General features: G+C 72.2%; 49 protein-coding genes, 2 tRNA genes, 2 pseudogenes and 1 riboswitch. Of the genes and pseudogenes, 30 read left to right on the top strand and 23 right to left on the bottom strand.

Annotated features, from left to right (window positions below; genetic code table 11):
• Positions 1–135: pseudogene (locus ASD33_RS34115) on the top strand (glucosamine-6-phosphate deaminase); the annotation flags it as partial.
• Positions 136–235: 100 nt separating this feature from the next.
• On the opposite strand, the gene ASD33_RS12960 reads toward ASD33_RS34115, so the two are convergent.
• The 4 genes from ASD33_RS12960 to ASD33_RS12945 form a co-directional block, all read right to left on the bottom strand.
• Positions 236–1,759 carry a glycoside hydrolase family 3 protein gene (locus tag ASD33_RS12960; protein WP_056558083.1) on the bottom strand — a complete coding sequence of 508 codons (1,524 nt, stop codon included), beginning with the start codon at positions 1,757–1,759 and terminating at the stop codon, positions 236–238.
• Positions 1,760–1,768: 9 nt separating this feature from the next.
• Positions 1,769–2,605, bottom strand: coding sequence for a carbohydrate ABC transporter permease (locus ASD33_RS12955; protein ID WP_056558088.1), 837 nt, complete (start codon positions 2,603–2,605; stop codon positions 1,769–1,771).
• 26 nt (positions 2,606–2,631) lie between these two features.
• Positions 2,632–3,654 (bottom strand): sugar ABC transporter permease, encoded by a 1,023-nt coding sequence (locus tag ASD33_RS12950; protein ID WP_079044743.1) that lies wholly within the window; start codon positions 3,652–3,654, stop codon positions 2,632–2,634.
• A 137-nt stretch (positions 3,655–3,791) separates the two neighbouring features.
• Complete coding sequence (locus ASD33_RS12945) at positions 3,792–5,087, bottom strand: extracellular solute-binding protein (protein WP_056558082.1); 1,296 nt, start codon at positions 5,085–5,087, stop codon at positions 3,792–3,794.
• Positions 5,088–5,372: 285 nt separating this feature from the next.
• Here ASD33_RS12945 and ASD33_RS12940 point away from each other — a divergent pair, with 285 nt between their 5' ends.
• The 19 genes from ASD33_RS12940 to ASD33_RS12850 all read left to right on the top strand — a co-directional run bounded on the left by ASD33_RS12940 (position 5,373) and on the right by ASD33_RS12850 (position 26,094).
• Positions 5,373–6,137, top strand: a complete 765-nt coding sequence (locus ASD33_RS12940; protein ID WP_056558080.1) for a GntR family transcriptional regulator — start codon at positions 5,373–5,375, stop codon at positions 6,135–6,137.
• Between the two features lie 324 nt (positions 6,138–6,461).
• The gene (locus tag ASD33_RS12935) at positions 6,462–6,659 is read left to right on the top strand and encodes a hypothetical protein (RefSeq protein WP_056558077.1); all 198 of its coding nucleotides are present in this window, start codon (positions 6,462–6,464) and stop codon (positions 6,657–6,659) included.
• A 26-nt stretch (positions 6,660–6,685) separates the two neighbouring features.
• Entirely contained in the window at positions 6,686–6,964 is a 279-nt protein-coding gene (locus ASD33_RS12930) for a hypothetical protein (protein ID WP_056558075.1), read from the top strand.
• Between the two features lie 132 nt (positions 6,965–7,096).
• The gene (locus tag ASD33_RS12925; protein WP_056558073.1) at positions 7,097–8,122 is read left to right on the top strand and encodes a glycosyltransferase family A protein; all 1,026 of its coding nucleotides are present in this window, start codon (positions 7,097–7,099) and stop codon (positions 8,120–8,122) included.
• Between the two features lie 40 nt (positions 8,123–8,162).
• Complete coding sequence (locus ASD33_RS12920) at positions 8,163–9,125, top strand: UbiA prenyltransferase family protein (RefSeq protein WP_056558071.1); 963 nt, start codon at positions 8,163–8,165, stop codon at positions 9,123–9,125.
• Entirely contained in the window at positions 9,122–10,120 is a 999-nt protein-coding gene (locus ASD33_RS12915) for a lysylphosphatidylglycerol synthase domain-containing protein (protein ID WP_056558069.1), read from the top strand. Before ASD33_RS12920 ends, ASD33_RS12915 begins: the two co-directional genes overlap by 4 nt.
• Positions 10,117–11,547, top strand: coding sequence for an aspartate aminotransferase family protein (locus tag ASD33_RS12910; RefSeq protein WP_056558067.1), 1,431 nt, complete (start codon positions 10,117–10,119; stop codon positions 11,545–11,547). Before ASD33_RS12915 ends, ASD33_RS12910 begins: the two co-directional genes overlap by 4 nt.
• Positions 11,541–12,602 (top strand): NAD-dependent epimerase/dehydratase family protein, encoded by a 1,062-nt coding sequence (locus ASD33_RS12905; protein ID WP_079044742.1) that lies wholly within the window; start codon positions 11,541–11,543, stop codon positions 12,600–12,602. The genes ASD33_RS12910 and ASD33_RS12905 overlap by 7 nt, the downstream gene beginning before the upstream one ends.
• A gap of 11 nt (positions 12,603–12,613) precedes the next feature.
• Positions 12,614–13,672 (top strand): glycosyltransferase family A protein, encoded by a 1,059-nt coding sequence (locus ASD33_RS12900; protein ID WP_056558065.1) that lies wholly within the window; start codon positions 12,614–12,616, stop codon positions 13,670–13,672.
• A complete protein-coding gene (locus tag ASD33_RS12895) occupies positions 13,665–14,780 on the top strand; it encodes an endonuclease/exonuclease/phosphatase family protein (RefSeq protein WP_056558063.1) in 1,116 nt (371 codons plus the stop codon). Before ASD33_RS12900 ends, ASD33_RS12895 begins: the two co-directional genes overlap by 8 nt.
• Positions 14,777–15,748, top strand: a complete 972-nt coding sequence (locus tag ASD33_RS12890) for an endonuclease/exonuclease/phosphatase family protein (RefSeq protein ID WP_157870039.1) — start codon at positions 14,777–14,779, stop codon at positions 15,746–15,748. Before ASD33_RS12895 ends, ASD33_RS12890 begins: the two co-directional genes overlap by 4 nt.
• 26 nt (positions 15,749–15,774) lie before the next feature.
• The gene (locus ASD33_RS12885) at positions 15,775–16,740 is read left to right on the top strand and encodes an aldo/keto reductase (protein ID WP_056558061.1); all 966 of its coding nucleotides are present in this window, start codon (positions 15,775–15,777) and stop codon (positions 16,738–16,740) included.
• On the top strand, positions 16,730–18,724 hold the full coding sequence (locus ASD33_RS36790; protein WP_157870038.1) for a hypothetical protein: 1,995 nt from the start codon (positions 16,730–16,732) through the stop codon (positions 18,722–18,724). Before ASD33_RS12885 ends, ASD33_RS36790 begins: the two co-directional genes overlap by 11 nt.
• 90 nt (positions 18,725–18,814) lie before the next feature.
• A complete protein-coding gene (locus ASD33_RS12875) occupies positions 18,815–19,798 on the top strand; it encodes a LuxR C-terminal-related transcriptional regulator (protein ID WP_056558059.1) in 984 nt (327 codons plus the stop codon).
• Between the two features lie 176 nt (positions 19,799–19,974).
• Entirely contained in the window at positions 19,975–20,187 is a 213-nt protein-coding gene (locus tag ASD33_RS12870; RefSeq protein WP_056558058.1) for a DUF3311 domain-containing protein, read from the top strand.
• Positions 20,184–21,806, top strand: coding sequence for a sodium:solute symporter family protein (locus tag ASD33_RS12865; RefSeq protein ID WP_056558057.1), 1,623 nt, complete (start codon positions 20,184–20,186; stop codon positions 21,804–21,806). The genes ASD33_RS12870 and ASD33_RS12865 overlap by 4 nt, the downstream gene beginning before the upstream one ends.
• A gap of 76 nt (positions 21,807–21,882) precedes the next feature.
• Positions 21,883–22,383, top strand: coding sequence for a GNAT family N-acetyltransferase (locus ASD33_RS12860; protein WP_056558056.1), 501 nt, complete (start codon positions 21,883–21,885; stop codon positions 22,381–22,383).
• 42 nt (positions 22,384–22,425) lie between these two features.
• A riboswitch (cobalamin riboswitch) is annotated at positions 22,426–22,570 on the top strand.
• 132 nt (positions 22,571–22,702) lie between these two features.
• Positions 22,703–25,081 (top strand): ribonucleoside-diphosphate reductase subunit alpha, encoded by a 2,379-nt coding sequence (locus ASD33_RS12855; protein WP_056558053.1) that lies wholly within the window; start codon positions 22,703–22,705, stop codon positions 25,079–25,081.
• Entirely contained in the window at positions 25,081–26,094 is a 1,014-nt protein-coding gene (locus tag ASD33_RS12850) for a ribonucleotide-diphosphate reductase subunit beta (protein ID WP_056558051.1), read from the top strand. Before ASD33_RS12855 ends, ASD33_RS12850 begins: the two co-directional genes overlap by 1 nt.
• A gap of 59 nt (positions 26,095–26,153) precedes the next feature.
• Here ASD33_RS12850 and def read toward each other — a convergent pair whose 3' ends face one another.
• The 8 genes from def to ASD33_RS12810 all read right to left on the bottom strand — a co-directional run bounded on the left by def (position 26,154) and on the right by ASD33_RS12810 (position 33,435).
• Positions 26,154–26,789: a peptide deformylase gene (gene def, locus ASD33_RS12845; protein WP_056558049.1), complete on the bottom strand. Its 636-nt coding sequence runs from the start codon at positions 26,787–26,789 to the stop codon at positions 26,154–26,156.
• Positions 26,790–26,856: 67 nt separating this feature from the next.
• The gene (locus ASD33_RS12840) at positions 26,857–27,837 is read right to left on the bottom strand and encodes a hypothetical protein (RefSeq protein ID WP_056558047.1); all 981 of its coding nucleotides are present in this window, start codon (positions 27,835–27,837) and stop codon (positions 26,857–26,859) included.
• A gap of 79 nt (positions 27,838–27,916) precedes the next feature.
• Positions 27,917–29,188 carry an HD domain-containing protein gene (locus tag ASD33_RS12835; protein WP_056558045.1) on the bottom strand — a complete coding sequence of 424 codons (1,272 nt, stop codon included), beginning with the start codon at positions 29,186–29,188 and terminating at the stop codon, positions 27,917–27,919.
• Complete coding sequence (locus ASD33_RS12830; protein ID WP_347232291.1) at positions 29,185–30,567, bottom strand: HD-GYP domain-containing protein; 1,383 nt, start codon at positions 30,565–30,567, stop codon at positions 29,185–29,187. Before ASD33_RS12830 ends, ASD33_RS12835 begins: the two co-directional genes overlap by 4 nt.
• 146 nt (positions 30,568–30,713) lie before the next feature.
• The gene (gene rsrA / locus ASD33_RS12825; protein ID WP_056558042.1) at positions 30,714–31,031 is read right to left on the bottom strand and encodes a mycothiol system anti-sigma-R factor; all 318 of its coding nucleotides are present in this window, start codon (positions 31,029–31,031) and stop codon (positions 30,714–30,716) included.
• A complete protein-coding gene (locus ASD33_RS12820) occupies positions 31,028–31,684 on the bottom strand; it encodes a sigma-70 family RNA polymerase sigma factor (protein WP_056558039.1) in 657 nt (218 codons plus the stop codon). The genes rsrA and ASD33_RS12820 overlap by 4 nt, the downstream gene beginning before the upstream one ends.
• A gap of 244 nt (positions 31,685–31,928) precedes the next feature.
• Positions 31,929–32,573, bottom strand: coding sequence for an alpha/beta family hydrolase (locus ASD33_RS12815; protein WP_056558085.1), 645 nt, complete (start codon positions 32,571–32,573; stop codon positions 31,929–31,931).
• Positions 32,574–32,619: 46 nt separating this feature from the next.
• Positions 32,620–33,435 carry an SOS response-associated peptidase gene (locus ASD33_RS12810; protein WP_056558036.1) on the bottom strand — a complete coding sequence of 272 codons (816 nt, stop codon included), beginning with the start codon at positions 33,433–33,435 and terminating at the stop codon, positions 32,620–32,622.
• Between the two features lie 49 nt (positions 33,436–33,484).
• On the opposite strand from ASD33_RS12810, the gene ASD33_RS12805 reads away from it, so the two are divergent.
• From ASD33_RS12805 to ASD33_RS34110, 4 genes are all read left to right on the top strand, one after another.
• Entirely contained in the window at positions 33,485–34,180 is a 696-nt protein-coding gene (locus tag ASD33_RS12805; protein ID WP_056558033.1) for a M50 family metallopeptidase, read from the top strand.
• Positions 34,181–34,200: 20 nt separating this feature from the next.
• The gene (aroA, locus tag ASD33_RS12800) at positions 34,201–35,556 is read left to right on the top strand and encodes a 3-phosphoshikimate 1-carboxyvinyltransferase (protein ID WP_056558032.1); all 1,356 of its coding nucleotides are present in this window, start codon (positions 34,201–34,203) and stop codon (positions 35,554–35,556) included.
• Between the two features lie 3 nt (positions 35,557–35,559).
• Complete coding sequence (gene rsgA, locus ASD33_RS12795) at positions 35,560–36,573, top strand: ribosome small subunit-dependent GTPase A (protein WP_056558030.1); 1,014 nt, start codon at positions 35,560–35,562, stop codon at positions 36,571–36,573.
• A gap of 93 nt (positions 36,574–36,666) precedes the next feature.
• Positions 36,667–36,990 carry a multidrug efflux SMR transporter gene (locus tag ASD33_RS34110; protein ID WP_079044739.1) on the top strand — a complete coding sequence of 108 codons (324 nt, stop codon included), beginning with the start codon at positions 36,667–36,669 and terminating at the stop codon, positions 36,988–36,990.
• Here the strand turns inward: ASD33_RS34110 and ASD33_RS12790 are convergent.
• Entirely contained in the window at positions 36,882–37,517 is a 636-nt protein-coding gene (locus tag ASD33_RS12790; protein ID WP_056558028.1) for a TetR/AcrR family transcriptional regulator, read from the bottom strand. The two genes, ASD33_RS34110 and ASD33_RS12790, sit on opposite strands and share 109 nt — an antisense overlap.
• 130 nt (positions 37,518–37,647) lie before the next feature.
• Between ASD33_RS12790 and hisN the strand changes: the two genes are divergently transcribed.
• The gene (gene hisN, locus ASD33_RS12785) at positions 37,648–38,457 is read left to right on the top strand and encodes a histidinol-phosphatase (protein WP_056558026.1); all 810 of its coding nucleotides are present in this window, start codon (positions 37,648–37,650) and stop codon (positions 38,455–38,457) included.
• 194 nt (positions 38,458–38,651) lie between these two features.
• On the top strand, positions 38,652–39,041 hold the full coding sequence (locus ASD33_RS12780; protein WP_056558024.1) for a CBS domain-containing protein: 390 nt from the start codon (positions 38,652–38,654) through the stop codon (positions 39,039–39,041).
• Between the two features lie 68 nt (positions 39,042–39,109).
• Here the strand turns inward: ASD33_RS12780 and ASD33_RS12775 are convergent, their stop codons facing one another.
• Complete coding sequence (locus ASD33_RS12775) at positions 39,110–40,561, bottom strand: catalase (protein WP_056558022.1); 1,452 nt, start codon at positions 40,559–40,561, stop codon at positions 39,110–39,112.
• 127 nt (positions 40,562–40,688) lie between these two features.
• Between ASD33_RS12775 and ASD33_RS12770 the strand changes: the two genes are divergently transcribed.
• Positions 40,689–41,108, top strand: coding sequence for a Fur family transcriptional regulator (locus ASD33_RS12770; protein ID WP_056558019.1), 420 nt, complete (start codon positions 40,689–40,691; stop codon positions 41,106–41,108).
• Positions 41,109–41,201: 93 nt separating this feature from the next.
• Here ASD33_RS12770 and ASD33_RS12765 read toward each other — a convergent pair.
• The 4 genes from ASD33_RS12765 to ASD33_RS12750 all read right to left on the bottom strand — a co-directional run bounded on the left by ASD33_RS12765 (position 41,202) and on the right by ASD33_RS12750 (position 46,608).
• Positions 41,202–41,275: transfer RNA gene (locus ASD33_RS12765), tRNA-Met, on the bottom strand.
• 70 nt (positions 41,276–41,345) lie between these two features.
• Complete coding sequence (locus tag ASD33_RS12760; protein WP_056558017.1) at positions 41,346–43,316, bottom strand: tetratricopeptide repeat protein; 1,971 nt, start codon at positions 43,314–43,316, stop codon at positions 41,346–41,348.
• Positions 43,317–43,520: 204 nt separating this feature from the next.
• Positions 43,521–43,594: transfer RNA gene (locus ASD33_RS12755), tRNA-Met, on the bottom strand.
• 44 nt (positions 43,595–43,638) lie between these two features.
• The gene (locus ASD33_RS12750) at positions 43,639–46,608 is read right to left on the bottom strand and encodes a UPF0182 family protein (protein ID WP_056558015.1); all 2,970 of its coding nucleotides are present in this window, start codon (positions 46,606–46,608) and stop codon (positions 43,639–43,641) included.
• 135 nt (positions 46,609–46,743) lie between these two features.
• Here ASD33_RS12750 and ASD33_RS12745 point away from each other — a divergent pair, with 135 nt between their 5' ends.
• On the top strand, positions 46,744–47,295 hold the full coding sequence (locus ASD33_RS12745; RefSeq protein ID WP_056558014.1) for a PPA1309 family protein: 552 nt from the start codon (positions 46,744–46,746) through the stop codon (positions 47,293–47,295).
• A gap of 111 nt (positions 47,296–47,406) precedes the next feature.
• Here ASD33_RS12745 and ASD33_RS12740 read toward each other — a convergent pair whose 3' ends face one another.
• The 4 genes from ASD33_RS12740 to ASD33_RS12730 form a co-directional block, all read right to left on the bottom strand.
• Positions 47,407–48,495, bottom strand: coding sequence for a PDZ domain-containing protein (locus ASD33_RS12740; RefSeq protein ID WP_056558012.1), 1,089 nt, complete (start codon positions 48,493–48,495; stop codon positions 47,407–47,409).
• A gap of 72 nt (positions 48,496–48,567) precedes the next feature.
• Positions 48,568–48,792, bottom strand: a complete 225-nt coding sequence (locus tag ASD33_RS34105; RefSeq protein ID WP_079044738.1) for a hypothetical protein — start codon at positions 48,790–48,792, stop codon at positions 48,568–48,570.
• 129 nt (positions 48,793–48,921) lie between these two features.
• The gene (locus ASD33_RS12735; RefSeq protein ID WP_056558010.1) at positions 48,922–49,383 is read right to left on the bottom strand and encodes a molybdenum cofactor biosynthesis protein MoaE; all 462 of its coding nucleotides are present in this window, start codon (positions 49,381–49,383) and stop codon (positions 48,922–48,924) included.
• 101 nt (positions 49,384–49,484) lie between these two features.
• Positions 49,485–50,594 (bottom strand): SDR family oxidoreductase, encoded by a 1,110-nt coding sequence (locus ASD33_RS12730; protein WP_056558084.1) that lies wholly within the window; start codon positions 50,592–50,594, stop codon positions 49,485–49,487.
• A gap of 306 nt (positions 50,595–50,900) precedes the next feature.
• Between ASD33_RS12730 and ASD33_RS12725 the strand changes: the two genes are divergently transcribed.
• Positions 50,901–52,319, top strand: a complete 1,419-nt coding sequence (locus ASD33_RS12725) for a zinc-dependent metalloprotease (protein ID WP_056558008.1) — start codon at positions 50,901–50,903, stop codon at positions 52,317–52,319.
• Complete coding sequence (locus ASD33_RS12720) at positions 52,316–52,840, top strand: NUDIX hydrolase (protein ID WP_056558006.1); 525 nt, start codon at positions 52,316–52,318, stop codon at positions 52,838–52,840. The genes ASD33_RS12725 and ASD33_RS12720 overlap by 4 nt, the downstream gene beginning before the upstream one ends.
• An 8-nt stretch (positions 52,841–52,848) precedes the next feature.
• Here ASD33_RS12720 and ASD33_RS36275 read toward each other — a convergent pair.
• Positions 52,849–53,254 (bottom strand): annotated as a pseudogene (locus tag ASD33_RS36275) (transposase); the annotation flags it as partial.

The raw sequence follows: 53,254 nt of genomic DNA, 5'->3' as shown, positions 1-53,254 counted from the left end.
CTCGTGCCGGCCTCCGCGCTCCAGCTGCACCCGCACGCCACGGTCGTGGTGGACGAGGCCGCCGCCTCCAAGCTGAAGCTCGCGGACTACTTCCGCCACACCTTCGCCAACAAGCCCGCCTGGCAGGGCATCTGAACCGCCCGGAACCCCCGGTGACCGCGCCGCGGTCACGGCGAAGGGGCCCGGCACCTGTTCAGGTGCCGGGCCCCTTCGCGTACGCCCGCCGGAGCGGCGGTCAGGCGCAGGTGCCGACGACGGCCTCGGCGGCGGCACGGCCGCAGACCCGGGCCGCGCCGTGGGTGGCGATGTGCAGGGCCCCGCGGGGCTCCGACTCGTTGAGGCCCATCTCGACCACGACCGTGTCGGGGCGGGCCGCGACGAGGCCGTCCAGGGCCGCACCCATCCAGGGGTGGCGGTGGACGTCGCGGACGACCGCCACGATCCGCCGCTCCCCCGCGGCGGCGAGGACGGCGTCCACGGAGGAGTCGGCGTAGGAGCCGGTCTCCGTACCGGGCAGCAGCCGGTCCAGCTCGGCCGCGACGCCCCAGGGCGTCTCGTCGCCCACCGCGAAGTTGGCGACGGGGGTGAAGGAGGCCACGTAGGGAGCGTCGGCCACCGGCGTGTACGGCCGGTCCCCGCGGGTCACCTTGAGGGCCCGGCGGGCGGCGACGAGTCCGATGTCGGCGCCGGGCGCGGTCCCCTCCTGCACTGCCGCGCCCGGCACCGATTCAGCCCCCCTGGCCCGGTGCGCCTGGGTCCAGGACGCCAGGGCGCGCACGCGCGCCGCGGCGTCGGCCAGCCGCTCCTCGGGCAGTTCACCGGTCCGTACCGCGTTCACCAGCGCGTCGCGCAGCTGCAGCACGGTGTCCTCGTCGCACAGCCCGCCGCCGACGCAGATGGCGTCGGCGCCCGCGGCGATGGCGAGGACGGATCCGCGCTCGATGCCGTACGTCGCCGCGACGGCCTGCATCTCCATGCCGTCGGTGACGATCAGGCCCTCGAAGCCCAGCTCCTGGCGCAGCAGACCGGTGAGGATCTGCGGGCTCAGGGTGGCCGGACGGTTCGGGTCGAGCGCGGAGAGCAGGATATGCGCGCTCATGACCGCTTTGGTACCCGCGGCGATGGCGGCGCGGAAAGGTACCAGCTCACGGGCGTGCAGTGTGGCGAGGTCCACATCGATCCGGGGCAGCGCGTCGTGGGAATCCACGTTCGTGTCGCCGTGTCCGGGGAAGTGCTTGGTGCAGGCCGCGACACCGACGCCCTGGAGGCCGTCGACGTACGCCACGGTGTGCCGGGCGACCAGGTCCGGGTCCGGACCGAAGGACCGGACGCCGATGACCGGGTTCTCGGCGTTGGAGTTGACGTCGGCGGACGGCGCCCAGTTGAGGTCGACGCCGCACCGGGCGAGCCGGCGGCCGAGCTCGCGGGCCACGGCCCGGGTGAGCTCGACGTCGTCCACGCTGCCGAGGGCGTAGTTGCCGGGGAACGACGACCCCTGCTTGACCTCCAGGCGGGTGACGTCGCCGCCCTCCTCGTCGATGGCGACGAGGACGTCGTCCCGCTCGGCCCGCAGCTGCGCGGTGAGCGCGGCGAGCTGCTCGGGGGCGACGATGTTCCGGCCGAAGAGACCGACCGAGGACAGTCCCTCGCCGATGCGGCGGAGCAGCCAGTCGGGCGCGGTGGTGCCGACGAAGCCGGGCTGGAGCACCGTGAGCGCGTCACGGGTCAGGGTGTCCGCGCCGTGTACGAGTGTGGTCATGGGGAGCCGTTATCCCTTCACCGCGCCGGCGGTCATGCCGCCGACGGCCTTGCGCTGGAGGAAGAGGAAGACGATGAGGACGGGCAGCGCGAAGAGCGTGGAGGCGGCCATGGTGGCGCCCCAGTCGCTGCCGAACGCGGTCTGGAACTGGGTCAGCCAGAGCGTCAGGGTCTGCGACTCCTTGTCCTTGTTCAGCATGAGGATCATGGCGAACTCGTTCCAGGCGGTGATGAAGCCGAAGAGCGAGGTCGACATCAGGCCGGGGGCGAGGAGCGGGAAGATCACCTTGCGGAAGGCCTGGGCCCGGGTGCAGCCGTCGATCTGGGCGGCCTCCTCCAGCTCGACCGGGACGGCGGCGATGAAGCCGCGCAGGGTCCAGATGGTGAAGGGGAGGACCATCACGAAGTAGATGAGCGTGAGCATCGGGATGCTGTTCAGCATGTCGTTCTCACGGGAGATCATGTACATCGCGATGACCATGACCTCCCAGGGGGCCATCTGCGCCAGCATCACGATGAGGACGATGCCCTTGCGTCCCTTGAACCGCATGCGGGCGATGGCGAAGCTCGCGGCGAGGGCGACCAGGAGGGCCAGGAGTACGGCGCCGATGGTGACCGTGAGGCTGTTGGTGACGTACGTCCAGAACAGGTCGACGCCGGTGGCCGTCGTGTAGTTCTCCAGCGTCGGCGTGAAGACGAAGACGGGGTCCTTCGTCATGATCTCGTGCTGCGGCTTCAGCGAGGACGAGAACATCCAGTAGACGGGGAAGACGAACACCACCGCGAGCACGAGGGCGCTGACGTTCTTGGCGACCGTGCCGACCGTGAGCGGCTTCCTGGTGCGCAGCTTCTGCGGAGTCTGGGTGGTGGTGCTCACAGCTCCTCCTCCTGCTTCAGGATCAGGCGGAAGTAGAAGGACATGACCGCGATGAGCATCACGATCGTCAGGATGGAGATGGCGGCGGCGACACCGTAGTGGAACTGGCCGACGCCTTCGATGTAGGCGAAGACGGGGAGCGTCTCGGAGCCTCGGTCGGGGCCGCCCAGGTTCATCGCGTAGACCTGCGCGAACGCCTTGAAGATCCAGATGATCTCCAGGAACGTGGTGATCATGAAGAAGGACTTCAGGTTCGGGAAGACCACGGCCCAGAAGGTCCGCCAGCCGCTGGCGCCGTCCATCTTGGCCGCCTCGTACAGCTCGGTCCCGACGGTGGTCAGGGCGGCGTACATGTTGAGGGCGACGAACGGGACGGAGCCCCAGACGAGCAGGATGAGGATGATGACGAGGGTGGAGAAGCCGGTCTCGAACCAGTTGTGCTGCTCGTAGCCGGCGAAGCCGAGCGTGCGCATCAGCCAGTTCACGACGCCGAACTGCTCGTCGAAGAGCCAGCGGAAGACCGTGACGGAGGCGACGATCGGCATGGCCCAGGCGAACATCAGGGCCAGCGAGAGGAGCAGTCGCATCTTCTTGCCGAGGCGGTTGAGCAGCAGGCCGATGCCGGTGCCGATCGCCATGATGAGGACGACGTTGACGGCGGTGAAGACGATGCTCCGGACGACGACGGTCCAGAAGTCCGGGTCGGCGAGCAGGTCCTTGTAGTTGTCGAAGCCGATCCAGACCGACTCGCGGGTGATGAATTCCTTCCGGTTGATCTGCTGGAAGGAGAGGATCACATTGCGGATCAGCGGGTAGAGCAGCAGCACCGCCATGGACAACAGGGCCGGCGCGACGAGCAGGTACGGCAGCAGCCCGCCGGGCAGGGAGCGTCTGCCGCGCGGACGCTGAAGGACTTCCTTCGGGCCGGAAGGGGGTGGCGGAGTCTGAGACTTCCCTGCCGCCCTCCCGGGCGCGTCCTGGGGACCGGCGGTCGCCGTCCCCTGGGAGTCCACGGTCATGGTCTATTTCCTCGCGGTTCTGGGGCTCCCGCGCCCACCGGGGCACGGCCCGGGGGAGCGGGCCGCTGATCACTGCTTTTCAGCAAAGCGCCGGTGGTGCGGCCGGTGCGTCACCGGCCGCACCACCGGGCTACGGATTACTGCTGGTTGATGCGCTCGTTGATGACCTTGTCGGCCGCCTCGGCGGCCTTCTTGGCGTCCTCACCCTTCAGGACCTTGGTCATGTAGTCCTTGATCGGGTTCGGGGCGGTCTCGACGTTCGCCCAGCCCGGGGTGACCGGGGTGACCTTGCCGGAGGCGGAGGAGAGGGCCATGGCCTCGGCGAAGGAGCCGGCGGCGGGCTTGAACTGCGCGGCGTCCGTGTTCGGGAGCAGCGCACCCTCCGTGGCGGCGGCGTACTTCGTCATGAAGTCCTTGCCGGCGGCGAGGGCCAGCCACTCCTTCGCGAGGTCCTTGTTCTTGGAGCGCTCGGCGATGGCGAGGTTCGAGCCGCCGAGGAAGACGGAGCCCGGCTTGTCGGCGGTCTTGCCCGGGATCGGGAAGTAGCCGAAGTCGGCGGTCTTGCCGGCCTTCTTCATGGCGTCGATCGCGCCGCCGGCCTCCCAGCCGAGACCGATCCAGGAGGAGACGCCACCCTTCGGGACGACGTCGGTCGACTGCTGCGGGGTCGCCTCGTCCTTGTCCTTCGGAGCGGTGGAGTAGGACGCCAGCTCCTTGTAGAAGTTCATGGCGTTGACGGCCTCGGGGGAGGACAGGTTGCCCTTCCACTTGTCGCCGTCCTTGACCGCGAGGTCGCTGCCCTCGTCCCAGATGAGACCGGCGAGGACGTACCAGCTCTGACCCGGCAGGTAGATCGCCTGCGACTTCGGGTCGGACGCCTTGAGCTTCTTCAGACCGTCGATCCACTCGGCGCGGGTCTTCGGCGGGGTGACACCGGCCTTCTTGAAGGCGGCCTTGTCGTAGACGACGACGCGGTTGGCGGCGTACCACGGAGCGGAGTACAGCTTGCCGTCCAGCTCGTTGGAGGCGACCATGCCCTTGTTCCAGGCGTCGTAGCCCAGCGTGGCCTTGTCACCGCTCAGGTCGGCGAGGCCGCCCGTGACGGCGTAGCCGGCCGTCTGCGTGTTGCCGAGCTCCAGAACGTCCGGCGGGGTGTCCTCGGAGAGAGCGGTGGTGACCTTCTCCTGGATGCCGTTCCAGATCTGCTTCTCGACCTTGACCTTGACGCCCGGGTGCTTGGCCTCGAAGGCCTTGTTCACCTCGGCCATCCAGGTGTCCGGAGCGGAACCGTCCATGACCCAGACGGTCAGGGTCTTGTCGCCCCCGGCCGTCGCCTTGGCGCCGTCCTTGCCCGTGTCGCTGTCGGAACCACATGCAGCGATAGAGACCATCATGCCCGCGACGCCGATCGCCGCGATGAGCTTGCGCTTCACGCCACCCTCCTCAGGGATGCCTGCAACCCCTGCCCACCGCGCGAAGACATACGTCAGGTAGTGCTCGTGGGGCTGGGACCTGGTCTTTAATGGTTTAGACCAGTACCCGGAGCTTGGCCTAGACCTTTAGGGGTGTCAAGGGTGTATAAGAAGGGCAGTCGCGTCCGTTATCGGACCGACACCTGAGGGAGGGCGACGACCCGTGACCGGTCCGTGCCACCATGTGAGCCGCGACAGACGGAGGAGCCGGTGACGGCAGCAGCACAGGAGTCGGGAAGGCAGGCCATGGCCACGGACGCGGGCAGCACGGAGACGGAAGGTGGGGCACCCACCCGTACCGCGCGCGTGCCCAAGTACTACCGACTGAAGCGGCATTTGCTCGACATGACGGAGACCCTGCCGCCCGGCACGCCGGTCCCGCCCGAGCGCACGCTCGCCGCCGAGTTCGACACCTCGCGCACCACCGTGCGCCAGGCCCTGCAGGAGCTGGTCGTCGAGGGCCGCCTGGAGCGCATCCAGGGCAAGGGCACGTTCGTGGCCAAGCCCAAGGTCTCCCAGGCCCTGCAACTCACCTCCTACACGGAGGACATGCGTGCCCAGGGCCTCGAACCCACCTCGCAGCTTCTCGACATCGGGTACGTCACGGCCGACGACACCCTCGCCGGGCTGCTCGACATCACGGCCGGCGGCCGGGTGCTCCGCATCGAGCGCCTGCGCCTCGCGAGCGGTGAGCCGATGGCGATCGAGACCACCCACCTGTCGGCGAAGCGCTTCCCCGCGCTGCGCCGCTCGCTCGTGAAGTACACCTCGTTGTACACGGCGCTCGCCGAGGTGTACGACGTGCACCTCGCCGAGGCCGAGGAGACCATCGAGACCTCCCTGGCCACCCCGCGCGAGGCCGGGCTGCTCGGCACGGATGTCGGCCTGCCGATGCTGATGCTCTCCCGCCACTCCGTGGACGCCCAGGGCGAGCCGGTGGAGTGGGTGCGGTCGGTCTACCGGGGCGACCGGTACAAGTTCGTGGCGCGCCTGAAGCGCCCCAACGGCTGAGCCGTCCCCTCCCCCACGCCGWACGCACCCCGCGGGCCGGACCGGGTGATTCCGGGCCGTACGGGAGATGACGGGCGCCCGGCACCTTCCGCCTGGCAGGAACGTGACGCCCCCCGGGTACGCCCAGGTCAGCGGCGCGCGGCGGGCGGGCGTACCGACTGGCTCCAAACGGCCACGCGGTTGGCGCCAGCCGGAATCCGGTGACAGGGCCCCTCGGCCGGGCCAGTCTTGGACCTGTCGAAGCCGCCCGGCAGAGCCCGGGAGCGGCGCCGGGAGACCTCCCCCGACAGCCTCGATCCGCATCGCCAGGAAGGCAGTTCCGCCATGCTCAGCGCCGCCCGTTTCGCCCCGTTCGCCCGCATTCAGGTCCGTCCCGTCCTCGCCCTGCTCGTCCCCGCCACCGCCGCGCTCGCCGTCGTCCTCGCCGCCCAGCCGGCGCCCGCCGCCACGAGCGTCACCGCGCAGGACGTGACGGTGACGACGCCGGCCACCGACAGCGACAACGGGTTCTCCTGGGGCTGATCGTCATCTACCTCATCGGCGTCTCGATGAGGGCACCGGACGACGAACCCGCACCGGACACCGACCCCCCACCGGCCCCGTCCGCCGCCGAACTCGTCGAGACGCTGCACCGCCTCGCCCGTCCGCAGGACCGCTTCGAGTCCGCACGGGCACTGGTCCTCGACCGGTCGGTCCGCCTCGCCCTGTACGTCGGCGGCCCCGACGAGATCGAGGCCGTGGGCCACGCGCTGCTGCTCTGCCGGCTCCTCCTCGGCCAGTCCCCCGCACTCTCCCGCCACCGCATCGCGGACTTCCGGCGGCTGTGAAGCCCCACTGCCCCCGCCCCGCGCAGCCCCGCCGCCGCTCCACGAGGGCCCGATCCGGCACACAGGCCCAGGCCCCCACCGCCCCATGAGCCCCGCGGCGAGCCCCCACCTCACGGAACCCAAGGAACCCCCATGCCCAGGGCCCGGCCCAGCGTGTCCGTCATCATCCCCAACTACAACTACGAGAAGACCCTCCACGCCTGTCTGACCTCGGTCTTCGCCCAGACCCACGCCCCGCTCGACGTCATCGTCGTCGACGACGCCAGCACGGACCGGTCCCGGGACGTCGCCCGCGGGTTCGACGTCGTCCTGATCGCCAACCCCCACAACCGCGGGGTGTCCGCCGCCCGGAACATGGGGGCCGCCGCCGCCCGCGGCGAGGTCCTCTTCTTCCTCGACTCCGACACCGCCCTCCACCCCGAGGCCCTCGCCCACGCCGTCGACCTGCTCGGGGACGACCCCGGCCTCGGCTGCGTCCACGGGGTGCTCGACCCCGAGCCGCTCTTCGACGACGGGCCGGTGGAGCGCTACCACGCCCTGCACGCCCACTTCTGGCGCCGCCGCGCCGTCGGCGAGGTCCGCACCGCCTTCTTCGCCCTCGGCGCGATCCGCAAGGACGTCTTCGAGGCGACCGGCCCCTTCGACGAGAACCTCCGCGACTCGGAGGACGTCGAGTACAGCGGCCGGCTCGTCCGGACCCACCGCATCCGGATGACCGAGGCGATCCGCGGCCGGCACGACGACGTCGACCGGCTCGGGGCGATGCTCTCGGAGCAGTACCGGCGCTCCCAGCTGCTGATCGCCGCGCTCGGGCAGCTGCGGGAGGGCGGTCTCACCGCCAACCGACCGCTCGGCGTCCTCGCGGCCGCGCTCACCCTGCCCACGCTGGCGCTCGGCCTGCTCACCCCCTGGCTGCTGCTGGTCCCCGCGCTGTGCGCGCTGCTCTTCGCCTGCGCCGATCCGGGGCTCAGCCGGTTCGCGCTGCGGGCCCGGGGCCCCGGGTTCCTCCTGTACTTCACCGCCGTCCACTTCGTGCTCCACCAGGCGATCGTGCTCGGCGCGGCCCGGGGCGCCGTGCGCTGGCTGACGGAGCCGGACTTCGGGCCCAGCGTGCGCCGCCGCCCGGCGCCCGCCGCCACCCCCACGACCTCCGCATGACCTTCCGTACGACCACGACCCTCCCCACAGGAGTACGTCCATGGCCACGCCCACGCTCACCGGCCGAGAGGCACCGGCGGTCCGCCCGCCGGCCTCCCGTCCCCCCAGTCGTCTCGCCGACCTCACCGCCCTCGTCCGGCCCCACCAGTGGACGAAGAACCTGGTCGTCGTCCCCCTCGGACTGCTCGGCGCGCCCCGGCTCGACGGTGCCGCGTTCGGCGGCGCCCTGGCCGCGATCGGTGTCTTCACCCTCGCCTCCGCGCTGATCTACCTGGTCAACGACCTCGGTGACCGGGACCGCGACCGGCGGCACCCGGAGAAGCGGCACCGGCCGATCGCCGCCGGCCGGATCGGGGTGGCGACCGCCGTCTCCTTCGCCGCCGCGCTCGCCGCGCTCCTCGCGGCCACGGTCGGTCTGACGGTCCTCACCGGCACGGCCGCGCTCGTGGACTGGTGGCCGGTCGCCGCGTACGTCGCACTCAACGCCGCGTACAGCAAGGGCCTCAAGCACGTGCCCCTGCTCGATGTGTTCATCGTCGCCCTCGGCTTCGTCCTGCGGCTCGCGCAGGGCTGCCTGGCCTCGGGGAACCCGGTGCCGAGCTGGCTCGCCCTCTGCGTCTTCTCGCTCTGTCTGCTGCTGATCCTCGGCAAGCGGCGCCACGAGATGGCGGTCGGCGGAGTGCTGCACCGGCCCGCGCTGCGCGGCTACACCCTCGGCTTCCTCGACCAGCTGCTCGCCTTCACGGCGGTGCTCACGGCGGTCAGCTACGTCCTGCACGTGCAGGGCAGCCCGGCGTTCGGCCCGCACGGTCCGCTGGTCGCGGTGCTCACCGCGCCGTTCGCGCTGTTCGGACTCGCCCGCTACCTCCAGCTGCTGGTGGTCGACTCGGGTGGCGGCAACCCCTCGCGCGCCCTCTTCAGCGACCGGATGACCGTCTCCAACGCCGTCCTGTGGTCGGCGCTGCTCGCCGGCGCGTGGCCGCTCAGCCACCTCGGATCATGACGCTCACCACCGCCGCGGCCGCGGAGACGGCGCCCGCGGAGGAGGCGGCCTCAGCCGCCACCCCGCCGAAACCCGGTCTCCTCCGCCGCGCCCTGCCCGTCCTCTTCCCCGTCGCCGTCGTCACCGGCATCGCCGTCGCCCTGTACGGCCGGGCCGGCGAGCTCGCCGCGCTCGTCCTGCGGCCCGACTCCGTGCCGTACCTCCTCGTGGCTCTCGCCGCGAACGCCCTCGCCGTCCTCTTCTCGATGGCCACCTGGCGGACCCTCCTCGCCGACCTGGGTCCGGGGGTGCCGGGCCGGACGGCCACCCGGATCTACTTCACCTCCTACCTCGGCAAGTACGTGCCGGGCGCCGTCTGGGGCGTACTCGCCCAGCTGCGGATGGGCGGAGCGGCGGGAGTCCCCGCGCCGGTCGTGCTCGCCGTGTTCCTGCTCAACCTGATCGTGGCCGTCCTCACCGGTCTCGCCGTCGGCCCGCTCGCCGCGCCGTGGACGATCGGCGCCGAGGCCTGGTGGCTGCTGCTGCCGGGCGCGGTCACCCTCGCCTTCGCCGTACGGCCCGGGCTGCTCCACCGCCTGGCCTCCGCCGCCGCCCGGCTGGCCCGGCGGCCCGCCCCGGGGACCCGGGCGAGCGACCGGGGCATGCGGCGGGCCATGGCCTCCGCCACCGCCTCCTGGGCGGTGGGCGGACTGCACCTGTGGGCGCTGGCCGTGATGCTCGGCGCCCCGCCGCTGACCGCCCTGCCGGTCTGCGTGGGCGGCTTCGCCCTGGCCACCGCCGCCGCCAGCCTCGTGGTGGTGCTGCCGGACGGCTGGGGCGCCCGCGAGGCCCTGCTGCTGCTCGCCCTGACCGCCGTACTGCCCTGGCAGGAGGCGACCGCCGTCGCCGTCGCCAGCCGGGTGGTGTGCACGCTCAGCGAGGTCCTCGTCGGCGGCGCCGCCCTCCTCCTGACCCTTCCCCGCCGCTCCCCCACCGACCCGAAGGAACGGACATGACCGCCCTCTACAGCGTCGACGACTGCGAGTCGCTGACGACCAAGCAGGTCCACGGCCTCTACAAGGACCACGTCAACAAGAGCCAGGTCTCCCTGATGACCTCCTTCGGCTTCGGCCAGGAGCTCGTCGAGAGCGCCGAGGGCGTCTGGATCACCCAGCGCGACGGCCGCCGCGTGCTCGACTTCACCGGGGGCGTCGGGGTCCTCAACCACGGCCACAACCACCCCCGGATCCTCGCCGCCCGGCAGCGCTTCCAGGAGCGCAGGAGCATGGAGGTCCACAAGACCTACTTCTCGCCGTACGTCGCGGCCCTCGGCCACAACCTGGCGGAGCTGCTGCCCGGCGACCTGAACATGTCGTTCTTCCCCAACTCCGGTGCGGAGGCGGTCGAGGGCGCGGTCAAGCTGGCGTACAAGTTCCACGGCGGCCGGCGCTCCCGGGTGCTGCGGGCCGACATCTCCTTCCACGGCAAGCTGCTCGGCTCGGGCAGTCTGACCGGCCAGAACCAGTCCGGTTTCCAGTTCCCGGGCATCCCCGGCGTGGGGATCTTCCGGTACGGGGACCTCGACTCGGTCCGGAAGCTGGTCGCCGAACTCCGTACCGCCAAGGGCGAGTCGGACGTGTACGCGATCCTCATCGAGCCGCTGTCGGCGTCCACGATGAACGAGTGCTCGGAGGAGTTCCTGCGCGGACTGCGGGAGCTGTGCACCGCCGAGGACATCGTGCTGCTCTTCGACGAGATCTACACCGGCTGGGGCAAGACCGGCACCCTCTTCCACTTCATGCGGTACGAGGGCCTGGTCCCCGACATCCTCACCACCTCGAAGTCCTTCGGCGGCGGCAAGTCCTCCATCTCCGCCTTCGTCGCCCGCGAGCCGGTCTTCCGCAAGGCCTACGACAACCTCACGGACGCCCTGCTCCAGTCGACGTCGACCACCTACTACGGCTTCGGCGAGGAGGCGGTCACCGCGATCGAGGCGGTCAACGTGGCCGTGGAGGACGACTATCCGGCCCGCGCCCGGGACATCGAGCGGATCCTCGCCCCCGGTCTGGAGCGGATCGCGAAGGAGTACCCGGACGTGGTGGCGGAGGTGCGCGGCCACGGCGCCCTCCACGGGGTCTTCCTGCACAAGGGCCCCAAGATCCTTGAGCTGGTCACGAAGCTGGTGCCGGGCGCGATGACGAAGGACCCGCGCTTCCGCACCAAGCTCATCACCTCGTCGGTGGTCAACGCGCTGTACCGGGACCACGGCATCTACACGTACTACACGCTCAACGGCGACAACCCGCTGATGGTCGCCCCCTCGCTGGTCGCCGAACCCCACGAGGTCGAGTTCTTCCTGGACGCCCTCGACAAGACCCTCGCCCAGGGTCTGCCCCGTCTGCTCACCCGTTTCGTCAAGGAGAAGGTGTCGTCGCTGTGGTAGAGCGCATTGTGGTGACCGGCGGTGCCGGCATGCTCGGTTCGACGCTGATCGACCGGCTGCTCGACGAGGGCCGGCAGGTGCACTGCGTGGACCTGCGGGCCCCGCGCACCGAGCACGCGAACCTGACGCACACCGTCTCCGACGTCCGGGACGCGGTCGTGATGAAGCGGGCGACGGCCGACGCGGACGTGGTGGTGCACTGCGCCGCCGCCCTGCCGAGCTACCCGGCCGACATGATCCGCTCGGTGATCGTCGGCGGTACGGAGGCGGTCCTGACGGCCGCCGAGGCGAACGCCGTGCCCCGGGTCGTGCACATCTCCTCGACCGCCGTGTACGGGCTGCCGAAGGTGGTGCCGACGCCGGAGGAGTACCCGCGCGAGCCGGTCGACACGTACAGCGCCGCGAAGGCGGAGGCCGAGGAGGTCGCCGAGCACTTCCGCGGCCGCGGGATGTGCGTACCGGTCCTGCGGCCCAAGACCTTCCTCGGGCCGGGCCGGATGGGGCTGTTCGCGATGCTCTTCGAGTGGGCCGAGGAGGGCCGGAACTTCCCGGTCCTGGGCCGGGGCGACGTCCGCATCCAGATGTTCGACGTGGCCGACCTGGTCGACGCGGTCGTGACCGCGATGCACGCGCCGGCCGAGCGCGCCGACGACACCTTCAACCTCGGCGCGACCGAGTTCGGCACGATACGCGAGGACTTCCAGGCCGTCCTGGACGCGGCCGGCCACGGCAAGAAGGTCCGCTCGCTGCCCGCGAAGCCGGCCCTGGCCGCGCTCAGCCTGCTCCAGCGCTCCGGGCTCTCCCCGGTCTACGGGCGCCTGCTCCACAAGCTCCTCGACGACAGCTTCGTCTCCACCGACAAGGCGCGGGAGGTCCTCGGCTTCCGGCCGCGGTACTCCAACCGGGACGCGATCCTGCGCACCTACGCCTGGTGGCGGGAGCAGCGGCGCACCGCGCCCCCGGCGGGCGCCCGCCCCGCGAGGAAGAGCGAGGGCGTCACCAGTGTCGAACCGTGGCGGCAGGGGGCCCTCTCCCTCGCCAAGGTCCTTTTCTAGGAGAACCGATCATGACCCTTCCCCTGGTCTCCGTCATCGTCCCCAACTACAACTACGGCCGGTCGATCGGCCTGTGCGTCGAGGCCGCGCTGAACCAGACGTACCCGAACATCGAGGTCGTCGTCGTCGACGACTGCTCCACCGACGACTCCGCGGCCGTCGCCGCGGCGGCCGGCGCCCGGGTGGTCTCCACCGGCGTCAACAGCGGGGTCGCCGTCGCCCGCAACCTCGGCGCGGAACTGTCCTCGGGCGAGATCCTGGTCTTCCTCGACTCGGACGTGGCCATGCACCCCGACGCCGTCGCGAAGTCGGTCGAACTCCTCGGCTCCGGCCGGGGGTACGGGGCGATCTGCGGCACCTACGAACCGGAACCGCTGATCCGGGACAGCCTGATCGAGGAGTACCGCTCGCTCCAGCAGTACTACCTGCTGCTGAGGTCCGAGGGGGTCATCGACACCGTCCACACGGCGATCCTGGCGATCCCCCGGCACGTCTTCGACGAGGTGGGGCCGTTCAACCCGATCCTGCGGCACACCGAGGACCAGGACTACGGCCGGCGCATCTCCGAGCGGTACACGGTGCTCAGCTCCCTGGAGGTGCTCGGCCGGCACGACCACGACGACACCGTGCGGATCGTCCTCCGCAAGGTCTTCGCCCGGGCCCGGCTCGCCGTGCCGCTGATCCTGAGCCGGCGCGCGCTCCAGGGCGGCTTCGTCACCGGGCCGCGCGCCGGGGCCAGCCTGGCCGCGCCCCTGACGGTCGCCGCGCTCGCCGCGCCGCTGCTGTGGGGGGCCGCGTGGGCGCTGCTGCCGCTCGCCCTGTTCGTGCTGGGCGTCTGGGGCGACCTGGACATGTACCGGGTGGTGCGGCAGCACCGGGGGCGGCTGTTCCTCGGGTACTTCGTGGCCGTCAACTTCCTGGTGAACCTGACGGTGTTCGTGGCGATCGGGGCCGCCGGAGTGCAGTGGCTGTGCTCGAAGCGGTTCCGGCACCTGTACGACCCGCAGCCGCGCCCCGACCTCGCGCGGGCGGGCGCCGGAGCCGGCGCCCCGGTGGCCTCCCGTGGCTGACACGCTCGCGCCGGTGGCCGCCCCCGAAGCCCCGGCCCGGCCCCGCCGCCGCCGGAACCGGCTGGTCCTCGGGGCGGCCCTGGCCTGGCTGGTGCTGCTGCTCGTGGAGTGGGCGGCGGACGGCCGGATCTGGCTCGGGCATCTGACGGGCATCGTCCCGCCTGCCGTGTTCGCGCTGGTCCCGCTGCTGCTCGCGGCCCTCGCCCCGCTCGCCGGGGGCGCGGCCCGGTGGCGGACCCTGGCCGCCGCCGCGCTGGCCCTGCTGATGGGCTTCGGGCAGTCGGGGTTCGACCCGGCGGCGCTGTGGCGGGCGGAGCCGAGGCCCGGCCCGGAGGCGGTACGGGTCTTCGCCTGGAACACCAACTCGTGGAACCAGCTCCTCGGCACCCAGGACCACTTCTACGCCTTCCTGAAGGGGAAGGACGCGGACGTCTACCTGCTGCACGAGTACCAGCACGTGACCGCCGACCGTAAGAACAGGCTGCGGATCGACGACCAGGCGCGGCTGCGCCGGGAGTTCCCCGGCTACCAGGTCGCGGTCCGGGGCGAGCTGGTGACCCTCTCCCGCTTCCCGATCCTGCGGCAGCCGGCCGTGGGCCCGGCCGCCGGGCGGCGGTCGGGGACGGACTGGCAGGCGGAGTACCGGGACAACAAGGTGCTGCGGACGGACGTGCTGGTCCGGGGCCGGGTGGTGTCCTTCTACAACGTGCACATGCCGGTCTGGAACAGCATGCCGGACGGTCTTCTGTCGGCCGCCTTCTACCGGCACATGCGGGAGCGGTTCGCCCCGCGCAGGGCCCAGTACGCCGGTCTTGAGGCCGACCTCGCGGCCAACCGCAACCCGGTGGTGGTGGCGGGCGACTTCAACGCGACGGCCGCGATGTCGGATCTGGACCCGATCCGGGAGCGCCTCGACGACGCGGCGGGGGTGAGCACCGACCCGTACCCCACGAGCTGGGAGGAGGGCGGCTGGAAGCCCTTCTGGCGGACCGACTGGGCGTTCACCGGGAACGGGGCGAAGGCCGAGCGGTACGAGTTCGGCGAGCCGGAGAAGCTGTCCGACCACGCGGTGCAGGACCTGTGGGTGTCGCTGCCGGGGAGTGGATGAGCGCGATGGTCCTGTCCTGCGCCGCCGGCTGGGCGGTGTTCCTCGCCCTGCACCTCGCGCTGAACGGCCGCTGGTGGCCGTGGCTCGCGGTCTCCCTGCTGCCGCCGGTGGCCTTCGCCGTCGTCCCGCTGGCGCTGCTCGCCGCCGGACTCGCCACCGGCGGCCGGCTCGCGGCGGCGCTCGCGGCGGGCTGTCTGCTCCTGGCCTGGCCGCAGAACGGGATCAACCTGCGGGCCCTCGCGAGGCGGCCGGAGGTCCCGGGCGGCCTGCGGCTGGTGTCCTGGAACACCCAGCACTGGAACCAGGGCGGCGACCCCGACCGCTTCTACGCCTTCCTGCGCGGCCTCGACGCCGACGTGTACGTCCTCCAGGAGTACCTGAACGGCTACGAGGGCGGCGAGGTCTGGGACATCGACGACGAGGAGCGGCTGCGCGCCGCCTTCCCCGGCCACCACCTGGCCGTCGGCAACCAGTCCGTGACGCTGTCCCGGTTCCCGCCCGCCGGTCCGCCGGTGCCGGTCGGCGCCTGTTCGCTCCGGGTCGACCTGCGGGTCGGCGACGGCGTCCTGTCCACGTACAACGTGCACATCCCGGTCCAGCTGACCGTGACGAACCCGCTGCGTCCGGCCTTCCTCCGGGACATGCGGCGCCGGGCCGCCGCCCGCGACCGGGAGTACACGGCGCTCGTCGAGGACCTGCGGGACAACCCCCACCCGGTGCTGGTGACCGGGGACTTCAACACCAGCGCGGCCATCGGGGACATCCGCCGGATGCCCGGGTCGCTGCGCGACGCGATCGGCGCCTGCCGCTCGCTCTGCCCGGCCAGCTGGAACGCCCGCGCCCGGCTGCGGCTGTGGCGGATCGACTGGGCGTTCACGGGCGGCGGCGCCCGGGTCGGCCGGTACCGCTTCCGTGCGGCGGAGGGGCTTTCGGACCACCTGGTGCAGGAACTGACCGTCGCCGTATGAACCGTTCGAGAGAGAGGGAAGAGACCATGGAGTACACGCACCTGGGCGGCCCCGACGGCCCCCGTGTGTCCACGCTGTGCCTGGGCACGCTGCCGTTCGGCACCCGGATCGACGAGGCCGCCGCCTTCGCCGTCCTGGACCGCTTCCGCGAGGCCGGCGGCACCTTCATCGACACCGCGAACACGTACGCCTTCTGGGAGCCGGGCGCGACCGGCGCGGAGAGCGAGCTGCTGATCGGCCGCTGGCTGCGCAGCCGGGGCGTACGGGACGAGATGGTGCTCGCCACCAAGGTCGGGGCGCTGCCGGACCCGCCGGGCTCGGCCTGGCCGGAGTGCGCCGAGGGGCTGTCGGGCCCGGTGCTGCGCCGCCAGGTGGAGGAGAGCCTGCGGAACCTGGGCACGGACCGGATCGATCTCTACTACGCGCACATCGACGACCGGGCGACGCCGGTCGCGGAGACCATGGGCGCCTTCGGGGAGCTGGAGGACGCGGGGAAGATCGGCCGGGCCGGCTGCTCCAACTTCGCGGCCTGGCGGATCGAGGAGTCGCGGGGCGCGGCGGTCGCCGCCGGGGTGCCGGACTACGCGGCGGTGCAGCAGCGGTACACGTACCTGCGGCCGCGCCCCGGGGCGGAGTTCGGCGTGAACCCGCACGCGTCGGAGGAGCTGCTCGACTATCTGGGGACGCGGCCGGAGCTGACGTTCACGGCGTACACGACCCAGCTGACGGGGGCGTACACCGATCCGGTCAAGGAGGTGCCGGAGCAGTACCGGCACGAGGGTTCGCAGCGGCGGCTGAAGGTGCTCGCGGAGGTCGCGGCGGAGCTGGGGGTGACCGCGAACCAGGTGGTCCTGGCCTGGGCGCTGGGCGGGGAGCTGCCCGTCCTGCCGGTGATCGGGGCGAGTTCGACGGCGCAGCTGGACGAGACGCTCGGCGCGGTGGGGCTGCGGCTCGACGCGGAGCTGAGGAAGCGGCTCGACGATGTGGACTGAGCGGGTGCGGACCGCCGTGCTGCGGCACCGGGTGGCGGTCGGGACGGTGTGGCTGCTGGTCCTGGTCCTGGGCGGGGCGGCGGTGGTTCTCGGTCTCGGCCGGCTCGACCAGTCGTTCACCGCCTCGGGGGGTCCCGGCCACCGCGCGAACCAGGCGGTCCAGGAGCGGTACGGGAACGGGGCCGCGGTCGCCCCGCTGGTCGCCGTCGCCACCTGGCCGGAGGCGGCGGACCTACGGGCCTCCGGCGCGGCGGCGCGGTTCGCGGCGGCCGTCGAGCGGGCGGCGGGTCCGGGCGCGCGGACCGTCTCGTACGCGGACACGGGCGACGGTGGCTTTCTCGGTGCCGACGGCCGGACGGTGTACGCGCTGGTCTATCCGGCGGCCGGGAAGCCCGATCTGGCGGGGCTCACGGCCGTCGAGGACGCGGCGGTCGCGCTGCGCGCGGGGCTGCGGTCGGCGCTGCCGGAGGCCCGGGCCGAGGTGACGGGCGTGCTGCCGCTCCAGCACGACAGCGCGCCGGCGGGGCCGGGGGCGGTGGCCCTCGGGGCGAAGGCGGCCTGTGCGCTCGGGCTGCTCCTGCTGCTGTTCCTGGCGTTCCGCTCGCCGCTCGGGGTGCTCGCCCCGCTGCTGCTGGCGGGGGTGACGTCGGTGGGGGCGCTGCTCCTGGTGGAGGCGGTGGCGGGGTTCACCGAGATCAGCTTCACCGTGGTGTACCTGGTGCCGGTGACGGCGCTGGTGTGCGCGGTGCACCGCTGGGCCCAGCCGCCGGGGCCGGCCTCCCGGTCCGTGGTGGCGGCCGGTGCGGCGGGCGCGGCGGCCTGCGCGGTCCTGGCGCTCTTCCCGGCGGCGTTCCTGCGGTCGGCGGGGGTCGCGGGGCTCGCGGTGTGGGCGGTGGGCACGGCGGCGGCGCTGACCCTGGTACCGGTGCTCCGGTCGGTGGCGCCGGGCCGCCTCCGGGGCGGCGCTCCGGCCGGAGGTGCGGCGGCGCCCGGCGGTCTCCCGGCCGGCGTTCGCGCCGGAGGTGCGGCGCGGGGGCCGCTCGCGACGGCCGGTCTGGTGCTGCTCGTCCTGCTCGCCGGTGCGGCCACCCAGCTGCGGGTGGGCAATCCGGAGGCGCACGCCCTGGTGGCGAGCGGTCCGGCCCGTGACGGTCTGGACCGGCTCGTGGCGGCCGGGGTGCCGTCGGGGGTGCTGAACCCGCTGGAGGTCCTGGTGCCCGAGGGCGGGGACGCGGCGGCGGTCGCGGCGCGGGCGGCCCGGGTGCCAGGGGTGCTGCTCGCGGCGGCGCCGCCGTCCGACGCGTGGCACCGCGCCGGTTCGGCGCTGGTCGTGGTCGTCCCGGAGGCGGAGCCGATGACGGCGGCGGGCGCGGCGACGGTGACGGCCCTGAGGACGGCGCTCGGGGACTCGGGCGGGGGCACGGGCAGGGATGCGGGCGGGGATACGCGCGGGGAAGCCCCGCGGCCTCCCGTCCTCGTCGGGGGTTCCGGCGTCGTCGACCGTGATCTCGTCGACGGGGTGTACGGGCTCCTCCCCTACGCCGTCCCGGCGGCGGCCCTGGCCGCGTTCGGCGCGCTCCTGGCGTTCGTGGCGGCGGGCGCGGCCCTGCGTGCCGTGCTCGGCGCGCTGCTCGCCGCCGTGGCCCCGGCAGGCGCGCTCACCCTGCTGTGGCAGTGGGGGCCCGCGGACACGGGCGCGGTGACGGGCTGGGTCCCGCTGGTCGTGGGGGTCTTCGCCTTCTGTGTGTCGCTCGACCGCGCGGTGGCCTCGGCGGCGGGCGGCCCCGGCCGGGCCGGGCCGGTGGCGGCGGGTGCGGGCGCGCTCGCGGTGCTGGCCGTCGGCATCGGTCCGCAGGTCGAACTGGCGCTGCTGGTCTCGGGGTTCGCGGCGGCGGCGCTGCTGGACGCGTGGGCGGGCCGACGGAGCCCCGTACCGGCGCCCCGGCGAAGTCCCGTACACCGGAGTTCACTTCGATTGGTCTAGACCTAGACAGGTCCTCCCGCTTAGCATCGACGACCGCGATCACGAATGCGACCGGTCGTGCGACGGAACGTGACGAGGGGGAGATACCGGATGCTGGAGGCGCTCGGCATAAAGGAGTCGACGGAGACCGTCTACCGCCTGCTCCTGGAGCGGCCCGAGTACGACGTGACGGAGATGTCGGCCCATCTCGGCCGTCCCGAACCCGAGGTCCGCGAGGCGCTCGCCTGTCTCGCGGACCTCAAGCTCGTCCTCATGGACGACTCCTCCGGTGAGGTCGAACCCTTCAACCCGGACGTCGGCTTCTCCTTCCTGCTCTCCCGCGCCGAGGCCGAGCTGAGCAAGCGCAAACGCCAGGTCGAGCAGGCGGGCCGGGCCGTCGCCGGCATCCTCGCCTCGTACGCGGACTGCCCCGAACCGGGCGTCCGGCACGACCTCGTGGACCGCATCACCGGCCTCGACCAGGTCCGCGAACGCCTGGAGGACCTCGCCGCGAACGCCCGCACCGAGTGCCTCTCGCTGCTCCCCGGCGGCGCCCAGCTGCCCGACACCATGGACGCCAGCCAGCCGCTCGACCAACTCGCCCTGGAACGCGGCGTGAAGATCCGGTCGATCTACCAGGAGAGCTTCCGCAACGACCCCCCGACCGTCGAGTACGTGCGCTGGTACTGCGACCTCGGCGGCGCGGCCAGGACCGTGCCCGTGGTCCCGATGCTCATGGTGATCGTGGACCGCGAGGCCGCGCTCGTCCCGGTCGACCCCGAGGACGGCCGCGCGGGCGCCCTCGAAGTCCGCAGCCCCGGCCTGGTCCACGCGCTCGTGGTGCTCTTCGACCGGCTGTGGGACGCCGGCACCCCCTTCGGCGAGGCCCCGCGCCGCGACGAGCACGACCTCTCCCCGCAGGAACGGGAGTTGCTGATGCTCCTCGGTATCGGCTGCACCGACGACATCGCCGCCCGACGCCTCGGGGTCTCCCTGCGGACCGTGCGCCGGATGAGCTCGGAACTGATGAACCGGCTCGGCGCGCGCAGCCGTTTCGAGGCGGGTGTGCGGGCCGCCAAGGAAGGCTGGCTCTGAGGCCGGAGCCGATGATGAATCACTTCCGTTATGCGGACAGGGGTTCCGTGGAGCGGGAACCGTCCCCTAGATTTCCCCAGCATTACCGAGGTGATCAGCGAGGGGACGGAATCGCCATGCCGGACACACCAGACGCGCCAGAAGCGACACAAGGGAGACAACCCACCATCACCCCCATGAGGGTGGTGATCGCACTCTGCCTGATCGCACCGATCGTGGCGATGCTCTGGGTGGGCTCCTACGCCAAGACCGAGCCGCTCTTCATCGGCATCCCGTTCTTCTACTGGTACCAGATGCTCTGGGTGCTCATCTCGACCGCGCTCACCATGATCGCTTACAAGCTGTGGCAGCTGGACCAGCGTGCCCGCAAGGGAGGTGACGCGCGATGAAGGACGGCGTGAACGGCGTGGCGCTCGGCGTCTTCGTCTTCTTCTTCGTGGCCGTCACGGTCATGGGCTTCCTGGCCGCGCGCTGGCGCAGGGCCGACAACGAGCAGAGCCTCGACGAATGGGGCCTGGGCGGACGGTCGTTCGGCACCTGGGTCACCTGGTTCCTGCTGGGCGGCGACCTCTACACCGCGTACACCTTCGTCGCCGTCCCCGCGGCCATCTACGCGGCGGGCGCGGCCGGCTTCTTCGCCGTGCCGTACACGATCCTGGTCTACCCGCTGATCTTCACCTTCCTGCCGCGTCTGTGGTCGGTCTCGCACAAGCACGGGTACGTCACCACCTCGGACTTCGTCCGCGGCCGCTTCGGCTCCAAGGGCCTGTCGCTGGCGGTCGCCGTCACCGGCATCCTCGCCACCATGCCGTACATCGCGCTCCAGCTGGTCGGCATCCAGGCCGTCCTGGACGTGATGGGCGTCGGCGGCGGCGAGAACACCCACTGGTTCGTCAAGGACCTGCCGCTGCTGCTCGCGTTCGGCGTGCTCGCGGCGTACACGTACTCCTCGGGCCTGCGCGCCCCGGCGCTCATCGCCTTCGTCAAGGACACCCTGATCTACATCGTCATCGCGGTGGCGATCATCTACATCCCGATCAAGCTGGGCGGCTTCGACGAGATCTTCGCCAAGGCGGGCGAGGCGTACGCGCAGACCAACCCGGCGACCGGCAAGCCGCGCGGCTCGCTCGTCCCGGGCGAGGCCGGCCAGTGGACGTACGCGACGCTGGCGCTCGGCTCGGCGCTCGCGCTGTTCATGTACCCGCACTCGATCACGGCGACGCTGTCGTCGAAGAGCCGCGAGGTCATCCGCCGCAACACCACGATCCTGCCGCTGTACTCGCTGATGCTGGGTCTGCTCGCGCTGCTCGGCTTCATGGCCATCGCCGCCGGGATCAAGGTGAAGAACGGCCAGCTCGCGATCCCGCAGCTGTTCGAGACGATGTTCCCGGACTGGTTCGCGGGCGTCGCCTTCGCCGCGATCGGCATCGGCGCGCTCGTCCCGGCCGCGATCATGTCGATCGCCGCGGCCAACCTCTTCACCCGCAACATCTACAAGGACTTCATCAAACCGGACGCCACCCCGGCCCAGGAGACCAAGGTCTCCAAGCTGGTCTCCCTCCTGGTGAAGGTCGGCGCGCTGGTCTTCGTCCTCACCATGGACAAGACGGTCGCGATCAACTTCCAGCTGCTCGGCGGCATCTGGATCCTGCAGACCTTCCCGGCCCTGGTCGGCGGCCTGTTCACCCGCTGGTTCCACCGCTGGGCGCTGCTCGCCGGCTGGGCCGTCGGCATGGTCTACGGCACGGTCGCCGCGTACGGCGTCGCCAGCCCGACCCAGAAGCACTTCGGCGGCTCCTCCGCGGAGATCCCGGGCATCGGCGAGATCGGCTACATCGGCCTCACCGCCTTCGTCCTGAACGTGGTCGTCACGGTCGTCCTCACCTTCGTCCTCAAGGCCGTCAAGGCCCCCGAGGGCGTCGACGAGACCTCCCCCTCGGACTACACGGCGGACCGCGGCGACGCGGGCGTCAAGGACCTCCCGCCGGTCGGCGCCGGGGCGCACTGACCCACGCACGCACGTGAAGGGGCCCGGGAAGATCCCGGGCCCCTTTCCGTGTGCCCCCCGAGGCACACTGACCGTCATGGACTTCACGATCAGGGCGGTACGGCCCGAGGAGTACGAGGAGCTCGGTGACCTCACCGGGCTGACCTATCTGAACGACGGACTGCTGCTGCACGGGGAGGACGACTTCTACCTCGACGTGCTCCGCGACACCGCCAGGCGGGCGCGCGAGAGCGAGGTGCTCGTCGCCGCCGACACGGAGGACGGGATCATCGGCGGGGTGACCTTCGCCCTCGGGGGCACCACCTGGGCGGACATCGCGGTCCCCGGCGAGGCCGAGTTCCGGATGCTGGTGGTCGCTCCCGCGGCCCGCGGCAGGGGTGTCGGCGAGGCCCTCGTCCGCGCCTGTGTGGACCGGGCGCGGGCGCTGCCGGAGTGCGCGCGGATCGTGCTCTCCACGGACGCGAAGATGGTCTCGGCGCACCGGATCTACGAGCGGATGGGCTTCGTCCGCACCCCCGAGCGGGACTGGGAGCCGATCCCCGACCACCGTCTGCGGACCTACGCCCTGGAGTTCTGAGCCCGGGACCGACACAACATGTGGGGGGTGCCACGAGCGGCGCCCCCCACATGTATGCTCGTCCTCGCTGTCGACGCAGGGGAATCCGGCGCGAATCCGGAACTGTCCCGCAACGGTGTGCTTCATGCGGATTCGACTGATCCGTACGACGTGAGTCCGAGGACCTGACGACAGCGCGCCCGGTCCGTCCGTTCCGGGTGCCACAGACGTCCGGGCCTCGCGGAGTGGGCCGGTGGACGCGGCGCACCCGCGCGTACGGGTGCCCGCCTGCCCGCCTTCCCCCGCCGCGGCCCCGAGCCGAGCGAGGGAGAGCCCCCACGTGACCATCGCGCCCGCCGATCCGGCGACCGCCGAGGCTTCCGCGGTCGAGAGCGACGGCCCCGGGACCGTGCTGCTGCGGACCCTGACCGACCTCACCGCCGATCTCCCCGACACCGACCCCGGCAAGGTCGCCGCCGCCGCGCTCCGCGGCCGCAGCGCCGTCGCGGACGAGGCGGAGCTGCGCGAACTGGCCACCGAGGCGGCCGCGGGCCTGATCGCCGAGGACCCGGCGTACTCCCGGCTCGCCGCCCGGCTCCTGACGATCACGATCGCCGACGAGGCGGCCGGCCAGGGCGCCGTCGCCTTCTCCGCCTCCGTGGCCGTCGGTCACCGCGAGGGCCTGATCGCCGACCGCACCGCCGACTTCGTCGCGCTGCACGCGGACCGGCTCGACGCGACGATCGACCCGGCCGGCGACGACCGCTTCGGCTACTTCGGTCTGCGCACCCTCTACTCGCGCTACCTGCTGCGTCACCCGATCACCCGCAAGGTGATCGAGACCCCGCAGCACTTCATGCTCCGCGTCGCCTGCGGTCTCGCCGAGGACGACTCGGTCCGCGCGCTGGACGAGGTCGGCGCGCTGTACGGCCTGATGAGCCGCCTGGACTACCTGCCGTCCTCCCCCACGCTCTTCAACTCCGGCACCCGCCACCCGCAGATGTCCTCCTGCTACCTGCTGGACTCCCCGCAGGACGAGCTGGACTCCATCTACGACCGCTACCACCAGGTCGCGCGGCTCTCGAAGCACGCGGGCGGCATCGGCCTCTCGTACTCCCGCATCCGGGCCCGCGGTTCGCTGATCCGCGGCACCAACGGGCACTCCAACGGCATCGTGCCGTTCCTGAAGACCCTCGACGCCTCCGTCGCCGCCGTGAACCAGGGCGGCCGCCGCAAGGGCGCCGCCGCGGTCTACCTGGAGACCTGGCACGCGGACATCGAGGAGTTCCTGGAGCTCCGCGACAACACCGGCGAGGACCAGCGCCGTACGCACAACCTGAACCTGGCGCACTGGATCCCGGACGAGTTCATGCGCCGGGTCAACTCCGACGGCGAGTGGTCGCTGTTCTCCCCGGCGGACGTGCCCGAGCTGGTCGACCTGTACGGCGCGGAGTTCGACGCCGCCTACCACAAGGCCGAGGCGGCGGGCCTGGCCCGCAAGACGATGCCGGCCCGCGACCTGTACGGCCGGATGATGCGGACCCTGGCCCAGACCGGCAACGGCTGGATGACCTTCAAGGACGCCTCGAACCGGACGGCCAACCAGACCGCCGAGCCCGGCACCGTCGTCCACTCCTCGAACCTCTGCACCGAGATCATCGAGGTCACGAACGACGGCGAGACGGCCGTCTGCAACCTCGGCTCGGTCAACCTGGGCTCGTTCGTGGCCGGTTCGGACATCGACTGGGAGCGCCTGGACGAGACCGTCCGGACCGCCGTCACCTTCCTCGACCGCGTCGTCGACATCAACTTCTACCCGACCGAGCAGGCGGGCCGCTCCAACGCCCGCTGGCGCCCGGTCGGCCTGGGCGCCATGGGCCTCCAGGACGTCTTCTTCCAGCTGAAGCTGCCGTTCGACTCCGCCGAGGCGCGCGCGCTGTCGACGAAGATCTCCGAGCGGATCATGCTGGCGGCGTACGAGGCCTCCGCCGACCTCGCCGAGCGCAGCGGCCCGCTCCCCGCCTGGGACAAGACCCGCACCGCCCGCGGCGTCCTGCACCCCGACCACTACGACGTGGAGCTCAACTGGCCGGAGCGCTGGGCCGCGCTGCGCGAGCGGATCGCGGCGGTCGGCATGCGCAACAGCCTCCTCCTGGCCATCGCGCCGACGGCGACCATCGCCTCGATCGCGGGCGTCTACGAGTGCATCGAGCCGCAGGTCTCCAACCTGTTCAAGCGCGAGACGCTGTCCGGCGAGTTCCTCCAGGTCAACTCGTACCTGGTCGACGAGCTGAAGAAGCTCGGCGTGTGGGACGCGCAGACCCGTGAGGCGCTGCGCGAGTCCAACGGCTCGGTGGCCGGCTTCACCTGGGTCCCGGCCGAGGTCCGCGAGCTGTACCGGACGGCCTGGGAGATCCCGCAGCGCGGTCTGATCGACATGGCTGCCGCCCGTACGCCGTTCCTGGACCAGTCGCAGTCGCTGAACCTGTTCCTGGAGACGCCGACGATCGGCAAGCTGTCGTCGATGTACGCGTACGCCTGGAAGCAGGGCCTGAAGACGACGTACTACCTGCGCTCCCGCCCGGCGACCCGGATCGCCCGCGCCGCGCAGGCGTCGGCGCCGGCCGCCGTCCCGATCCCCGTCCAGCAGGCGGCCTCCGACGCGGACGCCCTCGCCTGCTCCCTGGAAAACCCCGAGTCCTGCGAGGCCTGCCAGTAATGAGCTCCCACGACAAGAACCTGCTGGACCCGGGCTTCGAGTTGACCCTCCGTCCGATGCGCTACCCGGACTTCTACGAGCGCTACCGCGACGCCATCAAGAACACCTGGACCGTGGAGGAGGTCGACCTCCACTCGGACGTCGCCGACCTCGCCAAGCTGACGCCGGCCGAGCAGCACATGATCGGCCGTCTGGTCGCGTTCTTCGCGACGGGCGACTCGATCGTCTCCAACAACCTGGTGCTGACGCTCTACAAGCACATCAACTCCCCGGAGGCGCGGCTGTACCTGAGCCGTCAGCTCTTCGAGGAGGCGGTGCACGTCCAGTTCTATCTGACGCTGCTGGACACCTACCTGCCCGACCCGCACGACCGCGCGGCCGCGTTCGACGCGGTCGAGGAGATCCCCTCCATCCGCGAGAAGGCGCAGTTCTGCTTCCGCTGGATGGACTCGGTCGAGAAGATCGACCGCCTGGAGACGGCCGCCGACCGCCGCCGCTTCCTGCTGAACCTGATCTGCTTCGCCGCGTGCATCGAGGGCCTGTTCTTCTACGGCGCCTTCGCGTACGTCTACTGGTTCCGGTCCCGCGGGCTGCTGCACGGCCTGGCCACCGGCACCAACTGGGTGTTCCGTGACGAGACGATGCACATGAACTTCGCCTTCGAGGTCGTGGACACCGTCCGCAAGGAGGAGCCGGAGCTCTTCGACGACGCCCTCCAGCAGCAGGTCACCGACATGCTGAAGGAGGCCGTCGAGGCGGAGCTGCAGTTCGGCCGCGACCTGTGCGGCGACGGCCTGCCCGGCATGAACACCGAGTCGATGCGCGAGTACCTCCAGTGCGTCGCCGACCAGCGGCTCGTTCGCCTCGGCTTCCCGCCGGTCTTCGGCTCCGAGAACCCGTTCGCGTTCATGGAGCTCCAGGGCGTCCAGGAACTGACCAACTTCTTCGAGCGCCGCCCGTCCGCCTACCAGGTGGCGGTCGAGGGCTCGGTGGACCTCGACGAGGACTTCTAGCCGGTACGCGAAAGGGCCCCGCTCCTCACCGGGAGCGGGGCCCTTTCGCGTGCGCCGGATCAGGCGTTCGGCACCGTCTCGTAGCGCGGGGTGCCCTCTTCCATCTGGCGCAGGGCGTCCTTGCGGTCGCGCTTCGACAGCTTGTCGATGTACAGGAAGCCGTACAGGTGGTCCGTCTCGTGCTGGAGGCAGCGGGCGAAGTAGCCGGTGCCGCGGACCTTGACCGGGTTGCCCTGGGCGTCCTGGCCGTGGACCTCGGCGTAGTCGGGGCGGGCCAGCTCGGCGTAGGCGGTCGGCACCGACAGGCAGCCCTCGTTGGACTCGTCGAGGACGCGCAGCTCGGCCGGGAGCTCCTGGAGGACCGGGTTGATCACGACACCGGTGTGGCGGACGCCCTCGTCGTCGGGGCAGTCGTAGACGAAGACCTTGAGGTCCACGCCGATCTGGTTCGCGGCCAGGCCCACGCCCTCGGCGGCCTTCTGGCTGGCGAACATGTCGTCGATCAGCTGCGCCAGCTCGTCGTCGAACGCGGTGACGTCCTTGCACTCCCGGTGAAGCACGGGGTTGCCGACGACCGTGATCGGGCGGGCCGTGCCGCGCTCGCGGTGGGCGAGCTCGCGCGCCTCGCAGTCCTCCGTGTCCACGACGAAGCCGTCGTTGATCTGCGTCTGCTCGTCCGTCTCCTGCTGCGCCATGTCCGGCCGCGCCCTTCTGAAAACCCGATTCCGTCGAGGGACAGCCTACGGGCCCGGAAGGGAACGCTCAGCAGACCTCTTCGAGATCGCGCCACTCGCGGCTGTCGGGACTGTCCGCCACCCAGCCGTCGAGGAGGCCGCGCACCAGGCCCGCCGGGGCCGCGATGCCGCACTCCCGCTCCGGCACCCACAGCTCGCCCGGCGAGCGGTGGCCGAGCGGTCCGGGGTGCCCGGGCTCGCTGTGGTCGTGCGGGTCGGAGTGCTCGCCCTCGCCCTCGGCGCTCGGCATGGTCGACTCCGAGCAGGCGCGGCAGAGCAGCCGCACGGAGGACGACCAGTCCTCGGCGGCGAAACCGGCCTCGGCGGCCAGCTGCTCCAGGGCGTCCCGGTCGGCCTCGGTGGCCGCCTCCAGGAGGACGACCCAGGTGGGGACGGGTGAGGGCGCCCACAGCTCGATCTCGTCGAAGACCGGGTAGGAGGGGCCCGCGGTGGTGGTCCGCTCGCCGTTGGGCACGCCGTCGTGGAGGACGACCTCGCCCCAGCGGCGGCCGGAGGACGGCAGCGGGATGGAGAGGAGCTCCATCCGGGCCGGGTCGAGCCGGCGGCCCCACACGACCTCGGCCTCGCCCTCGGGCGAGAGCCGGACGGCGGCGCTGCCCAGCTCCATACCGGCGGGCTCGCCGGTGCCGGCGGCGGCGCCGGGCACCTTCAGTCCGTAGGCCTGCCAGGCCCGGCGGGCCAGCGGCCAGTCCTGGAGGGCGGTGGCGGCGATGCCCACGTTCCACCAGTCGGGGGCGCCGGTCTCCTTGTCGAGCAGGGCGACCGCGCGGAGCCCGGCGGCCCGCGCCTGCTCCCAGTCGTGCCGGAACTTGTGCAGCAGCGCGAGGTTGAACCAGGACTCGGAGAGCCAGGGCTCCAGATCCGCCGCGCGCGTCAGCAGCGCCCCCGCGTCCTCGTACCGGCCGTCGCCGATCAGCGTGAACGCGCGGTCGGTGGCCTGCCGCCACGAGGCGGAGGGCCGATGCCGTACCTTCCCGAAGATCTTCACGATTCCCGCCTGCCGGTCGCTTCACCCTCTTGTTCGCATCCAACCATGCCCGGTCGGACGCGCGCTCATTACCCATGGGTTACCCAGGGACGACCGAGGTCACCCCAGGCGCCCCGCCCCGGGCCAGGACCCTGGCCAGGCACTCCACGACGTCCGGATGGTAGTCGCGGGCGGTGCCCAGCCGGAGCCGTTCCAGGGCATCGAGGGCGGCGCCCGCGTGCTCGCCGTCCGCGAGGCCGCCCGCGAGGTCGTCGTAGGCGTTCACGGCCCGGACGATCCGGGCGGGCAGCGGCTGCTCCCGGTACGGGTCGGCCTGCCGCTCCACGACGAGGGCGACGGCCGCGGGGACACCGGTCCTGCGGACGACCTCGCCGCCCAGGAGCGCGATCCGGCGCTGCTCCTCGGTGGGCAGCAGGGCGGTGGCGCCGCCCGCGACCGGGTCGACGAGGGAGAGCTGTCCGATGTCGTGCATGAGCGCCGCGTGCTCCAGGACGGTCAGCTCGGTCCCGGAGAGCCCCAGCTCGCGCCCCACGGCGGTGCTGAGGGCGGCCACCCGGTGCGCGTGGCCGGGCGGGGTGCAGCCGGCGATCTCGGTCGCCCGGGCCAGTGAGGCGATGGTCTGCCGGTTGACGGTGCGGACGGCCGCGTACCGCTGGAAGGAGACCTGGGTGAGCAGCAGCGGTACGGCGAGCACGGGCAGCGCCCAGAGGCCCGCGGCGGCCACGCCGAGCGCCATGACGGCCCCGGTGGCGCAGACGGCGGAGCCGATGCCGAGGAGGGCGCGGAGTTCGTCGCGGAGGAGGGACCCGTACGGGAACCCCGTACGGGCGCGGAGCACGAGCGCGGCGAGCACGGCGTCGCAGAGGGCCGTCAGGACGAGCAGCAGCAGGAGGAAGAGGGCGTACGGCGGGCCCTGGCCGAGGTGCCGGACGACGGCCCCCGAGTTGTAGAGGGGCTGGAAGCAGAGGGCGGCGAAGCCGACGGTGAGGACCCGGCGGGCGAGGTGGTCGGGGCGGGGGCCGCGGCCCAGGGCGATGTGGGGGACGATCCCGGCGAGGCAGGCGGCGACGACGACGGCGACGATCTGGAGGACGCCGTGGGTGGTGGCGGTCCCGGCGCTCGCCCCGAGGAGGGCGTACGCCAGGGAGCCGGCGGCCGCGAGCGGCGCGGGCTCGCGCTCTCCGGGGGCGGCGCCCCAGCGGCCGAGCTCCCCGACGGCGATCAGGGCGCCGAAGGCGAGGGCGTTGCCGGGTTCGTCGAGGCCGTACCAGAGGGTGGAGCCGAAGCCGGCGAGGCCCAGCAGCAGGGCCGCCGTGTACACGGCGCCGACGGTGACGGCGCCGGGTCTCATGCGCGCTCCTTGGGCCGTGCGGGGGCGGGGGCGCCGGGCTCGCGGGGCGGAGGCACGTTTCCGCCGGGTCCCGCGGCCTCGTCGGCGGTGACGGCGGGCTGCCAGCCGTGCCGTTCCAGGGCGCGGACGAGGGCGGCGACCATCCGGGGGTCGAACTGGCTGCCGGCGCACCGCTCCAGTTCGGCGACGGCGGTCGGCACGGGGCGGGCCCGGCTGTAGGAGCGGGTGGAGGTCATGGCGTCGAAGGAGTCGGCGACGGCGACCACCCGGGCGAACTCGGGGATCTCCTCGCCGCGCAGCCCGTAGGGGTAGCCGCTGCCGTCCATCCGCTCGTGGTGGTGGAGGATCGCGGCCCGCGCCTCGCCGAGGAAGCCGATGCCCCGGACCATCTCGTGGCCGTACTCGGGGTGCAGTTCGATGATGCGGCGTTCCTCCGGGGTGAGCGGTCCGTCCTTGCGGAGCACCCGGGTGGGGACGCCGAGCTTGCCGACGTCGTGGAGGATGCCGGCGAAGCGCACGACGTCGAGCCGGTCCTCGGCCATGCCGAGTTCACGGGCGATCAGGACGGAGGCGTGGCCGACGCGTTCGCTGTGGCCGCGGGTGTAGCGGTCCTTGATGTCGACGGCCTGGACGAGGGCGCGGATGGTGGCCTGGTGGGCGGCGCGCTCGCGGTGGTACTGGGCGAAGACCCAGCAGGAGATGTACATGGGCAGGACGACGAAGAGCGCCGCGACCGGCCCGTACGAGCTGCGCCAGAGCACGGCCGTCATCAGTCCGGCGAGGCCGTGCAGGGCGTGCGGGGCGAGGGCCCGGCCGAGGAGGCCGCGCCAGGCGGTCCTGAGGGGCAGCCCGTCGGCGGCGGCCCGGATGCCGCCGTCGAGGGCGGTCAGGACCAGGCAGAAGGCGAGCGCGGCGGCGAGCGCGGGCAGCAGCGCGTAGGGGAAGTCGGGGGCGTCGGGCCCGTGCCCCAGGGCGTTTCCGCAGCTCAGGGCCCTGGCGGTCTGGGCGGCCGCCCAGACGGCGAGGGCGGTGGCGGCGGCCCGCCAGGCGCGCCGGGGTCCGGCCGGCTGCTCCTCGACGGGGGCGAGGAGGGTGCCGGGCAGGGCGGTGAGCGCGGCGGCGGCGGGCGGCAGGAGGAGGGCGGCGGCGAGGAGGACGGGGAAGAAGGAGCCGGTGCCCATGGGGACGGAGCCGCCGGGGCCGCGGCCCAGGAGGCGGCAGCGGGCGGGTAACTCGCAGAGCGCGTACAGGGCGGCGAGGAGTGCGACCGTGCCCCAGGGGGTGGCCGCGCCGGGGCGCAGCGCGGGCAGGGCGCAGGCCCCGGCGCCGAGCAGGGCGCAGCCGATGTACACGCGGGCCGCTCGCGGAATGACCTTCACGCCCATCACGCGTGTCACGCTAGCGAGTTGGGCGGGCGGAGGCGGCCCGGTGGCGATGATTCGCACCATCGGGTGATACAAGCTGATATACGAAGGGGGCCGCCGCGTCCCTGACGCGACGGCCCCCTCCTCCCGCTACGGGGACGTCACTCCTGCGGAGCCGGCGTCGTGGGGACGATCGCCGTGATCTCCTGCTCGGGCACCAGGTGCCCGGAGCGGATCAGGTCGATCCGGCCCATCACCTTGGCCCGCAGGTCGGTGGGGACGTCGTCGCTGCCGCAGCAGCGCTTGACGAGCTTCTTCACCGCCTGCTCCAGGCCGTACTTCTCCAGGCACGGGGAGCACTCCTCGAAGTGCACCTCGAACTTGGTGCAGTCACTGTCGGGCATCTCGTGGTCGAGGAACTCGTAGAGATGATCCAGGACTTCCGAGCAATCCGTCTCGTGCGGCTCTCCGCAGCTCATGAGCCCGAGCCTTTCAGATCGTTCGACGACTCTCCGGCGCCCGCGGGAACGAGCCCGCGGTCGCGGGCGTAGTCCTCGAGCATGCCGCGCAGCTGGCGGCGGCCCCGGTGCAGTCGGGACATCACCGTACCGATGGGTGTCCCCATGATGTCCGCGATCTCCTTGTACGCAAAGCCCTCGACATCCGCGAGATAGACGGCGATGCGGAACTCCTCGGGAATCGCCTGGAGCGCTTCCTTCACGTCGGAGTCCGGGAGGTGGTCGAGCGCCTGGGACTCGGCCGAGCGCAGACCGGTCGACATGTGCGACTCGGCGCGGGCCAGCTGCCAGTCCTCGATCTCCTCGGCGGCGCTGCGCTGGGGCTCGCGCTGCTTCTTGCGGTACGAGTTGATGAAGGTGTTCGTGAGGATGCGGTACAGCCACGCCTTGAGGTTCGTGCCCTCACGGAACTGGTGGAAGGATCCGTACGCCTTGGCGTAGGTCTCCTGCACCAGGTCCTCCGCGTCCGCGGGGTTGCGCGTCATGCGCAGCGCGGCCGAGTACATCTGGTCGAGGTAGCCGAGGGCATCCCGCTCGAAGCGCGCGTTGCGCTCCTCGGTCGTCTCCTCGGGGCCTTCGTCGGTCCCTGTGTCGGTCCCAGTGACCGGACCCACCTCCTCCAGCGCCGCGGCGAGCCCGAGGGCGGACCCACTCGTTTCGGAGGATAGACGAGGAACCGCTCCGCCCGCCGCCCGAATAGGGCCCCCCTTGGGCGCGGGCAGCACGGTCCAGTCGAGGTCAGCGGCCTTCGCACGCTCCGGGCAGATGATCGAACCCATGCGACGGTCTCCCTCTTCCTTCTGCTCTCACACCGACGAACCGAACAACAGTGGTCCCCCGCTCAACATTCCCGGTGCGTCAACGGAGTGAAGTGATCCACTCGACGACCCCTTCGACGAGCACGGCCATGGCCTCCTCCTGGCCGAGCGGCGCGCGCTTGGGCAGCGCGAAGCCGTGGTCCCCGTAGGGGATCTCCAGGAGCCCGTACGGGCCTTCCGGGAACTCCGGGGGCCGTCCGAAGGTGTCGTTGCCGCCCTGGACGACGAGCGTCGGCAGCCCGGTGCCGAGCAGTTCCTCGGCGCGGGACCTCTCCGGTTTCCCCGGCGGGTGCAGCGGGAAGCTCAGCGCGAGGACGGCGAGTGCGCCCAGCTCGGCGCCGGTGCGGCAGGCGACGCGGGCGCCGGCGCTGCGGCCGCCGGCGATCACCGGGAGGCCGGGCCGGACGAGGGCGGGCCAGAGGCCGCGCCAGCCGGTGTCCAGGGTCTTCGGCGCGGGGGCGACCTTCTTGCCGGCGACCCGCCAGGGCTGCTCGACGAGGGCGACGGTCACGCCGTGCGCGGGCAGCGTCCCGGCCAGGGCCCGCAGGTCGCGGGCCTCGATGCCGCCGCCGGCCCCGTGGCCGAGGGCGAGGACGGCCCAGGGATCCGTCCCCTCGTGCCAGGTGACGCGCGCCTCACCGGCGTCGGTGGGGACGGGCTCGGAGGAGGGTTCGTACTGTGTCACGTCGCTCACGCCCCCATCCTGCCCCCACGAGCGGCCCGGGAGCGGTTCAGAACAGCGTGCCGACCTCCGGGCCCTCCAGCTCGGTCAGCAGTTCCGGCCCGTTGTTGCGGACGTTGCTGACGGCGGTCGCCACCGGGTAGGCCCGCATCAGGCCCTCCGGCGGCGCGGCGAGCAGCCCGCGCAGCTCCTCCGGGTCCGTGCGCGCCGGGTCGAGCCAGGCGTCCCAGCGGTCCTCCGTCAGCATCAGCGGCATCCGGGGGTGGATGTCCGCGAGCGAGTGCGGGCCCTCGGCGGGGGCCACGCCCAGCGGGCCGGTCTCCGCCTCCGTGGTGATCACCGAGCAGGTCACCCACCACGCGGAGGGGTGGGCGTCGGGGAGGGTCCGGTCGCGCCAGAACTCGTAGAGACCGGCCATCGCGAAGACCGAGCCGTCCGCCGGGGTCACGAAGTAGGGCTGCTTGCGGGGCCGCTTCTTCTTCCCCTCGACCTCCAGGTCCCGCTCCCCCGCGCCGGTGACCCACTCGTAGTAGCCGTCGGCGGGCAGGATGCACCGGCGGGCCGCGAACGCCTTCTTGAAGGAGGGCTTCTCGGCCAGGGTCTCCGCCCGCGCGTTGATCATCCGGGCCGCGCCCTCCGGCGACTTCGCCCAGGACGGCACGAGGCCCCACTTCAGGGCGCGGAGCTGGCGAACCGGACGCCGGGTTTCGGCGTCTTTCACAGGACGCTCCAGAACGGCCCAGACCTGTTTGGTGGGAGCCACGTTCCAGTCGGGTTCCAGAGTCTCCTCCGGCTCCCACTTCTCGATCCCGAAGACGTCGACGAGATCCTCGGGCCGCCGACTGGCCGCATACCTTCCGCACATACGTGCCACACTGCCACGATCCCCGACCTCCCGAGGAGCGGCCCGAAAGATGGACCTCGCGATCGACCTCCTCAGCCCGCAGGCCGCCCCGGCCGAGTGGCTGGTGATCGCCACCGGCGTCGCCGCCCTCGCCGTCACCGTGCCCCGCCGCCTCTGGCTGCTCGCCCGCAACGCGATCACCATCGCCCACGAGGGCGGTCACGGGCTCGTCGCCCTCGCCACCGGCCGCCGCCTCGAAGCGATCCGGCTGCACTCGGACACCAGCGGACTGACCGTCAGCCGGGGCCGCCCGACCGGGCTCGGCGTCGTCCTCACCCTGGCCGCCGGCTACCCGGCCGCCCCGCTGCTCGGCCTCGGCGGCGCGGCCCTCATCGGCACCCACCGGGTCACCCTGCTGCTGTGGATCGCGACCGCCCTGCTGCTCGCCATGCTGGTGATGGTCCGCAACGCGTACGGCGTCCTCACCGTCGTCCTCACCGGCGCCGCGTTCCTCCTCGTCTCCTGGCTCACCGGCCCCGAGGTCCAGTCGGGGTTCGCCTGCGCGGTGGTGTGGTTCCTGCTGCTCGGCGGCGTCCGGCCGGCCTTCGAGCTCCAGGCGAAACGACGCCACGGCGGCGCCCCCGACTCGGACGCGGACCAGCTGGCGCGGCTCACGCAGGTGCCCGCCGGAGTGTGGCTGTTCTTCTTCCACGCGGTCGCGATCAGTGCCCTGATCGGCGGCGGTCGCTGGCTCCTGGGCATCTGACTCCCCCGTACAGTGAGTCCATGACCGCAGTGACCCCCGTGCACACCGACCCGCCCACCGACCTCTGGCCCGCCCCGTACGCGCGCGGCGCCGTCGACGCGACCGTCACCGTGCCCGGCTCGAAGTCGGTCACCAACCGCGCCCTGGTCCTCGCCGCGCTGGCCTCCGAGCCGGGCTGGCTGCGCCGCCCGCTGCGCTCCCGCGACACCCTCCTGATGGCCGAGGCGCTCCGTACCCTCGGCGTGAGGATCGAGGAGACGGTGTCGTCCAGCTCCTCCGGCGCGGGCGCCCCCGGCAGCTCCGGCGAGGCCTGGCGGATCATCCCCTCGCCGCTGCGCGGCCCCGCGGCCGTCGACGTCGGCAACGCCGGCACGGTCATGCGCTTCCTGCCCCCGGTCGCGGCCCTCGCCGACGGCCCGGTCCGCTTCGACGGCGACCCCCGCTCCCACGAGCGCCCCCTGCACGGCGTGATCGACGCGCTCCGCGCGCTCGGCGCCCGCGTCGACGACGAGGGCCGCGGCGCGCTGCCGATGACCGTGCACGGCGCCGGTGGCCTGGACGGCGGCACGGTCGAGATCGACGCCTCCTCGTCCTCCCAGTTCGTCAGCGCCCTGCTGCTCTCCGCGCCCCGCTTCAACCAGGGCGTCGAGGTGCGGCACGTGGGCGGCCGGCTGCCCTCGCTCCCCCACATCCGGATGACCGTCGACATGCTGCGCGCGGTCGGCGCCCAGGTCGACGAGCCGGAGCACGGCGGCGAGCCGAACGTGTGGCGGGTCGCGTCCTCCGCGCTGCGCGGCCGGGACCTGGTCGTCGAGCCCGACCTGTCGAACGCCCAGCCGTTCCTGGCGGCGGCCCTGGTGACCGGCGGCCGGGTCACCGTCCCCGACTGGCCCGAGCGGACCACCCAGCCGGGCGACGAGCTGCGCCGGATCTTCACCGAGATGGGTGGCTCCTGCGAACTGACCGCGGCGGGTCTGACCTTCACCGGTACGGGCCGGATCCACGGCATCGACGTGGACCTCGGCGAGGTCGGCGAGCTGACCCCGGGCATCGCGGCGGTCGCGGCCCTCGCGGACTCCCCGTCGACCCTGCGCGGCGTCGCCCATCTGCGGCTGCACGAGACGGACCGGCTGGCGGCGCTCACCAAGGAGATCAACGAGCTGGGCGGCGACGTGACCGAGACCGAGGACGGTCTCCACATCCGCCCGCGCCCGCTGCACGGCGGCGTCTTCCACACGTACCACGACCACCGCATGGCGACGGCGGGCGCGATCATCGGCCTCGCGGTCGAGGGCGTGGAGATCGAGGACGTGGCGACGACGGCCAAGACCTTGCCGGACTTCCCGGGGATGTGGACCGAAATGCTCGGGGCCTGAACCATGCGGCGTTACGGCAAGCACACCGACGAGGACGACATCCGCCAGCGGCCCAACCGCAAGGGCACCCGTCCCCGTACGACCATCCGCCCGAAGCACGAGGACGCCGTCGAGGGCATGGTCCTCACCGTCGACCGCGGCCGGCTGACCGTCCTGGTCGACGACATCGCCGTCACGGCGATGAAGGCCCGCGAACTGGGCCGCAAGGCCGCCGTGGTCGGCGACCGGGTCTCGCTCGTCGGCGACCTCTCCGGCGAGAAGGACACCCTCGCCCGGATCGTCCGGATCGGTGAGCGCAGCTCGGTGCTGCGCCGCACGGCCGACGACGACGACCCGTACGAGCGGGTGGTCGTCGCCAACGCCGACCAGCTGGCGATCGTCACCGCGCTCGCCGACCCCGAGCCGCGCCCCCGGCTGATCGACCGCTGTCTGGTCGCCGCGTACGACGGCGGCCTCACCCCGCTGCTCGTCCTCACCAAGTCGGACCTCGCGCCGCCGGACGCGCTCCTGGACATGTACGGGGCGCTGGGCGTGCCGTATGTGGTGACCACCCGCGACGAGTTCGTCGACGGGGTCGCGGCCGAGCGGGTCCACGAGCACCTCAAGGGCCGGACGACCGCCTTCGTCGGGCACTCCGGCGTCGGCAAGACGACCCTGGTCAACGCCCTGGTCCCGCCGGAACGACGGCGGACCACGGGTCTCGTCAACGCGGTCACGGGCCGCGGCCGGCACACCACCACCTCCGCGCTGGCGCTGCCGCTCAACGACAAGGAGGGCGGCTGGGTCATCGACACCCCGGGCGTCCGCTCCTTCGGCCTGCACCACGTGGACCCGTCCCGGGTGATCCTCGCCTTCCCCGACCTGGTACCGGGTACGGAGAACTGCCCGCGCGCGTGCAGCCACGACGAGCCGGACTGCGCGCTCGACGCCTGGGTGGCGGAGGGGCACGCCGATCCGGCGCGGCTCGTCTCGCTGCGCCGGCTCCTGGCGACCAGGGAACGACGCGAGGGCGACTGAGCCGTCCACGTTTACGGGCTCCCACGACCGGTAAGTGCATAATCGCACCAAGTGCGACGAAGCAGTCACCGACGGGCGTGGGAGGCACTGACGATGGCGTGGCTGCTGGTGGTGGTCGCGGGGATCCTGGAGACGGGATTCGCGGTCTGCCTGAAGCTCTCGCACGGATTCACCCGGCTGTGGCCGACGGTCGCCTTCGCGGCCTTCGCCCTGGGCAGCTTCGGCCTCCTGACGCTCGCGCTGCGGAAGCTGGACGTGGGTCCGGCGTACGCGGTGTGGACCGGGATCGGGGCGGCCGGGACGGCGATCTACGGGATGGTCTTCCTCGGCGACGTGGTGTCCACGCTCAAGATCGTGTCCATCAGCCTGGTGATCGCGGGGGTCATCGGGCTCCAGCTCTCCGGTTCGGCACACTGAGGGCCCACCGGCAGGGCCGGTGCGACGACATGGCTGAGGGCGATCCGTACGGCGAGTTCGCAGCCGGCCGCCCACTCCTCCCCCGCGCAGGCCGCGGTCTCCGCCACGAGTTCGCCCGGCGCGGGCGGGCCCTCGTCGGCGCGCCGCTGGGCGGGGACGGGGGCGAGCCGGCCGCCGGGCCGGACCGGCCGGGGCTGGGGCAGCCGCTCGTTCCAGGCGCCGGTGAGCAGGGCCCGCAGTATCGGGCGGACGGCGGCGCGGGCGACGATCCACTCGGCGAGGGCGACGAGGTTCCGCTCGGGCGGGGCGGGGGCGGCGAGCAGCCGCCGGACGCCCTGGAGATAGGTGTCGGCCTCCCTGCGCACCAGGGCGCGGGCGAGGCCCTCCTTGCTGCCGAACTCGTTGTAGAGGGTCTGCCGGGAGACCCGGGCGGCGGCGGCCAGGTCGGCCATCCGCACGGCGGACCAGGACCGGTGCGCGAGCGCGGCGACCGCGGCGTCGAGCAGGGCCTCACGGGCAGTCGGCATCGTCGCCTCCCGGAGCGGACGTTTCCGTACGCGGCTCAGGGGCCCAGCGTCGGGAGCCGCCCACGCCCTGTCAAGGGGTCGCGGTGGACGGTTCTCCGTGCGGGGATCGCGCGGGGATAGAGTGCCGACCATGGCCGATTACCACGATGATCTGCGTCTCGCCCATGTCCTCGCCGATGCCGCCGACGCGGCCACCATGGACCGGTTCCAGGCGCTCGACCTCAAGGTCGAGACCAAGCCGGACATGACCCCGGTGAGCGAGGCCGACAAGGCGGCCGAGGAGCTGATCCGGGGTCAGCTGCACCGCGCGCGGCCGCGTGACGCGATCCTCGGCGAGGAGTACGGCGTGGAGGGCTCGGGCCCGCGCCGCTGGGTGATCGACCCGATCGACGGCACGAAGAACTACGTGCGCGGGGTGCCGGTCTGGGCGACCCTGATCTCGCTGATGGAGGCCGGGGAGACCGGCTTCCAGCCGGTGGTCGGCGTGGTGTCGGCGCCGGCGCTCGGCCGCCGCTGGTGGGCGGCGAAGGGCCTCGGCGCGTACACCGGCCGCAGCCTGGCCTCGGCGACCCGGCTGGGCGTCTCGAAGGTCGCCACCCTGGAGGACGCCTCCTTCGCGTACTCCTCGCTGAGCGGCTGGGAGGAGCGGGGGCGCCTCGAGGGCTTCCTCGACCTCACGCGCGCGTGCTGGCGGACCCGTGCGTACGGCGACTTCTGGCCGTACATGATGGTCGCGGAGGGTTCCGTGGACATCTGCGCGGAGCCGGAGCTGTCGCTGTGGGACATGGCGGCGGTGTCGATCGTGGTCCAGGAGGCCGGCGGCACGTACACCGGCCTCGACGGCCGGCACGGCCCGCACAGCGGCAACGCGGCGGCCTCGAACGGTCTGCTCCACGGCGAGCTGCTGAGCTACCTCAACCAGGAGGACGCGGGCGCCTGAGCGCGCCTCCTCCCCGCCCCCGGGAGCGCGGCGACGCGCGGGACCGAGCGCGCCGACGCGCTCCCGGGGGCGCTTCGCGCGCCCCCTTGTCGGGTCCCTCCCCCGGTGCCACTCTGAGAGTCCCCCCGCTTGTGAACTTGTGAATCCGTTCTCGTTGAAGGCGGGAACGTTTCACCAAGGAGGTGGCTCCGCCCATGCTCGTCCGTGACGCCATGAGCACCGTGGTCCTCACCATCGGCCCCGCCCACACCCTCCGACAGGCCGCCCGGCTGATGGCGGCGCGCCGCGTCGGCGCGGCCGTCGTCCTCGACACCGACGCCGGCGGGCTCGGCATCCTCACCGAGCGCGACATCCTCAACTCGCTCGCCCGCGAGCAGGATCCCGACCGGGAGACCGCGGGCTCCCACACCACCCGTGACGTCGTCTTCGCCGCGCCCTCCTGGACCCTGGCGGAGGCGGCCGAGGCGATGACCCGCGGCGGCTTCCGCCATCTCGTCGTCCTCGACGACCACGGGCCGGTCGGCATCGTCTCCGTGCGCGACATCATCCGCTGCTGGATCCCGGTGCACAGCGTGGCGGGCTGAGCGGACACGCGAAGGCGGGCCGGACCCCGTACGGAAGTCCGGCCCGCCCTCTCCTACGACAAGCGCCCTCAGCCGCGCAGGGCCTGGACCGCGGCCTCCAGCCGCTTGCCGAAGTCTCCGTCCGCCTTGCGGAAGTTGCCGATCGCGCGCTCGACGATGTCCTCGCGCGAGACCTTGGCGATGAAGCCCGAGAGGTTCGCGACCAGACGGCCCTTCTCGTCCTCCGACATCAGGCGGTAGAGGGTGCCCGCCTGAACGAAGTCGTCGTCCTCCGCGTGCGCCGGGGCGGCGTGGTCGCCGGTGACGCCGGTGACCGGGGCGGGCTGCCACAGCGGGCGGTCCGTCTGGAACGGGCCGCCGAAGCTGTTCGGCTCGTAGTTCTTCGCGCCCTTGTGGCGGCCGTCGTAGAGGTGGCCGTCACGGGAGTGGGTGCGCGCCTCGGTGGCGTGCGGGCGGTTCACCGGCAGGTGGTCGGCGTTGATGCCGACGCGGTAGCGGTGGGCGTCGCCGTAGGCGAAGAGCCGGCCCTGGAGCATCTTGTCCGGGGAGGGGCCGATGCCCGGCACGAAGTGCGCGGGGCTGAAGATCGACTGCTCGACCTCGGCGAAGATGTTCTCCGGGTTGCGGTTGAGCTCCAGCCTGCCGATCTCGATCGGCGGGTAGTCCTCGTGCGGCCACACCTTGGTGAGGTCGAAGGGGTTGAAGCGGTAGGTCGCCGCGTCGGCCGCGGGCATGATCTGGACCTGCACGGTCCAGCTCGGGAAGTCGCCGCGCTCGATGGCCTCGCGCAGGTCGCGCTGGTGCGAGTCCGGGTCCTCGCCGGCGAGCCGGTTGGCCTCGTCCTGGGTGAGGTTCTTGATGCCCTGGTCGGTCTTGAAGTGGTACTTGACCCAGAAGACCTCGCCGGCCTCGTTGTTCCACTGGAAGGTGTGCGAGCCGTAGCCGTTCATGTGGCGGTACGAGGCGGGGATGCCGCGGTCGCCGAAGAGCCAGGTCACCTGGTGGGTCGACTCCGGGGAGAGGCCCCAGAAGTCCCAGACGTTGTCCGCCTCCTGCGAGCCCGAGTACGGGTCGCGCTTCTGGGTGTGGATGAAGTCGGGGAACTTGATGGCGTCCTTGATGAAGAACACCGGGGTGTTGTTGCCGACGAGGTCGTAATTGCCCTCCTCGGTGTAGAACTTCAGCGCCCAGCCGCGCGGGTCGCGCACGGCGTCGGCCGCGCCGAGGTTGCCCGCGACGGTGGAGAAGCGCAGGAAGGTCTCGGTCTCCTTGCCGACCTCGGAGAGGAACGCGGCGCGCGTCCACCGCGAGACGTCACGGGTGAGGGTGAAGGTGCCGTAGGCGCCCGCACCGCGCGCGTGGACCACGCGCTCCGGGATGCGCTCCCGGTTGAAGTGGGCGAGCTTCTCCAGGAGGAGCTGGTCCTGGACGAGCACCGGGCCGCCGACGCCCGCCGTCTCGCTGTTCTGGTTGTCCGCGACCGGCGCGCCGGCCTCCGTGGTGAGCGGTCCCTGCGTCACGTGCGCCTCCTGCGTCCTGTCCCTGCTGTGCCGCACTCGACCCTACAATGGACTTTGTCCAAGTCAAGTGAACATCCAAAGTCACACCTGTTCGGGATACGGGCCCGCGACTGCTACCCTGACCCTCATGAGCGACCTGTTGGAACGACTGCGCGGACGCGGCTGGCGGATGACCGCGCAGCGACGCGTCGTGGCCGAGGTCCTCGACGGGGATCACGTGCACCTGACCGCCGACGAGGTCCACGCGCGCGCAGTGACGCGCCTTCCCGAGATCTCGCGCGCGACCGTCTACAACACGCTGGGCGAGATGGTCACCCTCGGCGAGGTCCTCGAGGTCGCGACCGACGGCCGCGCCAAACGGTACGACCCGAACGCCCACCGGCCCCACCAGCACCTGGTCTGCGGCCGCTGCGGCGCGATCCGCGACGTCCACCCGGGCGGCGACCCGCTGGCGGACCTCCCGGACACCGAGCGCTTCGGCTTCACGATCTCGAACGTCGAGGTCACGTACCGGGGCATCTGCCCGAGCTGCGCCACGACGGCCTGACGAGACACCGAGATGGCCCCCGCTCCGGCGGGGGCCATTTTCATGCCCCGTGCATCAGCGCGGGTACGACGAAGGGCCTTCGTTGCTACTGAGTAGCGGGGACAGGATTTGAACCTGCGACCTCTGGGTTATGAGCCCAGCGAGCTACCGAGCTGCTCCACCCCGCGTCGGTGAACCTGACTCTACGGGACCTCCCCCGACCAGCGCAAATCCGTTGCCGCGCGGCCCCCACAGGCCCTAGGCGGTCAGTTCCTGGTGCAGCGCCTCGCTCAGCCGGGCCGCCCGCTCCGCGACCTCCGCCGGGCCCAGCTCCACCGCGCGGGCGCACCAGTGGCGCCCTTCGGTCAGCTCCCCGCGCCGGGCCGCGAGCAGCGCGAGCCGCAGCGCGGCACGGCCGTGCCCGGCCCGGGCCGCCCTGGCCCACCAGAGGGCGGCCTCGCGCTCGCTGCCCTCACGGGCGAGCAGCAGCCCGAGGTTGAAGGCGCCGTTGCGGCTGCCCGCCTCCGCCGCCTCGCGGTACCAGCGGTCGGCCTCGGCCAGGTCGCCGCGCCCGGCGGCGAGCATCCCGACCCGCACCTGGGCGCGCCGGTGGCCCTGCTGGGCGGCCCGCTCGTACCACTCCTCGCACTCGGACTTCTCCTCGCGGGGCGCGCCGAGCACGGCGGGGCCGGGCTCGGGGCGGCGCGCGTCGAGCACCGAGGCCAGCCGGAAGGCGGCCTCGGCGCTGCCGCCGCCGGCCGCGCAGCGCAGGTGCCGCTCGGCGGTCCGCTCGTCGCCGTCCCTGAGGGCCGCGATGCCCACCTGGAGGGCCGCCTCGGTGTGCCCGGCGGCCGCGGCCCGCTCGTACCAGACGAGGGCCGTGCGGTCGTCGTCGCGGCCCGCGTGGAGGATGCCGAGGTTGAAGGCGGCGTCCACGCTGCCGGCCTCGGCGGCCTTGGAGAACCAGGGCTCGGCGCCGTTGGCGTCGCCGGCCTGGAGGAGCAGCACGGCGAGCGCGTTGGCGGCCTCGCGGTGGCCCGCGTAGGCCGCGCGGCGGTACCACTGCTCGGCCTGCGGGATGCGGTCCTGGGCGGCGCAGAGCAGCCCGAGGTTGTAGGCGCCGTTGACGTCGCCCGCGTCCATGGCGGCGCGGTACCAGCGCTCGGCGGTCTGCTGCTCGCCCCGGGCGGCGTGCAGCGCGCCCAGCGCGTTGGCGGCGTTCCCGTCGCCGTCCTGGGCGGCGCGCAGCCACCACACGGCGGCGCTCTCCTCGTCGCCGGCGTCGCGGAGCAGGAAGCCGAGCGCGCAGGCGGCCTTGGCCTCGCCCTCCTTGGCGGAGCTGAGGTACCAGCGGCCGGCCTCCTTGAGCTCGCCCCGGTGCTCCAGGATCGCGCCGAGGTGGAGCGCGGCCCGCCGGTGGCCGCGCGCGGCGGCCTGCCGGAACCACTGCTCGGCCTCGGTGGGCTCTCCCCCGGGCTCGCCGGGGGCGCCCGCGGGCGCGGCGGTTCCGGCGCCCGTGGCGGCGCCGCCGGGCACGAGCGCGCCGGTGCCGGGCGTCCTGAGCCGGGTGCCGGTCTCGTGCGGGCCGCGGGTGGTCTCGGTGGCGCGGCGCTCCAGGGCGAGGGCGAGCCGGTAGGCGGCCTCGCGGTGGCCCTGTTCGGCGGCAGCGCGCAGCCAGCGCTCGGCGCCGACGTCGCTGCGGTGCTCCAGGAGGTCGGCGAGAGCGTACGCGCCGAGGGCGTGGCCCTGCTCGGCGGCCTGGCGCAGCCAGTACTCGGCGGCGGGTTCGTCGCCGCGCTCGCGGTGGTGGCGGCCGAGGGCGTGGGCGGCGGGCGCGGAGCCGGCGACGGCGGCGACCCGCCACCAGCCGGCGGCCTCCTCGGCGTAGCCGCGCTGGTGCAGCAGGACGCCGAGGTTGTTCGCGGCGGCCCGGTCGCCCTCGGCGGTGGCGCCGCGCAGATGGGGCTCGGCGCCGTCGAGGTCACCGCGGCGCAGCAGCAGCGCGCCGAGGGCGCTCATCGAGGCGAGGTCGCCGCACTCGGCGGCACGCCGGTGGCGGGCCTCGGTCTCGGTCTCGTTCTCGGTGTCGGCATCGGTCTCGGCGGTGGTGTCGACGGCCGCATCGACGGCCCCTACTGCCTCGATGATCTCGTCTGCGGCGTTTCTGGCGTGCCGCTGCACAAACCGCCCTGTCTCCAACAGAGTTGCCCTGTCCCCCATAAATACCATCGTCGCACCACCCGCAACCCGAGCACACCTGGTATACCGCAGCCAGTGAGGTCACTCAGCGTTTTGTCGACATGCCCACAGAGAGACAAGTCAAACACGACTCACGCCAACTCGCCCCTTCCCTACCGCGCTTCGGGCCCCCCGCGCACGCCGACACACGACGAGGGCCCGGATCCTTATGGATCCGGGCCCTCGTCCTCTGAGTAGCGGGGACAGGATTTGAACCTGCGACCTCTGGGTTATGAGCCCAGCGAGCTACCGAGCTGCTCCACCCCGCGTCGGTGAACCAACAGTACCACGGACGCGGGGTGGAAAACCCAGGTCAGCCGCCTGATCCCGGGGAGGGGGTGCTGGAGGGCGTACTGGAGGGCGTGCTCTTGGGCGGTGCAGGGGGCGCGCTCGCTCCGGACGGCTTGAGCTTCGCCCCGGCGTCCGCGGCCCGCTGGAGCGCGGCCTGGAGGTCCTCCTGGGCCTTGCCGTAGGCGGCCCAGTCCTGCTTCGCCAGCGCCGCCTCGCCCTCGTCGTACGCCTTCTGGGCGTCGGCGATGGCCTGCTTCAGCTGGGCGTCGTTGGAGGCCGGCGGCGGGTTGGTGGTGCCCGGCGGGGTCGTGGGCGTGGTGGGCGGCGTGGTGGGCGCCTCCACCCCGAAGACCGCGTTGAGCGCCTTGGTGAGGTTGTCCTCGAACACCGTGGTGTCCTTGGTCGTGTCACCCTCCGGCTGGTCCGCGTCCACGTACGACACGGCGACCTTCTTCAGGAGCGGGTAGAGCGCGTTCCTGCCCTGGGCGTAGACCGGTTCCACGTACAGGAATCCGCCGTCGAGCGGGACGGTCAGCAGGTTGCCGTACTGGATGTCGGAGTCGGCGCCCTTCATGTCCCGGACGAAGGTGGCCACCGACGGCAGACCGTTCAGCTTGCTCTGCACCTGCGCCGGGCCCGGCACGTCCTCGGTGACCCGCAGCAGTCTCAGCCGGCCGTACTCCTTGCTGGTGGCGTCGGCGTCGACCGCCATGAAGCCGCCCAGGTTGGGCCGTCCGTTCGGCGTGAACGTCGTCGTCAGCGAGAAGCGCTGGGACGTGTCCCCGGGCATCTTCATGCTCAGGTAGTACGGCGGGACCGCGTTGCCGTCCTTGTTGGTCGGGTCGTCCGGCACCTGCCAGGCGTCCGAGCCGCTGTAGAACTGCGCCGGGTCGGTGACGTGGTAGCGGGTCAGCAGCTCGCGCTGGACCTTGAACATGTCCTGCGGGTAGCGCAGGTGCTGCATCAGGTCGGCGTCGATGTCGGACTTCGCCTTGACCGTGTCGGGGAAGGCCTTCATCCAGGTCTTGAGGACCGGGTCCTCGGTGTCCCACTCGTAGAGGGTCACGGTGCCGTCGTACGCGTCGACGGTGGCCTTCACCGAGTTGCGGATGTAGTTGACCTGGTTCTGCTGGGCGACGACCGCGCGCTGCTGGTTGCCGACGGTCAGCGAGTCGGCCGTGGTGTCGCCGAGCGTGGTGCGCGAGGCGTACGGGTAGCCGTTGGTCGTCGTGTAGGCGTCGATGATCCACTGGATCCGGCCGTCCACGACCGCCGGGTAGGCGTCGCCGTCGATGGTCAGCCACGGCGCGATGGCCTCGACGCGCTCCTTGGGGGTGCGGTTGTAGAGGATCCGCGAGCCCTCGCCGATGGCCCCCGAGTAGAGGATCTGCGGCTCGCTGAAGGCCACCGCGTACGCGGCGCGGTTGAAGGCGCTGGAGAGGCTGACGCCGCTCTTCTCCTTGTAGCTGGTGGTCTTCTCGCCGTTCTCCTCGTAGTCCAGCTCCTTCTGCGGGCCGCCCACGATCGAGTACTGGTCGGTCTTCTCGCCGTAGTAGATCCGCTGCTGGTACGTGCCGAGCTGGCCGGTCGTCGGCAGTCCGGCCTCGGTGAAGACCGGGGAGCCGTTGGCGTCGGTCTGGGTGCCCGAGGCCAGGATCGCGCCGAAGCCGTGGGTGTACGTGAAGTGGTCGTTGATCCAGTTCCGCTTCGGGATGCCCTTGATGTTGAGCTCACGGAGACCGACGACGGTGTCCTTGCCCTTGTAGCGGTCCACGTCCAGGGTCGTCGGGAACTGGTAGTACTTCCGCTTCTGCTCCAGCTGCTGGAACGTCGGCGAGACGATGTTGGGGTCGAGGAGCCGGTAGGCGGCCGCCGTGTCGGCGTCCGTGCGCAGCTGGTCCTTGGCCTTGACCGTCGACTTGCCCGAGTAGTTCTCGGGCTTCGTCCCGTCGATCGCGTACGCCTTGCGGGTCGCGTCGATGTTCTTCTGGATGTACGGCGCTTCCTTGGCCTGCTCGTTCGGCTGGACCTGGAACTTCTGCACGATCGCCGGGTACAGACCGCCGATCAGGATCGCGGAGAGCACCATCAGACCGAAGCCGATCACCGGCAGCTGCCAGGTGCGGCGCCAGAGCGTCGCGAAGAACAGCAGCGCGCAGATGACGGCGATGCAGAACAGGATCGTCTTCGCCGGCAGGTACGCGTTGGCGTCGACGTACCGCAGGCCCGTCCAGTTGCCGGTGGCCTTGAAGTCGCTGGACTTCACGGCCAGGCCGTACCGGTCGAGCCAGTACGCGACGGCCTTGAGCGCGACGAAGAGGCCGAGCAGCACCGAGAGGTGACCGGTGGCGGCGGCGGTGGCACGCGCGCCCGGGCTCGTGATCCGGAGCCCGCCGTACAGGTAGTGCGTGAGCGCGGCGGCGATCAGCGACAGGACGGCGGCGGCGAAGCCGAAGGCGAGCAGGAAGCGGTACCAGGGCAGGTCGAAGGCGTAGAACGACACGTCGAGCCCGAACTGCGGGTCCTTCTGCCCGAACTTCACGCCGTTGACCCACATGAGCCAGGTGCGCCACTGGCCCGAGGCGGAGGCGCCGGCGATCAGCGCCACCAGGGCGGTGACGGCGAGCAGCACCCACTTCTTGAACGGGGCCAGGCCCATCCGGTACCGGTCGAGGCTCTGCTGCTCCAGCGACATCGCGCTGAGCGGCGGCCGCAGCCGGTACGCCAGCCAGATGTTGAAGCCGACGGCGAGGCCCATCAGCAGGCCGAAGACCGCGAAGAGACCGATCTTGGTCCACAGCGTGGTGGTGAACACGGACGAGTACTCGACCGAGCGGTACCAGAGCCAGTCCGTCCAGAACCCGGCGAACATCACGAACGCCATGGCCAGGACGGCCAGCACCCCGAGAGTCATGAGCAGGGTGCGGGCCCGCCGGGACGGCCGGCCGACTCTCATCCTCGGCCCGGACGGGCTACCGCCCCGGTCCGGCATCTGGAAAGCCAACGTGCGCCCCTCGATGTTGATGCGTCTGAAAGCAGGCCCCGCGATCGTAGAGCCCACTGGTGCAACTTACTGAGGCTTTACCTAGTTCCCGTGTTCCGGGGAAGAGGAGGCAGGATATTGGTCATGTCCAACGTTTCCCCCTCCGGCCCGGCCATGGCCGCGAGCCCCCTCACCCGCGCGGTGCTCGAGATCGACGAGTACGCGGCGGGCCTCGGCTGGGACCAGCCGGCCCGCCTCTTCGCCCTCGTCGACACCGCCCGGCTGCGCGCCAAGGAACCCGCGCTCGCCTCCCAGCTGGGCCTGGGTCACGATGCCACCGCCTACACCCCGATCGAGCAGGAGAAGCTGCCGCGCGGGAAGCCCCTCGACGAGTTCCTCGGCACGATCGCCTGGCCCAAGGGCGTGGCCGGCTGCGCCATGACGGTGGAGCGGCTCATGCTGCCCCCGTCGGCGGAGGCCCAGGTCCCGCAGGGGCTGAACGAGAAGCAGCTCGCCAAGTGGGTGGCCGCGCACCCGGACCGGCAGGAGGTGCGGATGACCGTGGCGGTGCTGCGCGGCGGCGCGCGCGAGGCGGCGATCCGGCTGCGCGAGAAGGACACCGCGACGGAGGTGCTGACCGGCCCCGACCTGGTGCCGGGCCTCGCGGAGGCGCTGGCGGCGACGTTCGAGTCCTGAGTCCCTGCGACACGCCGAAGGGGCGCCCGCCGGTCCGGCGGGCGCCCCTTCGGCGTGTCGGTGCCCGGTTCCGCGGCCCCCGTGGTCGGTCGGCGCTTCGGTCCCCCGTGCTCAGCTCTTCGAGCAGCTCGGGAGGGCCTTCGTGTCGCCCTTGCGGAGCTTCTCCAGGGACTTCGTGGCGTCGTCGATGGTGTTCACCTTCACCAGGGTGAGGCCGTCGGGCGTGTCGGCGGCGGCCGCCGCGCAGTTGTCGGCCGGGGTGAGGAAGTACTCGGCGCCGGCGTTGCGCGCGCCCACCAGCTTCATCTCGATGCCGCCGATCGGGCCGACCTCGCCCGCGTCGTCGATGGTTCCGGTGCCCGCGATGAAGCGGCCGCCGGTGAGGCTGTCGGGGGTGAGCTTGTCCACAATGCCGAGCGCGAACATCAGACCGGCGCTGGGGCCGCCGACGTCGGCCAGGTTGATGTCGATCGTGAACGGGAAGACGTGGTCGGTGCCGGCCTGGATGCCGACGACGGCCCGGTCGCCCTCCTCCGAGGTGGTGGTCGTGATGACCACCTTCCGGGTGACGGTCGGCTCCTTGCGGGCCTTCTCGGCGGCGGCCGCCTCCTTGGCGGGGACGATCGTGAACGCGACGTCCTGGCCCGGCTTCCGCTTCACCACCTGCTTGGCGACGTCCGCCTGCGCGGCGATCGGCACGCCGTCGACGGCCTTGATCACATCGCCCGCGTGCAGCTTGCCCTCGGCCGGCGAACCCTTGACCACGGCGCCGACCACGACCCGGGAGACCACCGGGATCCCCAGCTCCTTCAGGGCCGCCACCTTGGCGCTCTCCTGGGACTGGCTGAACTCCTCGGCGTTCTCCTGGCTCGACTGCTCCTCGGTCTTGCCGTCCGGGTAGAGCGTGTCGTGCGGCACCACCACGTTGTCGTGGGCGAGCCAGCCGTAGACGGCCTCGACCGCGTTCATCCGGTAGTCCGCGCCGGTGACGCGGACCGTCGTCATGTTGAGGTGACCGTCGGTCGGGTAGGTCTTGTGTCCCGAGATCTGCAGGACGGGCTCTCCCCTGGCCTCACCGAGGGTGTTGACCGTGGGGCCCGGGCTCATCTCCGCGTACGGCACCGGGATCAGAACGCCCGCGATGAGCAGACAGATCAGGACCAGGGTGGAGGCGAGCATCGTCGCGGTGCGGCGTGGCATGGAACGACAGTACGGGACTCGCCTGTGGGTGCACCCCTGGGGCGGGTCCGTACGAGGCGGCCCGCGTCGGCGCTACGGCGAGGTGGTGACCGGGGCGGTGGCCGCAGCCGGTTCGCGCTCCGGTCGAGCGGAATCCGGTGTCGTGGTGTGGGCGCGTTCCATCGCGTCCCGGAAGCGGGCGTAGCCGGCGAGTTCGGCCACGTCACCTATGGTCTTGTTCCTCGAAGCCCAGCTTCCCCATATCGCCGCGCCGACGACTGCGAAAAGCGGAATCAGCAACCAGGCGAGCGCTGCCATCCCGACCTCCCATCCCCAGTGAGTTGATCAGCAGACTGTTTCATCTGTGATGTCAACGCTGGCGCTTGGGGGCCGGTTACGCAAATCGGGCGTTCGGCTACGCGGTGTCGGCGCGTCGGCTTGCGGCCCTCAGCAAGCCCCCACCCACTCCTCGGTGCCGTCCGAGAAGGTCTGGTGCTTCCAGATGGGGACCTCGTGCTTGAGGTCGTCGATGAGCTTGCGGCTGGCCTCGAAGGCCTCGCCGCGGTGCGGGCAGGAGACGGCGACGATCACCGCGACGTCCCCGACGACCAGATCACCCACCCGGTGGACGGCGGCGAGCGCGCGGACCGGGTAGTTCGCGACGACCTTCTCCGCGACCCTGCGCAGCTCCGCCTCGGCGGTCGGGTGGCAGGAGTAGCCGAGCCCGTCGACGTCGGCGCCGCCGTCGTGGTTGCGCACGGTGCCGACGAAGAGCGTCGTACCGCCGGAGGCGTCGTCACCGACCGCCCGGAAGACCTCGTCGAGGGAGAGCGGGGTCTCCCGGATCGCGAGGAGCTTGATCGGGTCGGCGGCGGCCTGCTCGCCGGGGTGGTCGTGCGTGTGTGCCATGGACCCATCGTGCCGTACGCGCGCGTGAACCCGGAATAGCGGTTTCGACCGGCGGTCGCGCGTCGCCGTAGGAGGGTCCTACAGACCGCCGGCCGGCCCGGTCAGATCCCGCGCCGCTTCCGCATCTGGCGGACCAGCGCCGCCGTGCCGAGCAGGGCCACCGTCGCACCCGCCGCGCCGGCCGCCGTGGCGTCCTTGCGGCCCAGGCGGCGGCCGGCGACCGTGTGGCGGCCCGCTGCCTCCTCCAGGAGCGCGGCGAGGACCTCCTCGTTCGTCCACTTCGGCCGCCAGCCGGCGTCGTGCAGCCGGCCGACGCTCACCACCCACGGGTGCATCGTGTAGGCGAGGTCGCCCGCCGGGGACGGGGTGAGCCCGATCCGGTGGAGCCGGGCGGCGGCGCCGAGGGCGACGGCGGAGGGCAGCTCCATGCGCCGGATACCGGAGAGCTCCTCGACCTCCTCCTGTTCGAGCCAGCCCTCGCAGCCGACCGCGAACTCGCCGTCGACCTTCTCCAGGGCCGCGTACTCCAGGGCGCTCACCAGGTCCTCGACGTGGCAGAACTGCCAGGTGGGCCGGGAGCCGGCGACGACGAGCAGCCGGGGCGACTCGAAGTAGCGGGTCAGCGCCGTGTCCGTACCGCCGACGAGGACGGCGGGGCGGACGACGGTGACGTTGAGGCCGGGGTGCGCGCGGGGCGCCCGGCGGCCGAGGCGCTCGATCTCCAGCATGTCGCCGACGCCGGTGGCCTCGGCGGTCGCCCTGAGCTCGGCGTCCTCGGAGAGCGGGATGTCGTTCTCGGGCAGGGCGCCGTAGACCATCGCGGAGGTGCACAGCACCACCCGGTGGACGCCGGCGGCCGCGGCGGCGGTCAGCACGGTCTGGGTGCCGCGCACGTTGTAGGCCGTCCGGGCGGCGGGGTCGGTCTCCAGGTCGAGATCGACGGCGAGGTGCACGACGACGTCGGCGCCGCGCAGCTTCTCGGCGATGGCCGGGTCGCGGACGTCGAGGACGTGCCAGTGCGCCTCGGCGACCTCGCCCCGGCGCTCGTCGATGGCGACGACCTTCTTGATCTCGTCGGAGGCGGCGAGGCGCCTGGTCAGCAGGTCACCGACACCGGACGCGGCACCGGTGACCGCGACGACGGGGCCGCGCGCGGCGGACCGGGTTGAGTGGTTTCGCGCTCCGCGAACCTGAGGATCTGGGGAACTCACCGGGCGTCTCCAGCGGTTGTCTTCAGTACGTACGCGGATGACGCGTACGGACCAGGTGGCGTCCATCCTGCCGCAGGGCACGGCCCGGCGGAGCACCGAGCCCATTTCCGGCCCGGATGTCGGAGGGTGTCCCGCCGACCGGGCCGGAACGGGGAGCGGCCTCCGGTGCGTGCGTGCCGGGCGTTGCGAGCCCGGCCCGGTCGGCGGGACACCACCTACGCTGGTGGTGTGCGGGTCTGTCTGACAGGCCTGGTCGGGCAGTCGCTGTCGGCAGGAGGCCGGCGGCCCTACGAGCCGAGGAAACCTGTGAGTGACACCCCATTCGGATTCGGCCTTCCGCCGGAGGAGCCGGAGAACGGCGACGAGGGCAAGAAGAAGGACCCCACCGGAGGTGGCCAGGGCGGCGGCAACCCCTTCGGGGCGAACCCGTTCGGTTTCGGCGGGCTGCCGGGCATGGGCGGCGCCGGCGGGGCGGACAACCCGTTCGCGGCGATGTTCGGCTCGCTGAACCCCAACGACCTGGGTGCGGCCTTCCAGCAGCTCGGACAGATGCTGAGCTACGAGGGCGGTCCCGTGAACTGGGACATGGCCAAGCAGATCGCGCGCCAGGTGGTGGCCCAGGGCACCGCCGACGGCACCAAGGACGCCAGCGTGGGCCCGGCCGAGAAGTCGGCGGTCGAGGAGGCCGTGCGCCTCGCCGACCTGTGGCTGGACGAGGTCACCTCGCTGCCCTCCGGGTCGAACACGGCGGTGGCGTGGAGCCGCGCCGAGTGGGTCGAGGCGACCCTGCCGGCCTGGCAGCAGCTCGTGGACCCGGTCGCGGAGCGGGTCGGCGCGGCGATGGGCGACGTCCTGCCGGAGGAGATGCAGGCCATGGCGGGCCCGCTGATCGGCATGATGCGCTCCATGGGCGGCGCCATGTTCGGCCAGCAGATCGGGCAAGCCGTCGGCGCGCTCGCCGGTGAGGTCGTCGGCTCGACCGATGTCGGTCTGCCGCTGGGCCCGGCCGGTCGTGCCGCGCTGCTGCCGCTGAACATCGAGGCGTTCGGCAAGGACCTGGGCGTGCCCTCCGACGAGGTGCGGCTGTACCTAGCGCTGCGCGAGGCCGCCCACCAGCGGCTCTTCGCGCACGTGCCGTGGCTGCGGGCGCACCTGTTCGGCGCGGTCGAGGGCTACGCACGGGGGATCAAGGTCGACACCTCGAAGCTGGAGGAGGCGGTGGGCCAGCTCGACCCGACGCATCCCGAGCAGCTTCAGGAGGCCCTCCAGCAGGGCATGTTCCAGCCGGAGGACACCCCGGAGCAGAAGGCGGCGCTGGCCCGTCTGGAGACGGCGCTCGCGCTCGTCGAGGGCTGGGTGGACGCGGTGGTCCACGAGGCCGCCAAGTCGCGGCTGACCTCGGCGGACGCGCTGCGCGAGACCCTGCGCAGGCGCCGGGCCTCGGGCGGTCCCGCCGAGCAGACCTTCGCGACGCTGATCGGTCTGGAGCTGCGTCCGCGACGGCTGCGGGACGCGGCCCGTCTGTGGGCCTCGCTGACCGACGCGCGCGGGGTCGACGGCCGGGACGGGCTGTGGGAGCACCCGGACATGCTGCCGACGGCGACCGACCTGGACGACCCGGACGGCTTCGTGCACCGCGAGCACCTGGACTTCTCCGAGATCGACAAGATGCTCGGCGAGGCGGCGAAGGGCGACGCCCCCGAGGACGGGGACGGCAAGGAGTGACGCTGTACGACGACGCGGTCCTCGTCCTGAAGGGGTACGAGGACCAGCCGGAGCTGCGCGATGCCTATCTGGGGCATCTCGCCGCCCACCCGGACGGCATGTACAAGCCCTGCACGGCCGGCCATCTGACGTCCAGCGCGCTGGTGGTCGACCCGGCGCGCGGGCGGGTGCTGCTGACCCTGCACAAGAAGCTGGGCATGTGGCTGCAGATGGGCGGCCACTGCGAGGAGGGCGATCCGACGGTCGAGGCGGCGGCGCTGCGCGAGGCGACGGAGGAGTCCGGGATCGCGGGTCTGACCCTGCTGCCGGGCGGTCCGGTGCGGCTGGACCGGCACCCGATCCCGGCGCCCTGCCACTGGCATCTGGACGTGCAGTACGCGGCGCTCGCCCCGGCGGACGCGGTGGAGCAGATCAGTGACGAGTCGCTGGACCTGCGCTGGTTCGCGTACGACGAGGTGGCGGGGGTGGCGGACACCTCGGTGGTCCGGCTGGTGGAGGGCACGCTGGCCCGGCTGGCCTAGCTTGATCTTTAACCTGTGCGGCGGGGCCGTGGGGTGGTCGACTTCTTGTTCCGGGACGTGGTGGTGCCCGTCTTGCGGGGTGTGTGGACGTCGTGGCGTGGGGTGGGCCGGGTGTTCTTCCGACCGGGTGGTCGTCCGGGTCCGGGGCGGGCAGATTTCGGTGCCTGGGCGGGGCAGGCGGTCCTCGGGCGGATGTGCCGAAAGTCGCGGCGGACACGGGCGGGGGTGAGCCTGTCTGCAGGAACGGGCCTTTCCCATGGCCGGCGCCGGTCGGCTGCAAGTGGCCGGGCCAGTCGCAGTTGGGTGTAGGCCGCGAGGATCAGCCAGGTCCAACGGTCGGCCGCCTCGGGGGTGCGGATCTTCGGGCGGGTCCAGCCGAGGGTCTGCTTGAACAGGCGGAAGGTGTGCTCGATG

The sequence above is a fragment of the Streptomyces sp. Root1304 genome (assembly GCF_001426405.1).
GTDB lineage: Bacteria > Actinomycetota > Actinomycetes > Streptomycetales > Streptomycetaceae > Streptomyces.
Note: the sequence above shows the minus strand (reverse complement) of the source record. Positions and strands in the feature narration are given on the sequence as shown.

Coding starts and splice junctions, on each gene's coding strand:
- ASD33_RS12960 (WP_056558083.1), bottom strand. CDS start 1,759: ATGACCACACTCGTACACGGCGCGGACACCCTGACCCGTGACGCGCTC.
- ASD33_RS12950 (WP_079044743.1), bottom strand. CDS start 3,654: ATGACCGTGGACTCCCAGGGGACGGCGACCGCCGGTCCCCAGGACGCG.
- ASD33_RS12940 (WP_056558080.1), top strand. CDS start 5,373: ATGGCCACGGACGCGGGCAGCACGGAGACGGAAGGTGGGGCACCCACC.
- ASD33_RS12935 (WP_056558077.1), top strand. CDS start 6,462: ATGCTCAGCGCCGCCCGTTTCGCCCCGTTCGCCCGCATTCAGGTCCGT.
- ASD33_RS12930 (WP_056558075.1), top strand. CDS start 6,686: ATGAGGGCACCGGACGACGAACCCGCACCGGACACCGACCCCCCACCG.
- ASD33_RS12925 (WP_056558073.1), top strand. CDS start 7,097: ATGCCCAGGGCCCGGCCCAGCGTGTCCGTCATCATCCCCAACTACAAC.
- ASD33_RS12920 (WP_056558071.1), top strand. CDS start 8,163: ATGGCCACGCCCACGCTCACCGGCCGAGAGGCACCGGCGGTCCGCCCG.
- ASD33_RS12915 (WP_056558069.1), top strand. CDS start 9,122: ATGACGCTCACCACCGCCGCGGCCGCGGAGACGGCGCCCGCGGAGGAG.
- ASD33_RS12910 (WP_056558067.1), top strand. CDS start 10,117: ATGACCGCCCTCTACAGCGTCGACGACTGCGAGTCGCTGACGACCAAG.
- ASD33_RS12900 (WP_056558065.1), top strand. CDS start 12,614: ATGACCCTTCCCCTGGTCTCCGTCATCGTCCCCAACTACAACTACGGC.
- ASD33_RS12890 (WP_157870039.1), top strand. CDS start 14,777: ATGAGCGCGATGGTCCTGTCCTGCGCCGCCGGCTGGGCGGTGTTCCTC.
- ASD33_RS12885 (WP_056558061.1), top strand. CDS start 15,775: ATGGAGTACACGCACCTGGGCGGCCCCGACGGCCCCCGTGTGTCCACG.
- ASD33_RS36790 (WP_157870038.1), top strand. CDS start 16,730: ATGTGGACTGAGCGGGTGCGGACCGCCGTGCTGCGGCACCGGGTGGCG.
- ASD33_RS12875 (WP_056558059.1), top strand. CDS start 18,815: ATGCTGGAGGCGCTCGGCATAAAGGAGTCGACGGAGACCGTCTACCGC.
- ASD33_RS12870 (WP_056558058.1), top strand. CDS start 19,975: ATGAGGGTGGTGATCGCACTCTGCCTGATCGCACCGATCGTGGCGATG.
- ASD33_RS12865 (WP_056558057.1), top strand. CDS start 20,184: ATGAAGGACGGCGTGAACGGCGTGGCGCTCGGCGTCTTCGTCTTCTTC.
- ASD33_RS12860 (WP_056558056.1), top strand. CDS start 21,883: ATGGACTTCACGATCAGGGCGGTACGGCCCGAGGAGTACGAGGAGCTC.
- ASD33_RS12850 (WP_056558051.1), top strand. CDS start 25,081: ATGAGCTCCCACGACAAGAACCTGCTGGACCCGGGCTTCGAGTTGACC.
- def (WP_056558049.1), bottom strand. CDS start 26,789: ATGGCGCAGCAGGAGACGGACGAGCAGACGCAGATCAACGACGGCTTC.
- ASD33_RS12835 (WP_056558045.1), bottom strand. CDS start 29,188: ATGAGACCCGGCGCCGTCACCGTCGGCGCCGTGTACACGGCGGCCCTG.
- rsrA (WP_056558042.1), bottom strand. CDS start 31,031: ATGAGCTGCGGAGAGCCGCACGAGACGGATTGCTCGGAAGTCCTGGAT.
- ASD33_RS12810 (WP_056558036.1), bottom strand. CDS start 33,435: ATGTGCGGAAGGTATGCGGCCAGTCGGCGGCCCGAGGATCTCGTCGAC.
- ASD33_RS12805 (WP_056558033.1), top strand. CDS start 33,485: ATGGACCTCGCGATCGACCTCCTCAGCCCGCAGGCCGCCCCGGCCGAG.
- aroA (WP_056558032.1), top strand. CDS start 34,201: ATGACCGCAGTGACCCCCGTGCACACCGACCCGCCCACCGACCTCTGG.
- rsgA (WP_056558030.1), top strand. CDS start 35,560: ATGCGGCGTTACGGCAAGCACACCGACGAGGACGACATCCGCCAGCGG.
- ASD33_RS34110 (WP_079044739.1), top strand. CDS start 36,667: ATGGCGTGGCTGCTGGTGGTGGTCGCGGGGATCCTGGAGACGGGATTC.
- ASD33_RS12790 (WP_056558028.1), bottom strand. CDS start 37,517: ATGCCGACTGCCCGTGAGGCCCTGCTCGACGCCGCGGTCGCCGCGCTC.
- hisN (WP_056558026.1), top strand. CDS start 37,648: ATGGCCGATTACCACGATGATCTGCGTCTCGCCCATGTCCTCGCCGAT.
- ASD33_RS12780 (WP_056558024.1), top strand. CDS start 38,652: ATGCTCGTCCGTGACGCCATGAGCACCGTGGTCCTCACCATCGGCCCC.
- ASD33_RS12770 (WP_056558019.1), top strand. CDS start 40,689: ATGAGCGACCTGTTGGAACGACTGCGCGGACGCGGCTGGCGGATGACC.
- ASD33_RS12760 (WP_056558017.1), bottom strand. CDS start 43,316: ATGGTATTTATGGGGGACAGGGCAACTCTGTTGGAGACAGGGCGGTTT.
- ASD33_RS12750 (WP_056558015.1), bottom strand. CDS start 46,608: ATGCCGGACCGGGGCGGTAGCCCGTCCGGGCCGAGGATGAGAGTCGGC.
- ASD33_RS12745 (WP_056558014.1), top strand. CDS start 46,744: ATGTCCAACGTTTCCCCCTCCGGCCCGGCCATGGCCGCGAGCCCCCTC.
- ASD33_RS12740 (WP_056558012.1), bottom strand. CDS start 48,495: ATGCCACGCCGCACCGCGACGATGCTCGCCTCCACCCTGGTCCTGATC.
- ASD33_RS34105 (WP_079044738.1), bottom strand. CDS start 48,792: ATGGCAGCGCTCGCCTGGTTGCTGATTCCGCTTTTCGCAGTCGTCGGC.
- ASD33_RS12735 (WP_056558010.1), bottom strand. CDS start 49,383: ATGGCACACACGCACGACCACCCCGGCGAGCAGGCCGCCGCCGACCCG.